Below are 57671 nucleotides of genomic sequence, written 5' to 3' on the forward strand. Positions count from 1 at the left end.
CCTTTAAGGTGTTTAATAAAATTTACGTTTTGCATAATCCTCCCCAACCCCTCCAAAGGAGGGGCTTTTCTTTTAGTTTAAAATTTATTGTGAATGCGATTTTCTTCTAAAACTTTTACAATTTCTTCATAATCATAGTAAATAACACCACCTACTTTAGAATAGGGAAGTGTACCATTGATTCTTAAATTTTGTAAAGTACCTGGAGAAATACTTAATAAATCTCTGACTTCTGGAGATTTCAGCCATTTCTTTGGTGCAAAGCCAGATTGATGATTAATCATTGCTTTGATGTCTTCTAATAATTCTTCTTTGAACTCTCTTAAATCTTCTGTGGTAATAATTGATGTTGGCATTTGAAAACGGTTTTAATGAAAGAAGAAGCTGTTGATTTACCCCCATTAAAAAAAACAACTCCTTCTTTCTGATTTGACTTTCGTTTGCAAATATGTGCTGAATTATTAAGTTTTACACACAAGCTACACCCAACTTGGGTGTTTTTACTCACTCATTATTAATGTGTTATAATGATTTATTTTAGTTTTTTGATTTTTAAATTAGCATAACAAAAAAGTGCAAATTATATGAAAATAATTTGCACTTTAAAACACCCAAGTTGGGTAATTATTCTTCTGACTCTATCATTTTTTTTAAAAGCGATTCTCTTATTTTATCTATAAATTTTGTTTGGTTTATTTTTCTTGATTTTATTTCTAAAAATGTTCTGTAATAATCGCCTAATTCAATATTAAACATCTGCTCACAAACCGATGCCAATTCTTTGATATCTGCTGTACCACTATTAATTGCTCCTGAACTATGTAGTGCATAAATCAATTCTATTAGATCTGTTTTGTTACCAGTCCAGAATAATTTTGATTGTTTCTTAAAGGCTCCATAATTTGTTTCCATTGTACTATAATTTTCAAGTTTATCTATTTCTATTTTTAAATAGATGATTAACATATCATAAGCAAGTATTGTTGCAACAGAAGAATCGTGACTTGTTGAAAACGTATCATCAGTAAAAAAAGAAAGTGAATCTGGAAATAATCTTAAATCTACTTTACCTCTCATAAAATATTCTTCATCGAGAAATTTAGCACCTCTTCTAAAATAATGATAGAACTCTAAATTGTCATTAAAATAATTTTGCAGTTTATCAATATGATTATTAAAGTATTTAATTTGTGATTTATTACTACTTCGTGGTCTTTTACTTTCTATATTAAATAATTTTACATAATAAATTAATTTGCTAAAAACATAAGGTTTAGAATTTTTAAAAAAATGAATTTCTTCACTTTTAGACATCGTTTTGGCTTTTAGAAATAAATTTTTTATTTGACCTAAAACTCGTTTCGTAATTCTTATACCTTCTTCTGCTCTTTCAATTGCACCTTCAATTTCTTTTTCTAAAAACTCTAAATTGTGATCTAATTCTTTAATAATTTTTTCAATCTTTCTCAATATTCATAATCTGGAGGAAATCATCTTATAGCAAAAATGATTTTTGTTACTATTCTATTTATTAATCTTTACATTTTTACGTAATTTTTTGTTTGTAGTCTTACCGCATTTAAAATTGCCAATAAAGCAACACCAACATCTGCGAAAACTGCTTCCCACATTGTAGCCAAACCACCCGCTCCTAAAATTAGCACAATTACTTTTACACCAAATGCTAATCCAATATTTTGCCATACAATCTTTCTTGTTGAGCGACCAATCTGAATCGCTCTTGCAATCTTACTCGGTTGGTCTGTCTGTATGATAACATCAGCAGTTTCGATGGCGACATCGCTTCCTAAACCACCCATCGCAAAACCTACACCACTTGCGGCCAAAACTGGTGCATCATTGATGCCATCACCAATAAATGCTACTTTTGTATCAGGTTGTTTCTTCAGTTCTTCAACTTCGTTTAGCTTGTCTTCAGGTAACAATCCACCTTTTGCCCAATCAATGTTTAACTCTTTTGCAACTTGTTGCGTAATAGAATCCTTGTCGCCTGATAGCATTATAATCTTAGAAATTCCTGCATCCCTAATTTGTTTTATAGCTTGGTGTGCATCATCCTTAAGTTCATCTGCAATGGTTACGTAACCTGCAAATTTCTCATCAATGGACACCATAACTATTGATTCCACAATACCATCCGTTTCTGAAGGGACTTCTATGTTGTTTGAAGTCATCAAAGCTTTGTTGCCTACCAACACCGTCTTCCCATTAACTGTACCCTTCAATCCCTTTCCGGCAACCTCTGAAACATTAGTCGCTTCATAATCCGAACCGTCTGCTTTGTATTCGAGAATCGCTTTTGCGATAGGATGAGTAGATTGCTCTTCCATTGCCATCAGATATTTCATAAAGTCAGCTTCCTCAAATGTGATGGAATTGATTTCCTTAATCTTGAAAACACCTTTGGTCACGGTTCCCGTTTTGTCCATTACAACGGTAGTTATCTTTGTCATTTCGTCCAAATAGGATGCGCCCTTAAAGAGAATTCCATTTTTTGAAGCTGCGCCCAATCCACCGAAATAACCCAACGGAATAGAGATAACCAATGCACAAGGACAGGAAATAACCAAGAAAATCAAGGCTCTATACAACCAATCGCTAAAGACATAATCGTCCACAAAAAAGTAGGGTATAAACGTCAATCCAATCGCAAGAAAGACAACGATTGGTGTATAGATTCTTGCGAACTTTCTAATGAACAATTCGGTTTTTGATTTCCGTGCGGTGGCGTTTTGCACCATATCGAGAATACGTGCAATGGAACTATCCTTAAATTCTTTGGTCGTTTCAATTTCAATAACGCCATCCAGATTGATGCTTCCTGCAAATACTTTTTCTCCTTTTGCAATGGTGTCAGGTTTGCTTTCGCCCGTTAATGCTGCGGTATTGAACGAGCCTTTTTCGGACAATAAAATACCATCCAAAGGAATTTTTTCGCCCACACGGACTTGCACTTTTTCGCCAATAGCAACGATTTCGGGATTTACAGAAACATAATTGTTGTTCCTATAGACCAAGGCTTCATTAGGTCTTACATCCAGTAATGCCTTGATGCTTCCCTTGGCTCTTTTAACGGCGGCACTTTGGAACAATTCGCCTACCGCATAAAACAACATTACTGCCACACCTTCGGGATATTCGCCAATGGCGAATGCACCTATGGTTGCGATGGACATCAATAAAAACTCGGTAAAGAAATCGCCATTTTTGATGCTGTTCCAACCTTCCTTTATCACAGGAAAACCTACTGGAAGATATGCGACTGCATACCAGACAATACGTATCCAATCTTTAAAAAAAGCTACGTCAAAATAATCCATCGCAATACCAATAATCAGCATTACAAAGCTGAAAATTGCTGGTACATAAATTTTAAATTTCCCTATACTTTCCGGACTGCTATGGTTGTGGCCAGCATTGCGCTTGTGATTATCGGATGAAGTTTTATTTAAATCTCTTAAATTCAATTTCTTTTTTTTCATTAATTCGATTATAATTTCATTTAAATTTATAGTTATTCCAATCTCAACACCATTTGGGCAAACTGCACCTCTATGGTATCATCGATACCCTCTATTAAGGAATCCAAACCAGTATTTGAAACCAATAATTGTCCGGTTGCGCTTATCAGGCAGGACATACTTACTCCTTGTTCTATATGGGTAATGGTTGCTTTAAATTGTGATTTAAAGGATTTTCCTTGATAAGTAACATCTATCAGCCAATTAAAGTTGATAGGGTCGTGCCGTTTTGATAAAAAATCCTGTGATGGAATAGTGCCCGTGAACCGAAGCATTAAAGGGTCTTCCCGCTGTTGTAAAGTGGCATTGATTTCAGGACTATCTGTTGATAAAGTCTTAAGGTCGAGTACACCATTAACCACTTTGGAATCATAATCAAGATATAAGGCCAATTTATGGCTTTCTGCCTTGATGGGTTTATCATCAACCAAAGTCATCATCATAATATGACCTTCTTCAGTTGTATAAATTTTTTGGGCGTTTGCCCTATAATAACAAACCAATAAGGTTATTAAAATACAATGTTTAACATTCATAATATCCATCTTTAATTGTATAATTAAAAAAAGCAGCTTCTACTTTTGCTTTTAATGCTATTAATCATTTTGCTTTAAGAAGCATCATAAAAGCTGCCTGCTATTAATTAAGTTTTCACTTAACTTATTTAAATAAAAAATTTCACTCTTTCACATAACGATTTACCCCTACTTGTTATCTATATCCTTTTATCTGTTACCTAAATAATACATCAGCGCAACACTAGCACCTAATAATCCAAACAGAATATTCTCAAAAATTTGATTCCCATTGATATTCAAAATTTCAATGAAATTATTTATTAAATATTGCCACCAATTGATTTCGTAATTCTGGCTGCTAAACGTGAAAATTGTTATCCCCAAAGGTTAAAGGATAAAAACACCTATGGCAAACCCAATTAGTATGGTAATAAAAATATTCTTTTTATTCATCGTCTGTCTTTTATGGAAGTAAGCTTACTGGCTCTCAATCCAATTTTTGGCATCTTCCTTTTGGTCTATATTGAAATACTTAATTTCGGCGTTCGTAAAAGGCTTCATAAATTGGGTTATCCAATTCTGCCATTTTTTATCTCCAACCATAGCAATCTTTTCATAGTCCGTGGCGTGGGCTGTGTCCATTTTCAGGTCTTCCCATAAACCAGGTAAATCCCAACCTGTAAAGTTTTCCATCTCAAAATACCAACGGACTTTCATTCCCTTGTCCAGTATGGCGTGGATAAGTGGGTGGATTTTTTCTATATCTTCTTTTCTCAATTTGCCCGAAGCTTTTGTTGCAACAATATTTTTTTCTTTTAATTCGATTATCTGTAACATTTTATATAGTTTTTAATTAATAATTATCCTTCTAAATCGTAAAACCATTCTTCCGCCCTTATGATGCCTTCTGATAAAGCTTCTTTTGCTGAAATATCTTTTTTTTCAATTAGTTCTTTTGCTATGGACAGGGCTTTTTCTCGTACAATAGGATTTAAGGTATCTAGGTCAGTTTTAAAATCTTCAAACATCCAGTCCATAGCTTCATTTTAATGGTTAAAAAGTTCCTTTTCTTTTTCAGGGTCTATTTCATCTTTTGACTTTTTGTCCAAAAAATAATCAAGCACAATACCCACGATAACAGCACCTACGAACGCTGAATAAACCTGCCAATTAAATTGGATTATCAATGATAGACTTATAAGTATCGCCAAAATGGGTAAAATCGGCACTCGTCCTATAGCCAAAGGAACTTTAAATGGTCGTTCTTGCTCTGGTGCTTTAAACCGAAGCACGATAAGTGCGACATTTACGGCAACAAAAACAAGTAAAGCGCCTAAAGAAGACATACCTGCTACAATCTTAATATCGCCCAACAATAAAAATCCCGCAACTGCTGCCATAACTACAATAGTAGTAACCCACGGTACTTTCTGTGCATTGGTTTTGGTCATAAACTTTGGAAGTTCTCCCACACTGGCCATTCCAAAAAGCAACCTACTTATGGATATGATACCACTAAAAGCAGCATTAGCCGTAGCAAAAAGTGCAGCGATAGCCAATACCACAGGCAACCAATTGTTGAGATTGGAAGATGCAAGAGAAAGTGGCGAATCCACGTTTGCCAAAGCGGAAGGGTCTGCAATATTCAAAACCGTAAAAGCAATAAATAAATAAATTATTGTAGTTATTACCATAGTCATTAAAAATGCACGGGGAATTGTTTTCCCTGGGTTCTTAACTTCCGAACCCAAAGCTGCCATATGTTCAAAACCAGTATAGATAAAGAACAGTGTAGCTGTGGCCGCCAAAGTTCCAGAAATCGATTCAACTTTAAAAAATTCTGCTTTGGGTGGACCAGTTTCCAAAAGTCCAAATACTATCAATAATAACAATCCCAAAAGTTGAATGCTGACCATAATAATATTTGCTGTCGACGATTTTGTGATGCCTGTAATACTAATTAATGACAACACCAATAAAATGCCATAACTTATTAGAAGAGAGGGCATATTAAAAAACGTATTGAAATACCCCGAAAAGGCAAGTAACACGGCTGCAATGGTGGCCGAACTATGAAACGCAATCGTCCAACCCGTGAGAAAAGACGGAATATCAATTTTTGGAAATGCCTTGCGTACAAAAATAAATTCCGCACCAGCATTGGGATAGGTAGAGGACAACTCTGCATAGGACATTGCAGAGACACTAGCCGCAATTGCTGCAAAAATAAAACTCAACCAAAGGTCTGTGCCCGCTTGTCCAGCAGCTGCACCAATCACGGTATAGATTCCTGCACCCACAATCGTGCCAACGCCATAAAAGGTAAGTCGAAGCGTACTCAAAGATTTTTTTAGTTCTGCCATATTTTTTAGTTAAAGAGGGTGGAAGAAACCTGAACTGGACCATTGGGCGCAAGGGTTCAAGGTTCAAGTACTCCCACCTGTTATTTTTTCCTGCATTTTTCACATATTCCTTTCAAAACCAAGTTCACATCGTTCACTTCATAATCGTGTGGCAAGCTTTCTTCCGATATCTTATTCGGTAAACAGATTGTTTTCCTACAATCGGTACAATGAAAGTGCATATGTAAATCTGTACCGTATTTACCTTTGGCGTTTTCATCAGAAATCGCATATTTTGCCACTCCGACCCCATCATTAATCTGATGAATCAGCCCTTTATCCTCGAAAATCTTGAGGTTTCGATAAAAGGTCGTTCTGTTTGCTGTTTTATTGGTTTCGCTCTTTTGAACAAAGGCCTTTTTCAAATCGGAAAAGGACACGGCACTTTGTTTCCTTTTTAGGAACTTGTATATCTTCGACCTCATTTTAGTAGGTCGAATCCCTTTAGCCAATAATGTTTTTTCCGTCTTTGTCATTTAATATTCTTTCAAAAAACCAGGTTCTTCTATGTCCCAATTTTTCTAATCTTTTTTATAAGCCAAAAGGCGCAGCGCATTGGCCACGACTACCAAGGTAGACCCCTCGTGAAATGCCACGGCTATTCCTATGTTTGCCCAGCTCAAAATGGTGGCTGGTATCAGAAGTGCCACAACCCCAAGGCTTACCCAAAGGTTCTGCTTGATTATGGCCTTTGCTTTCCTACTTAAGCCAATGGCAAAGGGCAGGGTTTCCAATTTATCGGCCATTAGGGCAACATCCGCGGTTTCTAAAGCCACATCACTGCCCGCTGCACCCATTGCAATACCTACGGTACTGTTTGCCATCGCAGGCGCATCGTTTACACCATCTCCCACCATTGCCACCTTGGATTCCTTTTCCTTTAATTCTTTTATGGCATCCACTTTTTCCTCCGGCAACAGGCTTCCCCAAGCATCGGTCAATCCAATTTCTTTAGCAACGGCGTCGGCAACCTTTTGATTATCCCCGGTTAGCATTATCATCCGCTTGATACCGATTTCCTTTAATTTTTTCAGTGTTTCCTTGGCCGCTTCCCGTGGGGTGTCCATCAGGGCGATGATACCGATATATTCTTTGTTCCTTCTTATAAGCATCGTCGTGTTTCCGTCGCTTTCAAGTTCTTTTACTTTATTCGATATTTCTTCGGATGGTTTTGCTTCATCGAGGTCTTCGTACAAGTCAAGGTTTCCAATATAGATTTTATCCTTGCCCAAGGACGCTTTGATACCTTTTCCGAGAACCGCTTCTAAATCTGACGCATCGTTAATATCAGTACCTTTCAGACGCTCTTTCCCATCCCTTACGACAGCTTTGGCCAAAGGGTGGTCGCTCAAATTTTCAACAGCAACAGCTATCTTTAACAGTTCATTTTCTTCAATATCCCCTAATGGTACTACATCGGTAAGTTTGGGCTTGCCTTCTGTAAGCGTGCCCGTTTTATCAAAAGCCAAAGCCGTAATGACCCCCAAATCCTCAAGCGGTCGCCCACCTTTGATAAGTACCCCGCCACGAGCCGCTCTTGCAACCCCGCTTAATACAGCACTTGGTGTTGAAATGGCCAGTGCACAGGGGCTGGCGGCTACCAATACCGCCATTGCACGGTAAAAACTTGCACTAAACGGTTCATCAATGACCAGAAAGGCAAAGAGCAGGATACCCACCAGTATCAGTACGGATGGTACAAAGTATTTTTCAAACTTATCGGTCAACAGTTGGGTAGGGGACTTCTGGGTCTGCGCCTCGTTAACCAGTTTGACCAGTCGGGATAGTGTAGAGTCTTTGGCTTCCTTGATTACCTTTATTTCCAGCGTGTTATTACCGTTGATAGTTCCAGCGAATACCCGATTTTCGTCCTTGATATCATCGTCTGCCGAATAGTCCCTGCTCGTATCTTCCACGGGAATTTTGTCCACGGGTACACTTTCCCCAGTAATAGGTGCCTGGTTGACGCTGCTTTTTCCATTGACCACGACGCCATCTGCGGATATTTTACTATTGGGCTTGACCACAATGATATCGCCTATACTTAATTTTTCAATCCCGACTTCTTCTGTCTTGCCATCTTTTTTCAGCAATGCCGTTTTTGGTGCTAAATCTGCCAGTGCCGCAATGGACTTTCGGGCCTTTTCCATTGCATAATGTTCAAGGGCGTGCCCCAAACTAAACAGGAACAGCAACAAGGCACCTTCTGCCCATTCGCCCAGAGCTGCGGCACCGATGGCGGCAACCAACATCAAGAAGTCGATTTCAAAGCCGCCCTTGGCTACGGTCTGTATAGCCTCTTTCGCCGTAAAGTACCCTCCAAAAAAGTAAGCACCGACGTATAAAGATAAGCTAACCCAATCCGGTATTGATTCTACGTAGGAAAGGCCAAAACCAATACCCAGAAGCGTACCGCAAATGATGGCAAAAATAAGTTCGGTATTCTTGCCAAAAATACCACCGTGGGCGTGTGCCTCACTTTCACCCTCCTTGTGGTTGTGTTCTTCGCCGTCTTTATGAACGTGGTCTTCGCTCTCGCCAACGTGTTGATTTTCCTCCTTGTCTTGAGTATCTTCAGATTTTTCTTCACCGTTGGAAACTTCCATTTTTTGTAAATACGTTTCTGTATCAACGGAAGGTTCAATAATGGTAAGCCCTTGTTTTTCTATTTTCTTTTTAATAGCCCCAAATCCTGTAATGCCTTTATCAAATTCCACACGTACCATTCCAGAAGCGGATGCGGAAACTTCGAGAACTCCATCGACCTCCTTGACTGCTTTCTCGATGGTTCGGGCGTGACGGGTGTGGCGTATCCCTTCCACGGCTATTAGCCTATGCCCAAATTTATCCGTGATTTGGGCTCCCGTGGTTTCTGCCAAGGACTTTACTCTATCAAGGGAAATGACATCAGGGTCATAATGGAAACAGAGTTGCGGTATACCGTCCGGTTTTTCATCGGATATGTGTACACTGTCAATGCCTTCACGTCCACTTAATTTGTCGATGATCCTGTTGATGCAGGCATCTTTTTCGTCCGGTACCTGTGGAAGGATTACGGGAATTTTCATTTTTAGTTTTTTCATTTTATAAAATTTTAAAGTTGACCCTTTACAGTATATAATATTCGCTCGCTTTTTCTTTGATCGGAATATCCTCATCCCCTATCATTTGTTTAAGATTTATTTCAATAGTTGTAGCCAAATCGGTTACAGGGGTGTCCATAGGTCGATTTTCAAAAGGGTCCTGCATCAAAATGGATGTTTTTTCAATGGCAACGAAAATAATCGGTATTCCAATAGTTAGACTTATTTCCACCGCCAGGTATTGGTCTGACAGACCAAATGGTAACATTGTGGCAAATACATAAATGATTAAATGGATTAATAAACTATGTGCTTTGGGGAAGACCGTGTTTTTTATACGTTCGCACTTGCCCATAGAATCACATAATCTGGCTATGGTACTGTCTATTTGTACCTGCTGAAAATCATTGACCATACCGTTTTCTTTTGCTTTTAGCAAAGTTTCAGAATGTTCTGACAATAAAGTATTTGGAATATTAAAAGACTCCAACTTATAAGATTTTTGGTATTCCTTAACTTTGGGGGAAAAGGGTAGTTTTCTCAATGATTCACCCAATGCATAGCACCAGATTATTTGACGGTTGGTCATTTCATTGACCAAAATATCGTACTGCCCGTTGCTCCTTTTGAAAAATGAAACACATTGTCTGACCAGTGTTCGGGAATCATTCACAATTGCGCCCCATATAATACGGGCTTCCCACCAGCGCTCATAAGCTTGATTGGTTCGAAAACCCAAAAGCAAAGCTACCGCAGTGCCAAAAACAGCAGTAACACCAATTGGAATAGAGATTTTTGACAAAAAACCATATTGGTCCAAAATACCCACAGCTACAGCATAAGATACAATAAATACAATAAATACAATATCAAACTTTATGGTTTTAATAAAATTGACAATGGATATTCTTTTATTTAAGAGCATATTGAGAAATTATAATTGTTATTAGTGGTGGTGTTCAAATTTTTTCCCAATTTTTTGAATAATGGGATAGATAAAGATTGCTATGGCCGAAAGGAAAATTATCCCAGAATACAAGGCATAAATTCCAGAAAACAATTTGCCAGCATCGGTTTGTGCTTCATCTAAGGGACCCATTCCTGTAAGAATCATTGAAGCGTTTAAAAAGCTATCAATCCAACTTAATTTCAAAAAATAATAATACCCAAGCATCCCGATTCCCAAAGAAACAGTTATAATTAAAATCATAATAATGGCACCGTTGAATATTTTGTGGTACAATCTGTCATTCATTAATTTCATATAGTTCGGTTATTTACATTTTGTATTCCAATTATGTCATAAACTTTCTTGCTATAAATCTTTAACCTAAAGCTATATATGAAATATTGGTAAAAGTTAGAGTTCTTTTTTATAAGGTTTTTAACTATACTTCAGTGCCACATTTAGAACAAAATTTTGCATCCATAGGTATTGGTTCTTCACAACTTTTGCATTTTACTTTACCTAAAGGCTCGCCACAATGTTGACAAAAAGAAGCATTTTCAGGATTGTTTTTGCCGCATTTTATACATCTCACAACAACCTTGGGTTCATCAAATCTTGGGTCATTATTTTTACGTTGATGCTTGTTGGAATGATGACCATAACTTCCTCTTAATAAATGTTTTAAAAATCCCATATTGTTTAATTTAAGTGTGTTTCCATATAATCTAATGCTTCGGGCATATCCAACTCACGGGTACCGTTCCCAGTTCTGATAAAGAAATGAGAACGGTCGCCCAGGTTCAAATACACTGGTTTTTGCGATTTGTAGACCCTTACATAACAGATATCCTTTTCTTCAAATTGGTAAAAGGTCACCTTTGCCAAAGGGCAAAAATGCGTGCCTAAATTGAAGGACACCAACTGCATTATATACTGTTCAAATCCGTCCTTGCCCGGTTTCTTTAAAGTACCGTAATCTTGTTCGAGCCCCAGGATACGGCCTTCATCGTCAACTCCTATAATCAAATGGCCGCCTTCGGTATTCATAAATCCCGCAATGGTCTTTGCCACTACCATTTCCAAGGCTTTGTTTACCTTACCTTGTCGAAGGTCCCACCGCAAGGTGCTTTTGAATTCTACCTCGTGGTTTTCACCTTTGTCCAATAATTCCCTTATCAAGGTTATTCCGACTTTCTCCCTATTTAGTTGAAATATTGTTTTTCTTGTATAGAACATCAGGGCGAGACTGCTTCCCATAATACCAAACAGGATATTTTTTAGGATTTGGTCCACATCTCCAAATCCAAGAGCTTGCCCAACTGCATTTTTGAACAAATACCACCAATTGCCCGTATCACCGCTCTGGTCATACTGGAATAGGGAAATGCCCAATGGCTGTATAATGATTATGCCCACCGCAAACCCTAAAACAATAGCAATAAGAAGTCCTTGCCTGTTCAGCCCTCCTCTTTTTTGATTATGTATGCCATTAGGCGGTTTCATTGCAGTTTATTTTTTCTTGTTTTCCCGTAACAGTTTCTTTCGCTGTTCAAACTCTTCCTTGCTTATTTCGCCCCGTGCAAAACGTTCCCTCAGGATTTCCATCGCACTATCCTTTTTCCGTTTCTGTCCCGGGGTGGGGTAAGGAATTAGGAATATCCAAAAGATGAGGATTATCCAAAGTCCCCACCATATCCAGTGCATTCCTCCAAAATACCAATCGTCCATCATAGTGTTTCTGTTTTTAAATCAATAGTATATCCATTTTTTATGTTATTCTATTTCTATCCATTCTTTGGCCAATTCTTTTTCTTCGGTCTTATAAAATTTTATATGAGCTTCTGAAAAAGGAAGCAATACCTCGGTAAATTGCTCCTGCCATTTAACGCTACCCACCAAAGCAACACGCTTTAAATGCTTTTCATTCGGAAGGTCTAATTCAATTCCCTTCCAATGTGCCTCTGCTGTCCAACCTTCAAAATTTTCCATCTCGATGTACCAGAAAACTTCCGGATGGGCAGTTATATGTTCTGTTAAGACTGGTATCAAGTTTTCATAATCCTTGGCATCCAGCTTTTTCTCTGCCACCATATATACAGTAGCTTCTTTTTTATAGATTGACATCATTACTCACTATTTATAAATGATAATTAAATTTAAAAACCAAACGTTTAATCCTAATTGCCACTGCATTTTTCGCAAATGCCCTTTACCACCAAGTTGATATCCTCGGTAATATAACCATCAGGTAAGTTGATGTGAGGGATTTTATGCTCTGTTAAACAGACCGTTTCATTACAATTGTTGCAATGAAAGTGCAAATGAAGGTCGTTGCCGACCTCGCATTCACAATTTTCTTCGCAAAGGGCGTATTTTATAACTCCCGTACCATCCTCGATTTGATGCACAATACCTTTTTCTTCAAACGCTTTCATAGTCCTAAATAGGGTACTTCTTTCACTGACCTTAAAATCCTTTTCCAAGTCGCCAAGGCTGATGGCCACATTCAACTCTGCCAACCGCTTATATGTCATAAGGCGCATAGCTGTAGGTCGTATTCCTTTGCTTTCTAAAAATTGAACTATTTTTTCCATTTGTTTAAAAAGAGATTTACAGGTCGTGCCGTTTTAAGGAATCTCCTGTTTTAATCTGAAAGGCATCTTCAATATTTGCTATATAAATAATACCATCTCCAGGCCCGTCGGTTTTGGCGTTGGCTATAATTGTTTCAATGGCCGCTTGGGCTTCCTCATTTTGACAGACCAATTCCAATTTTACCACAGGACTATCTGTTACGTGAAAATCTAGCGACGGTCTTGCACCTTTTGCCTTGAATGCGCCCGTGCCTTCTGCTTGTGAAAGGGTCATACTTTCAAATCCATTGTCAGAAAGTGCTTCAATGACTCTTTGGATTCGGTTTGGTTTTATAAATGCTTTTATTTCTTTCATCTGTTGATATTTATTTGTTTTTTAATGGTCATATGTAATTCCCCAATCAACATTGTGGTTGGTATCCACATTGTTATAGCTCATTTCATATTTTTAAATTTTTAATCGATTTTGAACCGAGCCTGTTTTTTAATTTTTAACTAACTAATTAAGACGATAAACAAACTCGGAATCAAAATCTTTGATTGTTATTGAATTAATGTCCGTGTTCCAGTTCGCCCTTGACCATTTCCGAAGACAGGTTATAAGCTCCGTTTATCACGACTTTGGCATCCTTTGAAACTTCGGCAGGCAGGTTGACTTCAACAAAGCCTAAATCAGTAATACCAACCGTTACGGGTATCATTTTAAATTTCATTTTGTCCGCTTCCATTTCTTCATCTTCATCCAAAATAAAAATAAAGGATTGCTCGCCTTCTTTTATAATGGCAGCTTCCGGTACGGCAAAACCCTTTTTCTCGCCTTGCACTATTCGCCCTTCCACATACATACCCGGCAATAGGTTTTTATCCTTGTTTTCAATATCTGCCAGAACTTCCAAAGCTTTTGGGTCTGTATTGAAGGTTTTACCAACAGACCGAACGGTTGCTTTAAGCAGTTCATCTGGACGAGAGGCCGTGGAAAAATATATCTGTTGCCCTTGCTTGATTTGCTTTATGTCCTTCTCATATACTTTGAAGTTGACATAAATTTTTGAGTTGTCGCTTATCGAGAACATTTTGGATTGTTGTGCCACGTAATCGCCAAGGCTAATCATTACTTCATCCACATACCCACTTATAGGCGAGGTAATGGGAACAGCGGAATATATTTGGCCTTCCGCCACTTTGTCCGGGTTAATGCTCAACAGTCTCAATTGGGACCGCAAACCATTGACGCTGGATGTTGTAGAACGAAATTTTGACTGTGCCATTTGAAATTCCTTGCCAGAAGAAACACCTTTATCATAAAGAGTCTGCTTGCGCTCAAAATCCTGTTTCAAAAAGACCAATTCATCATTTTTTTCCTGATAATCTTGTTGCATTGCAATGATATCAGGGTGTTCTATATATGCCAACACCTGTCCTTTGCTTACGTTATCTCCGGGTATTACTTTTATGGAACTCACATTTCCACCAACAAAAGGACTTATGTTCGCCTTGTCCTGTGGGAAAAGTTCCAGCGTTCCTGTTACCTTAATGTTGTTCCCTAAATTGCGTTCCTCCAAAAGTTTCATTTCCAAACCTATGGTTTCGGCCTGTTGCTTTGTGAGTTCCACAACGCCTTCTTCCTCGCTGTGACCTTCTTCTTCTCCTTCACTGTGGCCTTCCTCGCCGTGTGCATCTTCTCCAGCTTCATTGGTTTTTGATACGCCTTCGGCTTCGTTATGCCCAAGTTCAGATTTTGGGGCATCATTACAACTCATAAACATAAGTGTAAATAATACGGTACTTACTAATAGTATATTCTTCATTTCTCTTTTTTTAAGGTTATAAATTGCCCAATTGATATTGCATATCAATGGTCTGCTGGTTAAACTGATTGATGTATTGTAAATGGTTTTGTTTAATGCGGATGGCACTATTGAGAATCGTGATGTAATTGACGTAATCTATTTCGCCTTCTTTAGATGCCAATTGTGCGGTGGTAATTTGTTCTTCTGCCAAGAGTAGTGCGCCTTCTTCGTAATATTGCAAAATCTTCTTTGTTTTTTCAAGGGATTTGGTCAATTGCGACACACGACTTTCCGTGACCGCCTTTTGTTCCAAATATTGATTCTCTGCTACCATTGCGTCTGCCTTGGCCGCCTTGACCCTCGACTTCTGGGGAAAAAACCACAACGGAATACTAATACCTGCCTGATAGGTGTTGAAGCCTGAAACATCATCCACAACCTGTCTGCCATACGATAAACTGAATTTCGGCAGGAATTGTGATTTCTCAACACCAACGTTTGCCTTGCTTACTTCGGCATTTTGCAACGCATATTGCAACATTGGGTTATTGGCCACCGAAGTGGAATCTAACATTGCCATAAAATCCAATGTTTTGTATGGTTCACTAATCGTTTCAATGGATTCATCCGTTCCCAAATATTGTTTTAAGGCACGTTTGGCTATTTCAATATCATCAAAGGCTTGTTGCCTTAATACTTGAATCTGTTGAAATTCTGAAGAGGCTGAAATAAATTCCAACTTACCTGTTTCTCCCGTATCATACCGAAGTTGGGCAGCGGTCTTAAAATTGGTATAAATACTGTCCAATTGGTCTGCAAAACGCAATTGTGCCTTGTAATAATTAATTTGGTCATACGCCTGCATCACATTACGCACCAATTGTTGTTCACTGGCCACATAAAACTTTTCTCCCAAGGCAATACGCTCTTTGTAAAACTTCGATTTTGAAAAACCGGAAAGCAAATCAATGTTGCCCTGTTGCACACCAACGGTTGTCTGCACTCCAGGAAGATTATTTCCATATTCTTCTTTGCCCGTGAAAACTTGAGTGCTACCAAGGTCAAAACTCGTTCCCTTTAGTGCCTTTTCCCGTTCAATAAATGCTTGGCTCTCTTTAAGTGATGGATAATTCTGTTTAGCCATAGCAATAGCCTCATCAATGGTCAAGGTCTTTGGGATTGTACCATCTTGATTGGTGTCTTGGGCAAATGAAGTACCAGAAGCCATCAAACCTCCAACCATCAATAATACGGTTACAATATTGGTTGATTTTTTAATATAACTTACATCTCCACCATTGTCCTTCTTTTCTTTTCGGGATTCCAGCCAATAATAAAGAATAGGAATAACCACCAAGGTCAGAAATGTTGCCGTAAGCATTCCTCCAATGACTACTGTCGCCAAAGGTCGCTGTACTTCTGCACCACCAGAGGTAGAAATCGCCATTGGGATAAAACCCATAATTGTTGTAATGGCTGTTAATAAAATTGGACGTAAACGTTCGTGCGTTGCTTCGTATATACGTTTTTTTAAATCTGTCATTCCACTGTCTTTTAATTCATTGAATTTGTTTATGAGTATGAGTCCGTTTAATACGGCAACTCCGAAGAGCACGATAAACCCGACTCCGGCAGAAATACTGAAAGGCATTCCACGAATCAACAAAACGAAAACACCACCAATGGTCGCCAAAGGCACTGCCATATAGATCATCAAGGCCTGTGTAACTGAATTTAAAGCAAAGTAAAGCAGAACAAATATTGTTAATAGAACGATTGGAACTACAATCATCAATCGGTCTGAAGCACGTTGAAGGTTTTCGAAAGAACCTCCGTAGGTTACAAAATAACCTGGTGGCAGTTTCACGTCCGTTTCCAATTTTTGTTGAATTTCCTCGACCATCGATTTTACATCGCGCCCACGAACATTGACCCCTACCGAAATACGACGGGAGGTATTGTCCCTTGAAATCTGCATCGGACCTGGCTTATAGCTGATATCTGCAACCTCCTTTAAAGGTACTTGTGCACCGTTTGGCAGGTCTATGAAAAGGTTTTTTAAGCTATTGATGTCTTGTCGATATTCCTCTGCCAAACGAATGACCACATCGAATCGTTTTTCCCCTTCAAAAATGACTCCTGCCTGTTCTCCAGAAAATGAAGCACTTACATAATCATTCAGCTTGTCAACGGTTACACCGTATTGTGCCATTTTTGCCCGGTTATACACCACTGTCATTTGTGGCAAACCGCTTGTAGCTTCTACATTGAGGTCAGCCGCTCCGGGAACGGTTCTGATGACCGCTGCGATTTCCTGTACCTTGTCTGCCAAAACGCCTAAATCTTCTCCGTACAGTTTGATTGCCACGTCCTCACGAACCCCTGTAAGCAATTCATTAAAACGAAGTTCTACAGGTTGGGTAAACACGAAATTTACGCCGGGAACTACTGAAATTTTTTCCTGTATTTTTTCTATCAGTTCTTCTTTACTATCTGCGGAAGTCCATTTACTCTTATCTTTTTCAAGAATAATATAACTATCGGCAATATCCATAGGCATCGGGTCTGTCGGTATTTCGGCCACACCAATCCTAGAAACTACTGTTTTTACTTCCGGAAACTCATTGATTAACTTCTGAAGTTTCTCTGAAGCCTCAATAGATTCTGTAAGACTGCTCCCCGGTTTTATCAATGCTTGAAATGCAATATCGCCTTCATCAAATTTAGGGACAAATTCTGCTCCCATATTGCTGAAAATAAATCCTGAAATCAAAAGCAAGGAAACCGCGCCTATAACCACACCTGCCCGAAAGCGAAGTGCAAAATTTAATATAGGCAGATAGATACGATTCAGAACATCCATAATTTTATCACTGAACCTATCAATCTTGTTTTCAAACTTGGCGAACCAACTATTTTGATTTTTAGCAGGTTTTAAAAATAATGATGACATCATTGGCACGTAGGTAAGACAAAGGATAATCGCTCCTAAAACGGCAAAACCAAATGTAAATGCCATTGGCCGGAACATTTTCCCTTCCACACCGGTCAAAAAAAGAATCGGTGTAAAAACTATAAGAACAATTAGTTGACCGAAGAAGGCAGAATTCATCATTTTACTTGAAGAATCATAGGCGATTTCATCCATTTCAGCTTGGTTGATGGCGGTTGTGGATTTTTTCATCCGTTGATGAATGTGGAAAACCGCTCCTTCCACGATAATCACCGCTCCATCTACAATAATTCCAAAATCGATCGCACCCAAGGACATTAAATTTGCCCAAATGCCAAATTGTTTCATCAAAATAAATGCAAATAATAGACATAAAGGGATTATCGAAGCTGCTATCAAGCCACCACGGAAGCTTCCCAAAAGTAAGACCAAAACAAATATGACGATTAGGGCTCCTTCTATTAGATTGTTTTTAACGGTACTTGTGGTTGCCTCAATAAGTTCACTTCGGCTTAAAAAAGCATCAATATAAACACCTTCCGGCAGGGATTTTTGAATTTCTACAATACGCTTTTCCACATTTTCAATCACGTCGCCTGGGCTTTCGCCTTTCAGCATTAAAATTTGTCCACCAACAGTTTCGTGTCCATCTTGGGTAAACGCACCATAACGCACTTGATTACCATAGCCTACTTTTTCCGCGACATCACGTATTAAAACCGGGCTTCCATTTTGTGTGGTTACAACCGTGTTTTCCAAATCGGCAATACTTCGTGCCAGCCCTTCGCCACGGATAAAATTGGCTTGGTGGTTTTTTTCGATATAAGCTCCACCAGTATTGGCATTGTTCACTTTAAGGGCCTCAAAAACCTGATTCATTGTAATGTCAAAACTTTTTAGTTTATCAGGATTTATGGCAACTTCGTATTGTTTTACATAGCCTCCAAAGGCATTGACCTCAACGACTCCGGGGACTAGTGCCATTTGGCGTTTAACAATCCAATCTTGGATGGTACGAAGCTCCATTGCGTCATATTTGTCTTCATAGCCTTCTTTTACTTTTAAGGTATATTGAAAAATTTCGCCCAGACCTGTTGTTATGGGTGCCATAAAAGGTGTGCCGAAACCTTCAGGGATTTCTCCAGCAACTTCGGTCAATTTTTCCTGTACCAATTGCCTTGGCAGATAGGTTCCAGCCTCATCCTTAAAGACAATGGTAACCACCGAAAGACCAAAACGGGACACCGAACGCAGTTCGATAACGTCTGGCAGATTTGCCATTGCCAATTCCACAGGGTAGGTAACAAATTGTTCAATATCTTCAGTACCTAAATTTGGGGCAACTGTAATAACTTGTACTTGGTTGTTGGTAATATCGGGTACAGAACCCAGATTTATAGTGGCCATAGACCAAATGCCCGTACCAACCAATGCCACTATAAATAAGCCAATAATAAATTTGTTATTAATGGAAAATGAAATGATTTTGTTAATCATAGAAAATGTATTAATTCAGTTTAAAACTTACGATGCGAATAGGTGCAACGCATTTATATAGCAATGCCTGTCTTGAGAAGCATCACGTTAGGATATATCTATCCTTAAAAAAAACTGAATTATACTTTAGGAGGTTGGAAAAGTGATTCCAGATATCTGGAAGTGAAGTCTACTTTATGTAAGTTGAACTGTTTTTTATCTTCAAACTTTAGTCGATTGGTTAAAGCCGAATTGTTGTTCGCAATAATTAATACTAAAGGGTGACAACATTGATTATGGGAATGAACTGGTGTATTCTCCTTATCTGGGTTATTATGGTGCCCTTCATTTTTTGCATCATTGTCAAAATAATCTTCTACTACATATTCAAAGAAAGAGTCTCCATAAACTTTATGGTCTTGATAATGGGTAATAATACTTGAAATTTTTTTAATTGGTCCACAAAAGTCCATATCTATGCTAATCCCTTGAAAAAAGAATAAAATAGACATTGATATGGAAAAGAATATTTTCATAAAGTTTTACAAATATACAAATTAATCGATGCACAGGTTGTGCAAAGATGATGTTGATAATCTTTTATTTTCTCGAAATGGTGGACAACGTATCGTTCCATAAATAAACAATATATATATAATTTCCTTTGTTTGGTTTCTAAAACAGATTTTTATTGGCTGACTAACTTGTAGATTTACTTTGATAACGGTTGTTATTTTGAAACTAATCGAGTTCCCTTTAAAAACAAGGTAACTTATCCCCCAAATTTAATATAACAAAAAGACCACAATAGCAGTTGTGGCCTTTCGGAATTTGAGGTAAAAAAACCTCTTAATGCTTAATAAAAGTGAGATGTATTATTTTAAATATTCCTCACAAGCTTCCTCACATTTTCTACAGGCATCTGCACATTGTTGACAATGTTTGTGGTCGTGCTTGGCACATACATCAGCACATTTTTCACAGATATCACGGCATTGCTCTACCATACCTCTTACATCCTTATAATTTGACGCAAGCAAATTTGCTGTTGCACTACAGATTGCGGCACAAGCCCTATCAGTTCTTATACAATCTACCATCATCTTAATGTCTCCTTCGTCAAGACAAGCATCAGCGCAATGATTACAATGTGTTACACAATTGTTTAAAGCTTCGATTAATTTTGAATTTTTCATAAATATTTTAGAATTTAAATTGTTAAAAATAGTCCACTACTATAGCAGATATTATTAAACACAATTTAATATAAACTGCATTATTTATTGTTATAGAATATGCCGAATAATTTGTAGAATTTTCGGATTAACAGAGTTTAACATCAAATCTCATCCAAAGATTTGCGATTCTGATTTGTGCTTTTTTTAAACTGTGTAGGTGTCATTCCTGTAACCTTTTTAAACTGATTGCTTAAATACGCGACACTACTATAATGAAGTTTAAAAGCTATCTCACACAAGGTTAATTCATCATAAATGATGAGTTCTTTTATACGCTCAATTTTTTGGTTGATGATGTATTGCTCAAATGTGATACTTTCTACTGATGAGAATAGCGAACTTAAATATTTATAATCAAGATGAATATTTTCGCCTATATAATCTGCCCATTTAATATCCAGTCCTTCCAAAGAATGATGGATTTTATCCACCACTAAAGTTTTCATTTTTTCAATAAGTTGACTTTTACGGTCGTCAATCAAACTAAAACCTGAATTTTGAAGTGCTTTGGAAAGACCATTTTTGGTCTGGACACTTAATGAAGAAACTAATTTTACCTCTCCCAATTTGATAGAGACATAAGGTATTTCAAGTTGCTCCAAAATATTGGATACTGCCGAGATACATCTTGGGCAGACCATATTTTTAATATGGATAATCTCATTCATATTGTACTTGTTTCAAAATAATGTTAATCCAGATTTGTATAGAGAATAATAAACAGCTGCTATTGCAGCAACCACAAAAATCAAGACTATCACAACTAAAGCTATAATTCTATCTTTTTTTGAAATATCGCTTTTGGGCTGATACTTTTTCTTATCATTTTTTCTTCTATTTCTTCTGCTTTCACTCATTATCGTTCGCCGTGATAAAACCAAGATTACTTTAAGGTCTTATTCAGATTACTTGATTAATCCATAATTCGTTTTATTGTAAGGTTGCTTTTACCTCTCCACAGGTTAACATAGCTTCCCCGTAATATGGGTTCCGCACCTCTTTTTCCAAACTTATCCAATAAGCACCCTTATTGTCATCGGCCATTGGACAAAACTGGATATATACATTTTCGTTAACCCCAAAAAGCTGCACACTACTTATCATATGGGCAGAAAGATGCTTAAAATGTCCTCTTTGCGTTACTATATCTGAACTGTTCTCAATAGCATTAGCAGAGGTCTTTAGTTCTTTCTGAATGGTCATCCAATGGTTATGTGCTTCTTCATCGGATAATAATTTCATATCCACTTTTTTCAAAGATTGGTTTATTTGTTTTCCTGCGTGTTGAGCGCCTTTAGCGTCGTCATTTACCAAAGCATCTTTTAAAAGGATATAATCATCAAAAACCTGTTTTAACTGATTCTGAAATTTGTTTGAAACGGCAATCCTTTCCTTCATTTGAGAATGATTGGTTTTATCCACATTTTCTCCAGAACTATCTTCTTGCATTCCTAAATGCCCTTCGTGACCTGTCATTGTTTTACCACCAGATGCATTCATCATACTTTTTTTGCCTTGTAACTGTGCAGCGGCATCTACGGTAAACGTTCCATTAGTTACAACTTCATCTCCATTCTTTAAACCTTCAAGAATGGTATAACTATCGCCAGTGGCATTGCCTAATAAAACTTCCCTCATTTCAAAAATAGCCTCATTAGGGTTTGTTTTGACATAGACTACAGAGCGTTCTCCTGTCCACATAACAGCGGTTGACGGTACGGAAACGGTATTCTCGGTGCTTGTTTGCGTACCCTCAATTATACCTTCCACAAACATTCCCGGTTTAAAGAGGTCTTTCTTATTTTGCAAGACCGCTCTTACAACCACCGTTCTAGTCGCAGAATTTAATAAGGGGTCGATGAATGAGACTTTTGCATCAAAAACCTCATTGCGATAAGCATTTGTGGTCACTTTAATAGTTTGCCCTTCTTTTAGGGATGCAATTTGATTTTCATAAGCATCAAATTCTGCCCATACTGTATTGAGATTCGCAATTTTATATAAGGGTTGTCCTTGCTTTAAATAATCCCCTTCTTCTACCATTTTCATTGTTACCGTTCCTGAAACGGTTGCAAAAACCGGAAAGTTTTCTTGCACTTTCCCAGCAGTTTCTATGGCGTTGATTTGCTTTTCGGAAAGTTTCCAAAGTTTAAGTTTGTTCCTAACAGCCTTATACAATGCAGGTTGCGATTCTTTTAAAGCAGCCGTAGTTAAAAGCTCTTGTTGTGCCGCAACCAATTCTGGCGAATAAATAGTTGCTAAGCGTTGTCCTGCTCCAACACGTTCTCCTGTAGAATTAACGTACAGTTTTTCTATTCTTCCTCCAAAATATGTAACCTGTACGGCATTTGACTCTTCGTTGGCTTTAATCTTACCAGATAACTTAAGAGAATTATTTCCCATTTGTCCTTTTCCTACAAGTGATGTTTGGATATTGGCCAGAGCCATTGCGTTATCGGTCATTTTTATTTCATTGGCATTGAGGCCATCTGCACCAGATTCGGCTGGAATTAAATCCATTCCACAAATGGGACAATCCCCAGGTTCTGGTTGCATAATCTGTGGATGCATCGAGCACGTCCACATTTGGTTTGTAGTCTCTTCTGAATGGTTGTGAGCTTCGGCAGTTGTATTTATATCTGACGATGGAGAATTACCAAAAAGTAACCATCCTGCTAATAAGCCAATAACTAAAGCAACCCCTATATATAGAATATTCTTTTTCATACTATTATTTCTCGTTTTGTAAACGTTCGATCATCGCATTCATTTCTTCAATCTCCTTACGTTGTGCTTTGATAATATCGTTGGCCAATTTTTTTACTTCTGGATCTTTAATATCTGCACGCTCACTGGTCAATATTGCTATGGAATGGTGAGGTATCATAGCTTTCATCCAAAGTACGTCCCCAACAGTAGATTTTTGCTCACGTACTAATCCTAACGCACCAAGAAATAATACAGCACTCCCTATTAAGATGGCGATATTCTTCTTCTTATTTTTATACATATTAAGCATAAAAAGCAGCATTATCACAGCCATTGTAGAAATACCCAGACAAACCATATAAAATCTGGTAAGGCTAAATCTTACGTGGTCAAACTCATACGTATTTAAATACATTGTAATATACATTGCTATAAATGATGCTCCCAGCATCAAAAAAAACTTTGTGTATTGGCTCATTCCCTCTTTGTTGTTTTTGTGTTCCATTGAATTTTCCATAATAGTTGATTTTAGTGTTAATTATTTACGTTTATTTTTATTCATTTTTCTAACAGTAGGCGAACTTGTATACCACAGTAAAAACCCGCTGAGTACTGTTATTAATCCTAAAAGTGAAAAAGCTCTTAGGACTATTGTATTAAAATTGTCTCGCCCTTGATAGTCCATTGTATGGGTCATCCATAAGAAGTCAAACCAACGCCAATCTCGATGTCTTATAGTCTGAAAAGCACCATTATTAATTGCGACATAAGCCTTTAGGTTTTCATCCGTTTTATATGAAATCTCGTAGGCTGGTAATGGTCTTCCACGATATTCGTGATGTTTCCCAACAGTCTCAATTCTATGAATACTTTCAACTTTTAAATCAGGTAACATATAACGTTCTGCAACTTTAAGAGCTTCTTGCTCTGTGATTTCTTCCTTTTTGGAACCTGAAATTGCATTGTATAGCTGATTTTCATTAATCCAAAAATAGGGTTGATTGTCAATTTCTAATAACTCTAAAGATTTTATGCTTTGCTCATTTTCTAGTTGAGACGAACCAATCAAATTCTTGAATATTGTTTGATGTGGTGCTTCTTTCTTGAAATGATCACCATGAATTTCATCAATATCTGTCCAACTAAAATACAAACCACTAATCGTCCACATCAAAAACTGGATACCTAAAAAAAGTCCTAAATAACGATGTGTTTTCCGGATTTTTGATGCAGTGCTCCTGTTAACCATATTAGTTTATTGTAAAGGGAAATTCAACGTTTACTTTTTCCCATTTCATATTTATTGTCCCAGAATTTTCGCTGGTTTTGGAAACCTTATACTCTAGATGTTCTTGAATATCTTCTGAAATTTTAGGAGTTACCTTAAACCGAATCACATCATCATTTTCATCATATTCATCTTTTCCATGCTGATCCCAATTTTTGTTAATCATAACAGTCCAATCTCCTTTAGATGGAATTGTGAAAAAACCATATTTACCTTTTGGAAGCACTTCATTATTAATCAGTAAATCTTCATTTGTTTCTATCCAAGTAGCATTATGCGCACCTGCTTGCCAAACATTATCATAACCCACTAAACCACCAAAAATTATTCTTCCTCTAACACCAGGAGAAGAATAATCTATATGAATATGAGCATCACCAACCATTGCCATAGTAGATTGATGTGGGCTTAATACTTTCTTTTTTGGTGTTTTCTCTTTTACTGATTTTGTAGAATGGCTTTTATGTTCATTATTATCTGTTTTTTTAGTTTCATTTTTACAACTAAAAATTGTTGTTATTAATACAAGTACGATTACTAATTTTTTCATATAATTATATTTTAATTGTTTTTAACCTTAATGCATTAACAATTACAGAAACCGAGCTAAAACTCATTGCTAATGCTGCAATCATTGGAGATAATAATATTCCGAAAAAAGGAAATAAAACACCTGCAGCAATTGGCACACCTAAGGTGTTGTAAATCAATGCAAAAAATAAATTCTGTTTAATGTTTTTCATTACACCATGACTTAAATTTCTTGCTTTTACAATACCGTGTAAATCGCCTTTTACCAAAGTGATCATCGCACTTTCTATAGCAACATCAGTTCCAGTTCCCATTGCAATACCAACATCACTTTTTGCTAAAGCTGGTGCATCATTAATTCCATCTCCAGCCATAGCAACAACATTGCCTTTTTCTTGTAATTTTTCTACTTCTTTTAATTTATCTTGAGGTAACATGCTCGCTTTAAAATCAGCCAAATTTAATTCTGTTGCAACTGCTTGTGCTGTATCATGATTATCTCCTGTAAGCATAATAACTGCAATGCCCATATTTTGTAATTCTTTAATGGCTTTAGCACTTGTTTCTTTTATTTTATCACCAATAACTACATACCCAACAATGTTTTGAGCAACTGATAAATAAGAAACTGTTTTTCCTTGTTTTTGGAACGAAGAAGCTTTTTCTTTCATTACTGATGAGATTTTTGCATTTGCATATTCCATCATTTTAGGATTCCCTAATGCTACTTTTTTATCATTAATAAGGGCTTCAACACCTTTACCAGTAACAGCAGAAAAAGAATTAGATTTTAGAATTTCTGCATTTTGTTCTTTTCCATATTTTACAGTAGCTTCTGCTAAAGGATGTTCACTATTTGAATTTAAAGAAACGATATAATTTAAAACCTCATTTTCAGTATAATTATCATCGAAAGAACCAATTTTTTCTACAGTTGGTTTTCCTTCCGTAATTGTTCCTGTTTTATCAATGATTAGTGTATTTACTTTGTCTAATTTTTCTAAAGCTTCCGCATTTTTAATTAGCACCCCATTTTGAGCACCTTTACCAACACCAACCATTACAGACATTGGTGTTGCCAAACCTAATGCACAAGGGCAAGCAATAATTAAAACTGCAATTGCATTTACTAATGCATACACATACGCTGGTTCTGGTCCCCAAATTGCCCAAACGATAAATGTAATCACAGAAATTAAAACCACTATTGGAACGAAGTAACCAGAAACGGTATCTGCTAATTTTTGAATTGGCGCACGACTTCTGCTGGCATCGTTTACCATATGAATAATTTGAGAAAGTAAGGTGTCACTACCCACTTTTTGGGCTTCCATTAAAAAAGACTGATTCCCATTTATGGTTCCACTACTTATTTTATCGCCTTCTGATTTGTTTACAGGAATTGGTTCTCCAGTAATCATAGATTCATCAACAGTTGTATCTCCTTCTGTTATTTTACCATCGACAGGAATTTTATCACCTGGTTTTACTTTTAGAATATCATTCAGTTCTATTTTATCAATAGAAACTTCAACTTCTTCGCCATCTACTATTTTGGTTGCTTTATTAGGTGCTAATTTTAAAAGTTCTTTTACAGCAGAATTTGTTTTACTATGCGCACGAGCTTCTAATAATTGCCCCATTAAAACCAATGTTAAAATTACAGTTGTAGCTTCAAAATACACATGTACAGCACCAAATTCTGTTTTAAATTGATCTGGAAAAACATCAGGAAAAAGCATTCCGAAAACACTAAATAACCAAGCTACACCAGCACCAATGCCAATAAGTGTAAACATATTTAGGTTCCAAGTTTTTATACTTTTATAAGCACGTTCAAAGAACATCCAAGTCGCATAAAATACTACAGGAATGGATAATACAAACTGAATCCAATTCCAGTTCTTCTGCTCTAAAATATCGTATAATGGATTATTCATTAGCATTTCACTCATTGCTATAAAGAAAATTGGCAATGTAAACGCAACTGCAATCCAGAACTTTTTAGATAATTTTTTATATGCTTTTTCTTCGGCAGAACTATCAGCCTCCATTGGCACTAAATCCATTCCACAAATCGGGCAATCACCAGGTTCATCTTTTACAACTTCTGGGTGCATTGGGCAGGTCCATTGTTCTGTATTTGTAGTTGATAAATTTTGTTCTTCCACTAAATCCATACCACAGACTGGACAATCACCAGGTTTGTCATACGTTTTTTCTCCCTCACAATGCATTGGGCAATAAAAAGATGCCCCCAAACCCTCAAGGGGGCTTTTCTCACTCTTCTGGTTTTTGTTTTTTTTGCTCCTTCCCTTTGGGAAGGCTGGGTTGGGCTTTTCTCCTTGTTTGTGAATACTATAACTACCACCATCCTTTTTTAAAGCTTCTTGAAAGATTTCTAATGAAATATGAGATTCCATTTCTATAGTTGCTTCAGCTTTCTTTAAATCAACGGTTGCTTTTGAAACACCAGCTACTTCTGAAAGTGTTTTTTCTACATGACTTCTACAACCATTGCAAGTCATTCCATGAATGTGATACTTATGTTTCATTTTATCATTATTTGGAATAAGAATACCATATCTGTCTCCATCATTTTTTAAAGCATCTTGAAAAGTTTCTAATTTAATATGAGCATCCATTTCTATGGTTGCTTCAGCTTTTTCTAAATCTACAGATGCTTTAGTAACACCTTCAACTTTTGAAAGTATTTTTTCTACATGACTTCTGCAACCATTGCAGGTCATTCCTTTTATTTTATATGTGTGTTTCATAATTTTAAAGTTTTACATTTTCATCATTTCTTCTTCATCCATTTCCATTCCCATTTTCATATTTCCATCTTTATCTGTGTGTGTTTTCATGAAAAGAAATTGAAACAGAAAAACAAGAGCTATTCCTATACTTGCTACTACAAGTACAAAAGGGTCGTTAACATATTTTAAATAAATGAATGCTGATAAAATAACAATATCCATTACTATTGCTATTATTGGAATAATTGGATTAAATTTTACTTCTTTTTTAAGGTATCTAAAAAGGCCCCAATGAATAGCAATGTCCATAATTAAATAGAAAATAGCACCAATGGAAGCTATGCGAGTTAAATCGAATAAAATAGTTAGTAGTATGGCTAAAGAAACAGTAAAAATTAACGAGGGATTTTTAAGTTTCTTCATTTTGTTCATATCAGGTACTTGTTTCATATTACCCAACATGCCTAACATTCTGGAAGCAGAATATATGCTGGCAATTACACCAGAAACTGTTGCTACAATAGCCAGTAGAATTGTTAAAATTGAACCCCATTCACCAAACAGCGGTTTTGCTGCTGCTGCTAAAGCATAATCTTTTGCTATTATAATTTCTTCAACACTTAATCCACCAGCAACCGACAATGCTAAAACAACATAGATAATTGTACAAACAGCAATTGAAATAATAATGGAACGCCCCACATTTTTATGTGGATTTTTAATGTCACCACCTTGATTTGTAATCGTAGTAAACCCTTTAAAAGCAAGAATTGACAATGCCAAGGCAGCTACAAATCCAAATCCTTCTGGTAAAGCTTGACTATTAGATGCTACATAATTACCTGTTATGGTTGGCAAACCTGAAATTATTAAACCAGAAATTGCTAACAATGAAATGCCTGCTACTTTAATTATTGCTGTAAAAGTGGCTGTAACTTCAATAATTTTATTACCAGAAATATTTATTATATACGCTACTCCAATAAGAATTACACCTAATATGGATGCATATCCAGAATATTCTGGCGGAAATAAGCGTAAAGTATAAGCACCAAAAGTACCAGCAACTAAACTTTCGGCAACTACCATTGATATGTACATTAATAGAGAGAAAGAACCTGCAGCTGTTCCAGGACCAAATGCTTTTGTTAAAAATTTTGCTACACCACCAGAAGAAGGATATGCGTTTGAAAATTTAACGTAAGAATATGAACTAAAACCAACTACTATTGCACCTGCTATAAATGCAATTGGAAACAAGTCACCTACTAACTCTGCAATTTGACCCATTAGCACAAAAATACCTGCGCCAATCATTACACCTGTACCCAAGGAAACAGAGCCTAATAATGAGAGTTTTTGGTTTGTTTTTTTTAGTATGTTCATTTTATTTATTTTAGTTTTTTTCGCATTGCTTCAGAAATGTTTTCTGCATATACACCATAAGCATCTACCAACAATCCTTTAATTCCATTTTTAGATGAAATAGCGTAAAGAACGCTGTTATCATCAGTACTGCTCATTCCTTCAAAACGATGCATTTCATCTACATCAAAATCTTCTGGATGTAATTTTAATTTTAATGAGTTACATTCTATATGTTTTGGGCACATATTTAGGTTATACGTGTATCCGTTTGCTTGTAAAGTGCTTATTGCTTCAGAAAGAGTGTCGTAGCTTTTCATTATTTTAATTTATTTATAAATGAATTGTCATCACAGGTTTTTTCGAGTTATTTGTGATGTTTTCTGCAATACTTTTAGAGAATATATTAGATAAACCACTTCTATTATGTGTATACATTGCTACTAAATCTACTTCATTATCTTTTTGAAAAGTTTCGATACCTTTTAAAATGGTAGATTCATTATAAACGTGCATTTCATAATTTTCTAATTCTGGAAAGTTTGTTAAAAATTCTCTTATTGGCACTATACCATTTTTAATATTATTAAAATCTTTATTTGTATTGATATTTAATAAGTGAATTTTTGAATTACATTTCTCGGCTATTTTAACAACTTGTTTAAAAGCATTAGACATATCTTCCTTAAAATCAGAAACAAAAACAATGTTTTTAAAAGGAAATAGTGTAGCCTCTTCTTTAACAACTAAAATTGGGACGTGGATATCTCTAATAATTTTTTGAGTATTGCTCCCAAAAAATTGTTTTGAGAAATCTTCTTGTGTGCCTTTACTACCTGTTATTATGAAGTCGTGATGAAAATTGTGAGAATGTGCAGAAATTGCTTTTACATCTGAAATATATTCCAAGAAAGTCCTGGATTTTAAACCACTGTTTTCTGCATCTTTATCAAGACTTCTTAACTTGCTTTTGGCAATGCCAATCGCTTTTTGAGTGTCAGGATATTTATGTTCGTCTGTTTTGCTTAATTTTACCCAATCTACTGGTGTATGTATTTGATGTAAAAAATGAATTTCAGCATCAAAAAGTGTGGCAATTTCAATTGCTAAATGTGCTGCTTTATCACAAGTTTTTGAAAAATCTGTTGGAACTAAAATATTCTTCATAATCAATTAGATTTTTAGTTTTTTAAAAGAGGTATGAGAATGAATTATCTTCCATTTTCCATCAATTTTTTGCAATATTGATGTAGCCACTCCTTTACTTTTAATAGTTCGTTCTTCTGTGCCTTTGGCTTTATTAGCTTTTAAAATTATTGTGTATATATAATTTTCAGTTGTATAAGCATAGGGCGAATTTACAGTTGTCTGAATCTCGTAATCAGAAAAAGTAAAACTTTTAAAATGTCCTAATTCTGGCCCCAAATGATGAGATATGTATTCTTTGTAAGTACCTTCTAATTTTCCTTGCTCAAATATAATAGCATCTGGTGTAAAGAGTTCAAAAGTGCCTTCGGTTGTTAAATTTTGTATTGCATCTTTATAAGCTTTCATGACAGCTTTTACTTCTTTTTTGTCTTTAGTGTAAGAGGTGTCCTGTGCATTTGTAAGATTAACTGTTAAAAGGAAAACAGTTAATAGAGTAATAAATTTAAGTACTTTCATAATTTAAGTTTTAAAAAGGATTATTTGTTTACATGGATTCTATTGATGTTTGCAATACCAAAAACTAAAACGAAAAAGCTTAAAACAACTTCTAAAATAACAATTAGTTTTCCTGATATAGAAATGGGTACAATATCTCCATAACCAACAGAAGAAAAGGTTATAAAACTGAAATACAAAAACTCGAAAAATTGTAAGAAAAACGAGTTATTGGGAATCGTTTCGAATTTAAAATTTGCTGAATTTAAAATATATAACGCCTGGTAATCTGCTGAAAATGATAGCACAATTAAAATAATTAAGATTCCAAATAAAGTAAGAATGTGTGTCAGTTGATGACTTTCTCCTATTATTTTACTTAACTGTGTAAAAGTTAACCTTACAATAAAAATGGTTTTAAAAAATGCCAAACTAACAATTAAAAAAGGTAGAAAAATACTGTCAGAATCTACAACAATCCATAAGGTATAACTTAAAGATGAAGCAATAACTATGCTGGTAGTAAGTATCACTTTTTTAAATAGTTGTTTATAAAAGTCTGTACTTTTAGATTTTTCTACAGTGTTTTCTTTAGGCATTTTAACTTATTTATTAACTAAATAATTGAAGTACAAATGCACCACCAACTATTAAAAATAATATTATATATACTATATAATTGAACCATTTTTTTATATTAGACTTATTTTCTGTGGCTTGAGAATCGCTTTTACAACATTCTTTCATTTTAATCTCTTATTAAAATAATACTCAAAAATGAGAGTTAGACTGTATCCAATCAACCAAAAAAAATAAGTCTTTCTCTCAATTTCAAGTATCTTTTACTAATATTTTATTTTTATAAACTATCTTTTAATTGAGTGATAAAATTGATTATTTCATTCGTTTCTTCGTTTGAAAACTTTGCATCTTTATGAATTAACGTGTAAGAATCTAAAGGCATCTCTTTGCTTTCTATTTGTTTTATAATTGAACGAAGTTTACTTGCTTTTCTTCTGCTTGACAACGAACCCCATTCACTAAAATTCAATTCTGCTTTTCCGTTTTTAACATGTTCTTCTAAAAACCAAGCAACTGGTTGTATTTTATTATACCAAGGGTATTTAGTGTTGTTACTATGGCAATCATAACAAGATACTTGCAACTTATTTTTTATATTATTTGGCACATTATTTACCAACATAAAATCGGTTACTGGTACAATATCAGTTTGGTTACGTTCTGTGGGAATAAATTGTATTCCCACAAAAGCGACCAATAAAATCAACAATATGATTTTAACAGTTTTCATTTAGTTAATTTCTCTTTGTACTTTTCCGCACTTCAGCATTTTACTACCATAATAAGGGTTACGTACTTCTTTATTCATACTTAACCAAGCACTTCCTTTTTCATACATTGGGCAATATTGCTCATATAATTTATTAGAAGCACCTGTTATAGCAACCATATCTATAATGTCTTTACTTAAAACTTTAAAGTGCTCTCTTTGATGTGCTATTGGGCTTTTGGATATATGCTCTGCGTGTTCTTTGGCATCAACAATAATATCTTTTAATTCTAATTTTTGAGCATCCGTATATTTAGAAACATCAAGACTGTTTAAACTTTTTTCTAATGAAGCACCCAATTCTTTTGCTTTTGATTCATCATCTGCTACTAAAGCATCTTTTAAATTGAAATAAGCGGTTAAAATTGCTTCAGCTTTTGCGTCTTGCATTTTCATTTTACTGTGATCCATTTTCATATCTCCGTGGTTCATTTTTTCTTTTTTCTGTGCATTGGTAAAAGAAACCGTTAACAATAATATTACTACTACACTAATTTTTAAATCTTTCATTTTATTTGTTTTTAAATTTATATTTGATTTACTACTATTCATTCTTAAAATCTTACTGATAATCCACCACCACCGCCAAAACGATTGTCGTAACTCGCCATTAAAGAGAAATTTCTTGATAGCATATATTCTGCTCCTGCGCTCCAAACTGTTTCTGAAGTGAAATCTTTATTTGTTGGTAAAGTATTTACAAAACCTAAATCTATTTGATATTCATAATAACCGAAAACAGACAGTTTAGGAAAAATCATTATACTGCGTCCTAATCCAATTCTTGGTCTTAATTTATTATCTACTCGAACATCTAAATTGAATAAGTAAGGTGTTAAATAGCGAAGACCGACAACTGCTGTAGTGTTTAATTTGTCTAAACTACCACGTGTTTCATTTTCTATATTTACCCCACCAAATACTCTTAAATAATCGTGTAGATAGCGTTCATAAGTAAATTCTCCTTCCAAATTTTTGTTCCATCCGTATTCGAAAGATGCATTAAATTGATTTCTTAAATTAGAAGTTGTTAAATTAATTGCTGTGTTATTTGAAGCAATATCTGCCAATCCCCAAGAATACCATTTATCTGTTTCTGCGATAATTTTTGAAGCTGGAAATTCATCCATTCTTGGATCTCTTGGGGTGTCATAAGACATTACTCTTGCCATACCACCCATCATATGGTAAAGAATATGGCAATGGAAAAACCAGTCGCCAGCTTCATCACCATTATTTCCATAAAACTCTAAAGTTACTTTTTGCATTGGTGGCACATTTACTGTATGCTTTAATGGTGAATAATCACCATTTATATTAATTACTCTAAAAAAGTGACCGTGTAAATGCATTGGGTGGTGCATCATCGTCAAGTTATTGAACGTAATTCTTGTTACCTCTTTATTATTTATTTTGATATTATCAGCTTCAGATAATGGCACACCATTCATACTCCAGATATAACGATTCATATTTCCTGTAAGGTTTAATAATATTTCTTTTACAGGAACATTTTTATCGTAGTTGGTTTTCTCTGGCGACTTCAAATAATCGTAGTTATATTCAGCAAATAGATCCATTCCTTCCATTTTCATTGCTGGCATTGTTTTGTCTTTCTTCATATCCATTCCAGACATTTTTGAATGATCCATCTTCATACCCTCCATTTTAGAATTATCCATTGGCATAGAATCTTTAGGCTTCTCCATATTCATTCCAGACATTGTTTTGTCTTTCTTCATATCCATTCCTGCCATTTTAGAATGGTCCATTTTCATACCTTTCATTTTAGAGTGATCCATTGGCATAGAATCTTTAGGCTTCTCCATTTTAGAATGATCCATTTTCATATCTTCCATTTTGCCCATCTGCATCCCGTATTCATCCTTCATCTCAAAACGTTCATCTTTTTTTGGGCGATACTTTAAGGCGTGCGCTCCCATTTTCATATCCATTTTAGCCATTTTCATCATCATTTCAATTTTGTCTGGCTTCGGAATTTCTTGTGCTTTTAAAACGTTACCAGTACCCAAAAATGCTGATGCTGTACCAGAACCATCTTGTGCTGTGATTCTGAATTCAATTTTTCCTTCTTCCGGAATAGTTACAATAAAATCGTAGGCTTCTGCAATGGCTATAAAGGTTTTGTTCTTTTTAACGGGCACTACATCAAGGCCATCTGCCGAAACTAATAGTGGATCCACACCTCCAAAAGTCATCCAAAAAGAAGTAGAGGCACCACCATCTATGATGCGTAATCGTACTTTTTCGCCAGGTTTAAAATCTGCATACTCAATGTTTTCTTCCCCATTAATTAAAAACGCTGGATAATATACATCTGCAATATCTGCTCCTTCCATACGTTGTCTCCAGAAATTAAGTTGTGCACCAAATGCTCCACGAGCAATCACTTTATTTAATGGTGTAGCTGTTCCTTTTTTGATACCATACCATTCGTTACCTCTTTTCAAATTTTTAAGAACATTCATTGGTTTTTCGTTGGTCCAATCTGATAACATCAATACCAATTCTTTATCATATTCTAACGATTTTTCTTTAGGTTGAATAACAATGGAGCCATAAACACCACTTTGTTCTTGCAACATCGTGTGAGAATGGTACCAATAAGTACCAGATTGTTTTATTGGGAATTCGTATTTCTGTATATGACCAGGTTCTATTGGTGGTGTATTTAAGTAAGGAACGCCATCATAAAAATTTGGTAACAATAAACCATGCCAGTGCACAGAGGTTTCTACACTCATTTCATTTTTTACATAAATAACTGCATATTCACCTTCTGTAAATTCTAAAGTTGGTCCAGGAATTGTGCCGTTAACAGTCATTCCCATAACGTCTTTACCTGCTTTATTTACAGTTGATTCACGTAAAGTTATGGTGTGTTCTCTTACTGGAAGGTTGTTTATATTTCCTTCTGTTACTTGTTTCTCTTGTGCAAAAACTATGGTAGTTAAAGCAATAAGAAAAATTGAAATTATTTTAGTTTTCATTTTATTATTCATTTTATAAGTAATCAAAGTTACTACAGAACAAAAAGGTATTGTATTATAATTATGGTTCATATCTACACAATTTGGTCTAAAGGATTCCTGAAATTTCTCTGCTCATTTTTGTAAGATGATAAGCTCATACCAGTTTCATTTTTAAATTGACTACTAAAATGGTTTACATTGCTATAATCTAATTGCTGACTTATCTCTGTAAAATTATTTTCTTGCAATTGAATCAACTCTTTTGCCTTTTCTATTTTTAACTTTATAAAATACTTTTCTATGGTAATATGCTCCTTTAAAGAAAAAATTTTACTGATTTTTGAGTATTCTAAATTTAATTTTGATTCTAAATATTTAGAAAGTGTTTTATCTAATTGTAATGGTAATTTCTGCAATAATTTAATAATTGTTATTTTAGTTTGTTCTACTAATTTTTCTTCCTGTCCTAATAAAATTTCAAAACCATTTTCTTCTAAAGCAGTTTTAATTTTTTCGAAATCATTTTCTGACTCTTCCTCGAAAATTATAGCACCAAGCTCAATATGTTTTAGTTCAATATCTAACTTTTCAAATTTTGTTTTAATGAACATTATACAGCGATTACACACCATGTTTTTTATAAAAATTTTTCTTTCCATAATTTAATTGGTTAGATAATTAATAATTGTGGTTTGTACAAAGTAAGATTTTATAGACTCTATTTGATTCATTTCAAACTTCAATTGTAACTCTTGAATATCTAATACATCATTAAAATCGATAGTACCAGTTTCGTAGTTTTTAATTAGAATTTCTTCTGCATTTTTAGCTTGTTTCAGATTTTTAGTTTGTGTTTTATAACTAATTCTTGCAGAAATGCGTTCGTTTTTTGCTTTATCTAAAAACGTTTCTAATTTATTTTTTCGTTCTTGCTTCTGTGCTAAAACTTCTTCTTGTTGTAAGCTGTTTTGTTTGGTTTTTGATTTATAACTATTATTAAATATAGGAATAGAAAGGGTTACCATTGGCATCAAAATATCTTTACCATTATCACTAAAACTAATATTTGGACGTTCTGTAACATTTATATAATCTAAACCAAAACCAATCATTGGAGCGCTTTCTTTCTGATTTAATAATTCTGATTTTTCTATAGATTGATACAATCTATCGTACTTTAATAATTCTGGATGAACTGATAAATTATTAGCTTTGGTATCAAAATTTTCTGCAGGAAAATTCAAATCACCCACAACATTTATAAAAATTGATTTATCACGATTCAATAACTTATTGAAAGTAGTTTGTTCTGCTAAATACTGTTGATTTAAAATTGCCAATAATTGCTCCATTTCATTTTGGCGCATTTGCAAACGCAATACATCTACCATAGATGCCTTATTAACTTCAACAGATGTTAATGCTAATGTTTCATAAGTTTGAAGTAGTTTTATATTTTCTTTTAAAACATTTTGCTTTGCTTTATTTTCATACAAATTATAATATGATTGGGAAACTGAAGTAATTAATTTTCGTTTGGCAATAACAATATCTTCATATTTAACCACTGCCATAGAAGAAACATAGTTTTCTCTGGAAGTAATTGTACCAAACCAAGGCAACATTTGTTTCACAGAAATTCTAAAACGTTGTGCACCAGTTCTGGTTTCTGGTTCGCTTACAAAATACCCAACACCAAATTCAGTATTTGGCAATGTATTTACTTCATTCACTTTTTCTGAAGCAATATTATATTGCAATTCAAATTTTTGAATTGCTGGGTTATTTTTTAGAGCTTGCTCAATAAGTACATTTAATTCTTGTGCATTTGAAAAACCAAAAGCTAAAAAACTTATGAGTGTAAAAATTAAATTTTTCATTTGTTTGCTTTTTTTAATTTGAATTCTTCTCTCCAACTATATAAAACAGGTAAAAGAAAATAAGATGTGATATCTATGACCATTCCTCCAAAAATTGGAATCGCCATTGGAATCATAATATCGCTTCCTTTTCCTGTAGAGGTTAAAACTGGTAATAATGCTAAAATTGTTGTAACAGTAGTCATTAAACAAGGACGAATTCTTTTTTCTGCAGCTTCCAAAGCTGAAGCTCGTATGCTCTTTTTATCTGCAGGTTTTTCACGTTTAAAAGTTTGTGTTAAATAGGTTGCCATAACTACACCATCATCTGTAGCAATACCAAACAATGCAATAAAGCCAACCCAAACTGCTACACTTAAATTGATGGTTTTCATATTAAATAAGTCTCGCATATTTTCACCAAAAAAGCTAAAATTGAAAAACCAATCTTGCCCATATAACCAAATCATAATAAAACCACCTGCAAAAGCAATGGTTATGGCTGTAAAAACCATAAATGATGTAGCAACCGATTTAAACTGAAAATATAAAATCAAGAAAATAATTGCTAATGCTAATGGAACTATAACAGACAGTGTTTTTTCTGCACGTAATTGGTTTTCATAAGTTCCCGTAAATTTATAACTGATGCCTTTTGGAACCGTTAATTCACCAGAATCTATTTTTTTTTGAAACAATTTTTGTGCATTTTCTACTACATCAACTTCTGCAAAACCATCTAATTTATCAAACAGTACATAACCAATTAAAAAAGTATCTTCACTTTTTATAACTTGTGGACCTTGCTCATATCTAATCGTTGCTAACTCACTTAAAGGAACAGGATTCCCTTTTTCAATAGGAATATAAATGTCTTTTATCGATTCAGGATTATTACGCAATTCTCTTGGATAACGTACTCGAATACCATAACGTTCTCTTCCTTCCACAGTTTGAGTTAATTGCATACCACCAACTGCAACTTTTAAAACATTCTGAACATCTTCAATAGAAATTCCATAACGTGCTATTTTTTCTCTATCAATATCAATCAGTAAATATGGCTTACCAACAATTCTATCTGCAAAAACAGCTTCTACTTTAACACCTTCTGCTTGTTTTAAAAGGCTCTCTAATTGCAAACCAAAAGCTTCAATTTGTTTTAAATCTTGCCCTTTTACTTTTATTCCCATTGGTGCACGCATACCTGTTTGAAGCATTACCAATCTTGTTTCTATGGGTTGTAATTTTGGAGCAGAAGTAACGCCTGGTAATTTGGTGACTTTGACAATTTCATTCCAAATATCATCTGGAGAACTAATTTCTGGTCGCCAATTTCTGTAGTATTCTCCATCTTCATCTTCGATAAGTTGAGACCTTTCGACTGCGCTCAAGGAGACATTTTCAGTATTATTTGGATTTGTTACAAAACCACCATTTTTCAATTCAAAAGCACCATCTTCATTTACTTTATAACGTTGTCTTTTTCCCTCTGAATTTCTCATATATTCAGTTTTATACTGAATCATATTTTCATACATTGACAAAGGTGCAGGATCTAAAGCAGATTCTGTTCTACCAGCTTTACCAACCACAGTTTCAATTTCTGGAATGGTTGCTACTGCCATATCCAATTGTTGTAAAACGCGTTTATTTTCTTCGACACCAGAATGTGGCATTGAGGTTGGCATCAGTAAAAAAGAACCTTCATTTAAAGAGGGCATAAATTCTTTACCTGTGTTATAAAATATCCAAAATCCAAATATAAGAACTGATGTTGGTATCATTAAAAACAACACTTTATTTGCTAATGCCCATTGTAGAATTTGACTATAATATTTTCTAAAAACTGAAAATATTCCTAAAATACCAAAGCAAATAATGGCTACAAAAATTAAGTTGATAAAGATACTTCTGTCAAAACCTAGTGGTCGCCAATATTCTGCAAGTAAGAATATAATAGCAGTACAAGAAATAATGATATTTATAAGGTTGTTATTTTTCTTGTTTAGTTTTCCTATAACAACTAATAAACCATTAACTCCAAAAGCAATTAGAATTACACCCAACCAATAACCACTAATTGTAATTACAATACCAGCCACTATTAAAGCGATATTTATAATATGATTAAAAGATTTTTTTAGTGTTGTTTTTCTGAATAAATAAGCTGCAAAAGGGGGAATTAAAAACAAAGCAATAACCAAAGAAGCTGATAGTGCCATTGTTTTTGTAAACGCCAAAGGTCTAAATAATTTTCCTTCTGCACCAATCATTGTAAAAACAGGTACAAAACTTATAATTGTTGTTAAAACTGCTGTTAAAATGGCACCAGAAACTTCTGCAGTTGCATTATAAATTACTTCGTCTGTAGTATATTTTGTTCCATCTTCACGAGTTTGTAACTTTTTATCATCTAAATGACGAATCATATTTTCGGCGAGAATTACGCCAACATCAACCATAGTTCCTATCGCAATTGCAATACCTGAAAGTGCTACAATATTTGCATCCACATTAAATAGTTTCATCGTTACAAAAACCATTAAAACTGCAACAGGTAATAAACCAGATATTAAAATAGAAGCTCGAAGATTGAAAACCATTACAATAATTACCAAAATGGTAATCAAAATTTCTAATGTTAACGCTTCATTTAGTGTGTCTAAAGTTTCTTCAATTAATTCTGTCCTATCGTAAAAAGGAACAATAGTTACTTGTGATGTTCTACCATCAGCTAAAACTTTTGTTGGTAAACCTCCTTTTAATTCTTCAATTTGAGCTTTTACATTCGTAATTACTTCCATAGGATTTGCTCCATATCTTGCAACTACGACACCTCCAACAACTTCTGCACCTTCTTTATCTAACAAACCTCTTCTTGTTGCAGGACCTAAAGAAACTTTACCAATATCTTTTATTTTGATTGCTGTAAAATCTTCGGATGTAACTACTGCGTTTTCAATATCTTCAATAGATTTAATATACCCCAAACCACGAACTAAATATTCAGCTTGATTGATTTCTAAAGTTTGTGCTCCAATATCTTGATTGCTACTTTTAACGGCTTTTACAACTTGATTTAAACCAATATTGTATTGACGCATTAATTCTGGATTCACGTCCACTTGATATTCTTGAACATAACCACCTATAGATGCTACTTCTGAAACACCACTTGCAGAGGACAATGCATACTTTACATAGTAATCTTGAATACTTCTAAGTTCGTGTAAATCCCAACCACCAGTAACGTTTCCTTTTTCATCACGACCTTCTAAAGTGTACCAAAATATTTGTCCTAATCCTGTTGCATCTGGACCTAATGCAGGATTAACACCTTCAGGTAATAAACCACTTGGTAAGGAATTTAATTTTTCGAGAATTCTACTTCTACTCCAATAAAACTCAACATCTTCTTCAAAAATGATATAGATACTCGAAAAGCCGAACATAGAGGAACTACGAATGGTTTTTACACCTGGAATACCGAGTAAAGATGTTGTGAGTGGATAGGTAATTTGGTCTTCAATATCTTGTGGTGAACGACCATCCCACTTTGTAAATACAATTTGTTGATTTTCACCAATATCTGGTATGGCATCAACAGCAACAGGATTACTTGGTAAAAACCCTGTGTCCCAATTAAAAGGGGCATTAACAGTTCCCCAGCCAATAAAAAGGACTAATAAAAGAATTGCTACAAGTTTATTTTCTATTAAAAATTTGATACTATTATTTATCATTTATCTTGATAATTAAACAATTAGACAAAGGCATTAAAAAAAACACCGAATACAACAAATTATCCTTATGACATAATAAAGTCATAGGATAACACAGTCTATTGTTTAAAAATCAAATTAAATAAGTCTCGTCAATCTTGAAGATTTGCCTTATGACGAGTGGCGGTTTATATTCTTCGTAAGTAGAAACGTTATTTTCTAAACCTTCAAAAAGGTTACTATAAGTGTAAACAAATGAAGCTATAAATACTTGTTGTTCAAATGTGATTTTGTCAACTTGCAATTGTAATTCGTCTTGACCTTCAATTGCTAATTGTTCATCATCACAACAATTTTTCTTGGTAATATAACATCCTTCGGTTGAAGGCTTTTCCATTTCCATTCCGCAACCTTTGGCCTTATGAAAAATAGCAGTTTCTACTAACGTATCTCCGCAATAATGCATATTCACAGTAAATGACATTGTAGAGCATAACACTACAAAAGCCATTGCTAAAGACATTATTTTATGGGATACTTGTTTCATTCTAAAAGCAAAGTTACAAAATTTTAACATTCAAAAGTTTATTTAACAGAAGTTTAATTGACTAATCTGCTAAATCCCAACTCATACGTTGTAATCTAACTGCATTCAAAATTGCTAATAATGCTACTCCTACATCTGCAAAAACTGCTTCCCACATTGAGGCTAAACCACCTGCTCCTAAAATCAAGACAATGACTTTAACACCAAACGCTAAAATGATATTCTGCCAAACAATTTTACGTGTGGAACGACTAATCTTAATAGCTCTCACTACTTTTGATGGTTGGTCTGTTTGAATGATAACGTCTGCGGTTTCTATTGCGACATCACTACCTAAACCACCCATTGCAATACCAACGTTACTTACTGCTAAAACTGGTGCATCGTTAATACCATCACCTATAAAAGCTACTTTATTTTCAGGATTCGACTTTAAAATTTCAACTTCGTTTAATTTATCTTCTGGTAGTAAACCACCTTTAGCATTTGCAATATTTAATTCTTTAGCGACTTGTTGCGTTATAGAATCTTTATCACCAGAAAGCATTATAATATTTTTGATACCTACTTTGTGCAATTCTGTAATAGTTTCTTTTGCATCCTCTTTTAATTCATCTGCTATTACTACGTAACCTACAAATTGATTATCGATTGCAACTAATACTATCGATTCTACAATAGATTCCGTTTCGGTTGGAACATCAATATTATTGGCAATCAATAAGGCTTTGTTACCTACTAAAACAGTTTTATCGTTTACCATACCTTTTAATCCTTTACCAGCAATTTCAGAAACTTCTTTTGCTTCAAAATCCTCTCCTTCTGCTTTGTATTCTAAAATGGCTTTAGCAATTGGATGCGTGGATTGTTCTTCCATTGCCATTAGGTATTGCATAAATTCGGTTTCATTCCAACCAATAGTTTTTATTTCTTTGATTTTAAATACACCTTTGGTAACTGTCCCTGTTTTATCCATTACCAATGTATTTATCTTGGTCATAGTGTCTAAAAATGAAGCACCTTTAAATAAAATACCATTCTTTGAAGCTGCACCTAAACCACCAAAATATCCTAATGGAATTGAAATCACTAACGCGCAAGGACAAGAAATTACCAAGAATATTAAAGCTCTGTATAACCAATCTCTAAAGACGTAATCATCTACAAAAAAGTAAGGTAAAAAAGTAACACCAATAGCTAAAAACACTACAATTGGTGTATATATGCGAGCGAACTGTCTGATAAACAATTCTGTTTTAGATTTACGTGCTGTTGCATTTTGAACCAAGTCTAATATTCTGGCAATAGAACTATCTTCAAACTTATTAGTTACCTCAACTTCAATAACGCTTTCTAAATTAATACTACCTGCATATACTTTTTCATTACTAACGATTGTATCTGGTTTACTTTCACCTGTTAAAGCTGCCGTATTTAATGATGCTTTTGAGGATAACAACTTACCATCTAATGGGATTTTTTCACCTACTCTAATTTGAATTTTTTCACCAATATTTACATTTTCTGGCGACACACTATTATAATCACCATTACGAAAAACACTAGCTTCTTTAGGTCTAACATCTAATAATGCTTTTATATTTCCTTTTGCACGATTTACAGCAGCACTTTGAAATAATTCGCCTACTGCATAGAACAACATAACAGCAACACCCTCTGGATATTCTCCAATTATAAATGCCCCAATTGTAGCAATTGACATTAAAAAGAACTCTGTAAAAACATCACCTTTTTTAATACTATACCAACCCTCTTTTACGACTGGAAATCCTACAGGTAGATATGCAATACCATACCAAGCAATACGAATCCAATCCTTAAAGAATGAAACATCAAAATAATCTAAACCTATACCAATGATAAGCATTGTAAAACTTATGATTGCAGGTACGTAGGTTTTGAATGCACTTCCATTACCGTGATTATGACCATCATTATGCGTGTGTTGTGCTTCTGCATCTGGTTTTAAATCTCTTAAGTTAACTTTCTTTTTTTTCATTTAGTTTTGTTTTAGCAACAACTTTTGTTTTGTTGAATTGGTGGACAAGGAACTGTACCATAAGAGCAATACACACAACAATCTCCTTTTTTTGGCTTCAAAACCGTTTTACAATTCTCACATTTGTAGAAGAATTGGCAAGCATTTGTTGGCATATCTTCTTCTTTTTTATGTCCGCAGTTTGGACAGGTAATTTCTGATTTTAATATTATTTTCATTAGTTTTATTTTTTATCAGTTATTTTATAACCTGTAGTTTTAATTGCTTTCTCAATTTCTAATTCATTAGTTTTAGTTTCGTCAAATTCAATGATTGCGTTACCATTTTCGTAAGATGTTTTTGAGTTTACAATTCCGTTAAGTTTATTTACTTCGTGGTTTACGTGAGTTTCACAACTGGCACAGGTCATTCCGCTTATTTTATACTCTATTGTTTTTATATTTGTTTTATCAACTACGATGATTTGTTTTTCGCTGTTTGGATAAAATATACTTGAGTAGTATGGAAATGCCAACATCACTATTGCGAATATGGTTACAATACCTAAAAAGGTTTTTGACTGTATAAATTTTGGTTTTTCATCTGTTTCACATTCACAGTCGATTTCTTTTTCTGGTTTTAATTTTTGATACCAAGCAAACAGAAGAACTACTATTGTTAGTCCAATTAAGTAAGGTCTAAATGGTTCTATCCAAGAAAAAGTTGAAGCTACACCGCTTGTTCCTGCTATTAAAGCCAAAACAGGTGTTATACAACATAATGAAGCTGTAATTGCTGTAAGCAAACTTGTTATCGCTAATTTACTTTTCATAATTACTTAATTCTTTGATTACAAAAATGCAATTAAAAAGCGTGCAATGGAAGTGCATTTATTATCCACTACACTTATCACATATTCCTTTTATAACCAAGTTAACATTTTCTGAAACAAAGCCATCAGGCACTTTAATCTGTGGTATTTTATGATCGGTTAAACAAGTTGTTTCATTACAATTATTACAATGAAAATGTAAGTGCAAATCGTTTTTTATATCACAATTGCAACCTTGTTCACATAATGCATATTTGGTAATTCCTGTTCCATCGTCTATTTGATGTACTATATCTTTTTCTTCAAAAGTTTTAATAGTCCTGTAAAGCGTGGTTCTGTCTGCCTTTTCAAAAGCATTTTCAATATCGCTTAATGTTACTGCTACTTCTTTTTCAGCAAGAAACTTATAAATTAATAAACGCATTGCTGTAACACGTATTTGTTTTGACTCTAATACTTGTTCTATTGTTTCCATAATTAATCGTCATCTTCCGCTTCTCCTTTTTTCATTTCTGCCATAAGATAATAAGCATTGTTATAAGCGAATTTTGTGTTTTCTTCTATTTCTTCAGTAAATTTAATTGCTACCCATTTGCCATCTTTTTCTCCAACAATCACTTCAACAGGTTTAAAGCTCCAATCACCATTTTCTTTTTCTCCTGAAAATATATAATGTTTATCTCCTTCTTTAAAAATGGCACTTTCTGGTAATGCTTTAGTTTGGGTATTATTTACTTGAATTTTACCTTGAATATACATCCCAGGAATTAAATTACCTTTTTTGTTTTCTATTTCTGCGTGAACGTGAACTGCTTTCGGGTTGTCTTCAAACGTTTTACTCACGGAATAGATTTCTGCGGTAAGTTCTGTATCTGGTATAGATTGTACCGTAAAGTTTACTCTTTGACCCTTCTGTACTTTATGGACATCTTTTTCAAAGACCATAAAATCTGCATGAACGTGATGCGTGTTTACAATTTCGAAAAGTTCGGTTTGTGGTTCTACATATTGTCCTGTTTTCACTTCAACTTTTTGTACAAAACCCTCTATTGGACTTCGCAATGCTATGCGATGTGCAATTGTGCCATTGCGAACTGATGTGGTGTTAACGTTAAGTATTCTTAATTGTGCTTGCAAACCATTTACCATTGCTTTAGATGCCTCATACTCTGCTTCTGCCTTTTGAAAATTAGCACCAGAACCAACGCCTGCCTCATATAATTTTTGTTGGCGTTCATAATTCTTTTTCAAAAAAATACTATTGCTGACTGAGTTTAAATAATCCGTTTGTAATTTTATAATATTTGGGTGTGATAGATAAGCCACTACTTGACCTTTATTAACCTTATCACCTTCAATCACTTCAATTGAAACGACATTTGCACCAACAACAGTAGTAATTGCTGCTTCGTTTTGTGGTGGTACTTCTAATGTTCCGTTTGCTTCTACATAACCGCTCATATTACGTAATGCCAACGTATCTATTTTCATTTTTAAAGCATCGAATTGCTGTTGTGAAAGCATTACTTCTTCGCTTTCATTATGTTCTTTGTTAACTTCTGTTTTCTGTTCTGCACTTATAGAATGATTATCATTTTCTTTATTTCCGCAAGCTGAAACAAATATGGCTAACACCATTACCGTAAGGATTTTATATATTTTGTTTTTCATTGTCTTATTGATTAAAATATTGTAATTGAAATGTGCTTTCTAAATAGTTTACTAATGCAGTCTGTGCTTCCAGTTCCGATTGAATAGCTTCTTTAATTAACTGTGTAAATGCAGTATAATCTATTTCGCCTTCTCTGTATGCCAGTAATGCACCTGTTTTTTGCTCTTTTGTTAATGGTAAGACTTGGTCTTTGTAAAACTCCCAAGACGTTTTCCATTTGATATAATTTTCTTTAGCCTGAACAAACCTTGATTGTACTTCCTGTTTTTTGAACGCTACATTGGTTTCTGCTATTTCTTTATCAATTCTGGCACTTCTAACCTGTGCTTTGTTAGTACCTGATAAAAATGGAATTGAAATTCCTGCTTGATAGGTGTAAAATCCTGAATTGCCATTGACACGCTGTAAGCCACCTTGAAGATTGAACTTCGGTAAATTATCTGCCTTTGCAGCTTTATATTTGGCTTCTGCTTCATCTACAATGTTCTGCGACATACTGTACAATGGATGACTTTCAATACTGTACGTTTCCATATCACTATCTATCGCTACCTCGAATTCATCTGAAACTGTATAAATATCATCTGAAACTAACCACAAATTGAATTGCTGTAAGGCAATCAAATAATCGCTATAGGCTTGTACTTTTTTATTTTGAATCTGAAACGCTTGATTTTTTGCTGCCGAATATTCTAATTTAGAAATAGCTTCTACTTCATAATTTAAAGCTACTGCTTGTTCAAATTTGGAATATATGGAATCCAGTTCTTTATACAAATCATAGTTTCGTTTCATTTGATAGCAATTAGACCACGCTTTTTTAACTTCCAATTCTAATTCCAATTCGGAAAGTTGAAAGGCTTTTTGTGCCAATTTAATACGTTGTTCTTGCAACTTCTTTTTAGAACCAATACCAAAAACATCAATATTAGATTGACCAATACCTATGGTTGTATAAATACCATTGCCACTATTAACTTCTTCTCCACCTGTAAAAATTTGAGTCGTTCCGAAATCATAGGCAGTCGCTTTTAATTGCTCTTGTTTTGTAATTTCCAACTGCTTTTGTTTTAATAATGGAAAATTACTTTTAGCGAGTTTAACAGCTTCCTGTAATGAAATTTCGGGAATTGTATCATTCAACTCTTGCGCATTACTTTGTGATGAAAAGCCCAATAGTAATAATACAACTGCTGTTGCTGTTACTAACTTTTTATTTGGTTTAAACGTAAATGATTTATTTTCTACCCAATGGTATAAAATAGGTAAGACAAAAAGGGTGAGCAAGGTAGAAGTTAACAGACCACCAATAACCACAGTTGCCAACGGACGCTGTACTTCTGCACCAGCTGATGCTGAAATTGCCATTGGTAGAAAGCCTAAAATATCTGTAAATGCCGTTAACATAATGGGTCTAATTCTTCTTTTTGTACCTTCTACAATCCTATCTTTCAGGTTGGTTACACCTTCATCTTTTAATTCATTGAGTCCGCTTATCATTACCAATCCATTAAGAACCGCAACTCCAAACAATACAATAAAACCAACACCTGCCGAAATACTAAATGGCATATCACGTAACCATAAGGCTACAACACCACCAATGGTTGCCATTGGGATTGCTATGTAAATCATTAAAGTTTGTGGTAGTGATTTTAATGCAAAGTATATCAATATAAATATGAGTAACAATGCAATAGGCACAACGGTTTGTAATCGGTTGCTGGCACGTTCCAGATTTTCAAATGCACCACCATAGCGGATGAAATAACCTGATGGTAATTGAAGTTCAGCATCTAATTTTGATTTTATTTCAGTTACTAATGATTTTACATCACGACCTCTTACATTAATACCAACATAGGTTCTTCTGTTAGTATTATCTCTACTGATTTGCATTGGTCCTGCTTTGTAGCTTACATCTGCAATTTCGCGCAAAGGAATTTGAGCACCTGAAGGCAAGTTTATGTACAGATTTTGAACATCTGTAATATCCTTTCGGTTTTGAGCACTTAAACGCACCACCAAATCGAAGCGTTTTTCACCTTCAAAAATCACACCTGCTGTACCACCTGCAAATGCAGATTGTACGGTTTGATTGAGCGTATTTATTTGAAGCCCATACTGTGCCAATTTATTTCTTTTGTAAGTAATGGTCATTTGTGGCAATCCTTTTGTAGCTTCTGCTCGCATATCACCTATACCTTCAGTATCTGCAATAATTTTTGATATTTCTTCGGCTTTTTGAGATAGAATGTCAATGTCTTCTCCATAAAGTTTTATAGCAATATCTTCACGAACACCTTCTAATAACTCGTTAAAACGCATTTCAATCGGCTGTGTAAACTCATAATTAACGCCAGGAATAATTTCGACTGCCTCTTTCATTTCTTCAATGAGTTCATCTTTTGAAGACACTGTTGTCCATTCACTTTTAGGTTTTAGGATTACAAAAATATCCGCAAAATCCATCGGCATTGGGTCTGTAGGCACTTCGGCAACACCAATACGACTAACAATTTTTTCTATTTCTGGAAATTTTGCTTTTACTATTTGCTCTATTTTAGTAGTCGTTTCAATGGTTTCGGTAAGGGAACTTCCTGGTTTTAAAATGGCGTGAAATGCAATATCACCTTCATCGAGTTGTGGGATAAATTCACCACCCATTTTTGAAAACATGAAAACTGTAATTCCGAACAAAACAACTGCAATACCAATTACCCATTTTCCTTTTCGTAATGCTCTAACCAATAAGGGTTGGTATTTGTCTTCAACCCAATGCACAAATCTATCACCATAGGATTTTTTATTATTTTTTGGTGCTCTTAAAACTAAAGCAGACATCATTGGTACATAGGTTAAACAAAGTACCATTGCACCAATCATAGCAAAAATAAAGGTCAATGCCATTGGTTTAAACATCTTGCCTTCAATACCTTGTAAGGCTAAAATGGGTAGAAAAACAATAAGGATAATCAATTGACCGAAGAAGGCAGCATTCATCATCTTTTTTGAAGCATTAGACGCCACTTTATCTCGTTCTTTGGATGTAAGCTGTTTCTTTTTTAGGACTTGTGATGCTATAAGAAAAACAGTGCTTTCAACAATAATTACAGCACCATCTACAATGATTCCGAAATCAATTGCTCCTAAACTCATTAGGTTTACCCAAACATCAAAAACATTCATTAAAATAAAAGCAAATAATAAGGATAATGGAATAGTAGAGGCAACTATTAAACCACCTCGCCAATTACCTAATAAAAAGACCAACACAAAAATGACGATTAATGCACCTTCAATCAGATTAGTTGTTACTGTAGAAGTTGTTTCGCCAATTAATTTACTTCGGTCTAATAATGGTTCAATAATTACGCCTTCTGGTAACGACTTTTCAATTTGAGTCATTCGTTCTTTTACATTGGCAATAACATCATTGGAATTAGCTCCTTTTAGCATCATTACCAATCCACCTACAACTTCGCCTTCACCATCTTGGGTTAATGCACCATAACGTATGGCAGAACCGAATTGCACAGTTGCAATATCATTAATAGTTACAGGAATATTATTAACGGTTTTTACCGTAATTTTTTTAATGTCTTCTAAACTTCGCACCAAGCCTTCACCTCGAATAAAATTGGCTTGATGGTTCTTTTCAATATATGCACCTCCTGTATTTTGATTATTGGCTTCAAGTGCATTAAACACATCAGTAATTGTTAGACCAATAGCATTTAAATCGTTTGGGTCAACCGCGACTTCGTATTGCTTAATTTTTCCACCAATAGCGTTTACTTCAACCACACCTTCTACCATTGCCATTTGTCGCTGTACAATCCAATCTTGTATTGAACGTAAATCTGCAATGGTATATTTGTCTTTGAACTCTGGTGCTACTTTTAAGGTGTATTGATAAATTTCACCCAAACCTGTGGAAATAGGACCCATTGTAGGTTCGCCAAATCCAGCAGGAATTTGCTCTTTGACTTCGTTTAGTTTTTCGGCTACTAATTGGCGAGGTAGATAGGTTCCCATATCATCATCAAATACAATAGTAACCACAGATAAGCCAAAACGAGAAATTGACCTTATTTCCTGAACATCAGGAAGGTTGCTCATTGCCACTTCAATTGGATAAGTAACAATTTGCTCAATATCTTCAGTACCTAAATTGGGGGATTGTGTTATAACCTGTACTTGGTTATTAGTAATGTCTGGAACAGCATCTATTGGTACTTTGGTCATACTCCAAATACCTGTTCCAATTATGGTAAGCGTAAGCAAACCAATAATGAATTTGTTATTGATTGAAAAATCAATGATTTTATTAATCATAGAAAATGTATTAATTCAGTTAAAAAAAATGCAAATGCTTTCCTGAAAGTGAAAACATTAAAAAGGGATATAGCTATCCTTTAAAAACTTAATTAAGCTTTTGGTGGGTGCCAAATATTAGATTGACTATCAAATCTATAATTTGTTTGATATGTAGATATTAATTTTGTAGAAATTTTATTGAAAGTTAATAACTCAAATGTTGCTAAAGGCTCATAAGTTATTGACATACCACAACAATTACAAATACACATACCTGGACAGGTGTCATCACTGTCTTCTTGATGATTGTGGCTCATACTTATTTCATCTTGATGTTGGTCTTCTAAATTTTGACCATCAGAACAAGGCTTTGCCGAAAGCAATAGTATTAATAATGATAATATGAATGTTAAAAATTTCATTGTAGCAAAGATATAAATTAATTATTGCAATGGTTGTGCAAAATGAAACCTATATAATAAATTTACAAATGAAGCTCTTTCTTTTCTTTTACAGTTGTATGGATACTTAATTTACTTTTTAAAATAGCCATATCTTCACTAACTTTTCTATCAATTATTTTAGCATAATGCTGTGTTGTTTTCAAAGATTTATGCCCAAGCATTTTACTAACAGATTCTATTGGAACACCATTAGTTAGTGTTATAGTGGTTGCAAAAGTATGACGTGCTAAATGAAAAGTTAAGTTTTTATTTATTTCGCATATATCAGCAATTTCTTTCAAATATGCATTCATTTTTTGATTACTTAAAATTGGTAATAACTTATTTGAATTTAAAACATCAGAATCCTCTTCATATTTTTTTAAAATTATTTCTGCAGAAGGCAATAATGGAATATTACTTTTGGTTTTAGTCTTTTTTCTTGTTGTTTTTATCCAACGACCACCATCAATACCAATCACGATATTATCTTTATTTAAAGCTTTTACATCTGCATAAGCTAAACCAGTAAAGCAGCTAAACACAAAAATATCTTTCACTAAATTTAAACGATGTATAAAGAATTCTTTTTCAATTAATCTTTGAATTTCTTCTTCATCCAAAAATTCTCTTTCTACTGTCTTTAAAATGCCTTTCCAATTAAAAAACGGGTCTTTAACTATCCAATCATTAGCGTAAGCAATTCTAACAATTTTCTTAAAATTAGTAATGTATTTTATTGTTGTATTGTGTGCACAATTTTTTTCTGTTTTCAGATAGTATTCAAACCCTGTAATAAATTTATTGTCAATCTCGGTTACTGGTATATCTTCAATTTTATATTCGTGATTGATATAATTTTTTAAATGTTTTTTTGCTGTTTTATATCTTTCTGAAGTGCCTAAAGCATAATCTTTACCAACTAACTTTTCCATTTGAATATTATGATTTTCAAAAATTTCTAAAGTCATTTTTCGAACCTCATTTTTACCCTGGTAAATATTTCTAATATTAATAGCAGTAATTAATTTATTTTCTTCTACTAATCTTTGGTGTATTTTATAAATTCGATTAGCAATACTATCAATATATTTATTAAGTTGTTGAGCCTCTCCAGAAGAACCTTTCATTTTGCCAGCAGAGGAACTCCACTTTTGAACATCAACCTTTCTTGAAATACTTAATTCGGCTCTTTTACCATTTACAGTAATCCTTAAATAAATATTTGCTTTTCCATTTTTGTCTGCTTTACTACGTTTGATGTAGAAAATGAATGAGAATAAATGTTGCATAGGTGTCAGTTAACTATTATAGCATAAATATACGAAAATAAAACTAAAAAAACTCATAACTAATTAAATATCAGTATATTTAGTTTAATTCGGTGTCAGTTATAAATTAAAAAAACAGACCCCTAATCAGCATCTTACACAACAATTTTTGATGATTTTGATTGGTATGCATTGAATAGAAAAAACCCTACAAACATAGCGTTTGTAGGGTTTTGACTCTAATTAGTATTCTTTTAGCAGAGAGGAAGGGATTCGAACCCTCGATACAGTTACCCATATACTACCTTTCCAGGGTAGCTCTTTCGACCACTCAGACACCTCTCTATTATTGAAATTGCGATTCAAACTTTCTTTGCCTGAAAACAATTACATTTTTAAAATGAACTATTATTCTAAGTAAAGCTCTATCAAACCATCAGGCGTTTCAACTTCAATGGTTTTGTTTTCTCTATCTACTTTTTTGATAAATTCGTCAACCATAGGAATAAAGATTTCATTTCCTTCTCTATCAATTTCAAAAAGTGGTTGTGCAGCTTTGTCATTAATATGAACAATTGTACCTACTTCTCCAAAATTTGCATCAACAACAGTAAAACCAATTACTTCATGATAATAAAATTTATCACCAGTAAGTTTTGGCAACATTGTAGAAGGCAAGTAAATACCACATTTTAAAATAGATTCAGCTTCTTCTTCAGAGTACACGTCTTCAAACTGAACACGCAACTGATTTCCTTTATGTAACGAACTTTTCTCAATAAAAAAAGGAACCAGGTTACTGCCAAATTCGACGTAAACTGATTCCATTTCTGTGTACAACTCAGGCTCATCAGTATCTAATTTGATAACTACTTCGCCCTTAAAACTATATTTCGTTACGATTTTGCCTAAATAAAAACAATCTTCTTTACGCATTTTCGTATTAATTTAGTTTTTATTCTGATGCTTTTGCTGCTGCTTCATCAATTGTTTCTGGAGCTGCTTCAACTGCTTCTTCTGCAGCTGGTGCTTCTTCTTCTACAACTGGTTTTGCTGCTTCAATTCTTGCTTCGTTTACTGCTTTTTCTGCAGCTAAAGCTTTTGCTTTTGCCTCAGAATCAGCTTTAGACAAACCAGCTTCTTTATCAGCAATTTTAGCAGCTTTTTCTTCTACCCAAGCATTAAATTTCTCATCTGCTTGTTCTTGAGTTAAAGCTCCTTTTCTTACACCACCTACTAAATGATTCTTTAACATTGCACCTTTGTAAGATAAAATGTTTTTTGCAGTATCAGTTGGTTGTGCACCATTTTGTAACCACTTTACAGCTAAATCAACATCTAAGTCAATTACTGCAGGGTTTACATTTGGATTGTAAGTACCAATTTTTTCTAAGTATTTACCATCTCTTTTTGCACGTGCATCAGCAGCAACCACCCAATAAAATGGCTTACCCTTTTTTCCGTGTCTTTGTAATCTAATCTTTACAGACATAATTTATTAATTTTTTAAGGTTCTCGACCTTTGTTATTAAAACTCCTATCAACTCGTGATAAGTGGGCGCAAAAATACAAAACCTTTTTCAAATTAAAACACTAAATATCAATATTATTTTGGGCGTTTTAACGGGCTTTCAATTATATCTTTTTTTTATGAAAACTTAATTTAACAAGTTTGTAACAATCAAAACAATTGAGTGTAAATTAACTTTTATTAGTAAAAAAAGGATGCCATTTCAATCCCTAACGCACTTACTCAGTCTCTAAACAAAATTCTTAAAAAACTATTAAAATTGAAATGAGTTAAAGTTCAACGCTATTGAACTAAGCAAAAACCTATATGTACTGTACATTTGTATTATAGATGTAAAACAATAGGCATCTTAAAAAAAATTATTGAAATTTAAAATGAAACTGACATTATGAAGTACACAGAAAAAATTTCAAACAAATTAAACGAATTATTAGAGAAAAATTACGATGCTGAAAAAGGATATTTAAACTCAGCAGAAAATGTAGATAGCACAAGACTAAAAATTTTCTTTAAAAATAGAGCCTCAGAACGAAGTCAATTCGCAAAAGAATTGAGAACAGAAATCTTATCTTATGGCCAGATCCCAGAAGATGAAGGTTCTTTTCAAGGAACAATGCATAGAAATTGGATGTCATTAAAATCATTATTTAGTGGCAATGATGAAGAAGCAATTCTAGAAGAAGCATTAAGAGGTGAAAAAGCCAGTCTAGACGAATATAAAGAAATTCTAAACTATGAAGACTTTGCACCCTCAACACAGAAAATGTTAGAAATGCAACATCAAAAAATTCAAGCCGCAATTAACTCACTAATGGTGGAAGAAGAATTAGCATAATTAATGAATTAAATTATTTGAATATAATTAATAAAAGTCAATCCTTAATTGGGTTGACTTTTTTGTTTATAATAATAAATAAAGTTTCTTGAATTTATCACTTAGACTTTCTGACTGAAATCAAACAAAGAAGCGAACACCTTGTTGAGAAATGTTATAAAATTTCTCCTATAATCGAAAAGAAAAAACTGTTTGGAAACAAAAAAAATCTATTTGATTGTTGATAAAAGCCAATAACTCTAAGCTATTTTTTAAGAACAAATTTCTACTTTTACAGTTCGCTTACACAATTAAACTCTTCAACATTTACACAGAAATATGTACTTAATTTTCGATACAGAAACAACAGGTTTACCTAAAAGTTGGAACGCTCCAATTACAGATACAGACAACTGGCCAAGATGTGTGCAAATTGCTTGGCAACTGCATGATGGAATGGGAAATGTTTTAGAACACAACGATTTTTTAATTCAACCAGAAGGCTATAATATTCCTTTTGATGCAGAAAGAATTCACGGAATTTCTACAGAATTAGCTGCTCAAGAAGGTATTGATTTAGAGAAAGGATTACATCTTTTCAACGAAGCTTTAGCAAAAACAAAATTTATTGTTGGTCAGAATTTAAATTTTGATCTTAACATTATGGGGTGTGAATTTCATAGATTAGGTATTGAAACTCCTTTGGCTAAACTGCCAATATTAGACACCTGTACAGAAAAAACGGCAACCTTATGTCAAATTCCTGGTGGTAGAGGAGGTAAATTTAAATTACCAACTTTAACTGAATTACACAAACATTTATTTAGTGTAGATTTTAATGAAGCACACAATGCAACAGCAGATGTTGAGGCTACAACGCGTTGTTTTTTAGAATTAATCCGAATTCGTGAGTTTACCAAAGAAGAATTAGATGTTGATGCAGATTATTTTAAAAATTTCTCGGAAGCGAATCCAAAACCAATTCAGTTAATTGGTTTAAAACACATCAATCTAAAAAAGGAAAGTGATAAAATTCGCAAGCGCTTAGACAAATTAAAAGACGATAAAGAAACCATTTCCACTTCTGAAGGTTTGGCTGAACTGAAAGATGTTCAGTTTTCGCATTTACACAATCATACACAGTTTTCGGTGTTGCAATCTACCATGCAAATTGGCAATATTGTAGCAACTGCTGCTGCAGATAATCAGCCAGCTATTGCAATGACAGATACTGCAAACATGATGGCTTCATTTCATTTTGTAAGCGCTATTTTAAATCATAATAAAACTGCAGCAACTCCAATAAAACCTATTGTAGGTTGTGAGTTTAATGTGTGCGAAGATCATAAAAATAAGTCTGTAAAAGATAATGGGTATCAAGTTGTTTTATTAGCGAAAAACAAAAAAGGGTATCATAATTTGGCAAAAATGTCTTCTATCGCTTTTGTGGATGGTTTTTATTATGTACCAAGAATTGATAGAAAAATCATCAAAAAATATAAAGAAGATATTATTGTTTTAACAGGAAATTTATATGGTGAAGTTCCTAGTAAAATTTTAAATCTTGGAGAAAAACAAGCTGAAGAGGCTTTACTTTGGTGGAAAGAAGAATTTAAAGACGATTTTTATATTGAGTTGATGCGTCATAATCAACAAGATGAAAATATTGTAAATGAAACGTTGCTAAAATTCTCAAAAGCGCATGATGTTAAAATTATTGCCACAAACAACACCTTTTATTTAGAGAAGAAAGATGCAAATGCGCACGATATTTTATTGTGTGTAAAAGATGGTGAAAAGCAAGCGACTCCAAAAGGAAAAGGGCGTGGTTACAGATATGGTTTACCAAATGATGAATATTATTTTAAATCTACAGAAGAAATGAAAACGCTTTTTGCAGATTTGCCAGAAGCCATTAGTAATATTCAAGAAATTGTCGATAAAATTGAAATTTTCACCTTAGCAAGAGATGTTTTATTACCAGCTTTTAACATTCCAGAAGAGTTTGTTTCTGAAGAAGATAAAGTTGATGGTGGAAAACGTGGCGAAAATGCGTTCTTAAAACATTTAACTTTTGTTGGTGCCAAAAAAAGGTATGGAGAAATTACGGAATCTATTAAAGAACGATTAGATTTTGAGCTTTCCGTAATTGAAAAAACAGGATATCCTGGATATTTTTTAATTGTTGAAGATTTTATACGAGAAGCCAGAAACATGGATGTTTCTGTGGGTCCTGGACGTGGTTCTGCAGCTGGTTCTGTAGTTGCTTACTGTTTGTGGATTACCAATATAGATCCTATTAAATACGATTTACTTTTTGAGCGTTTCTTAAATCCTGAGCGTGTTTCCATGCCTGATATCGATATCGATTTTGATGATGAAGGTCGTGGACGAGTTATGGATTATGTAATTGACAAATATGGTGCAAATCAAGTTGCCCAAATTATTACGTATGGAACCATGGCTGCAAAATCATCAATTAGAGATACAGCCAGAGTTTTAGATTTACCACTTTTTGAAGCAGATAGAATCGCAAAATTAATTCCTGGCATCAAACTAAAAAATATTTTTGGTGATGATGCAAAAAGTAAAGGGAAAGTTGCTGGTTTACGAGCCGAAGAAAAACAACTTGTAGAGGAATTAAGACACATGTCTTTTGGAAACGATTTGGTTTCTGAAACGATAAATAAAGCGACCATTTTAGAAGGTTCTGTTAGAAATACAGGAATTCATGCTTGTGGTGTAATTATTACGCCAGGAGATATTACAAATTATGTTCCTGTTGCTTTGGCAAAGGATTCTGACATGTATGTAACCCAATTTGACAACTCTGTAGTGGAATCTGCTGGTTTGTTAAAAATGGACTTCTTGGGTTTAAAGACGCTGACATTAATTAAAGACACCGTTAAAATTGTTAAAGCTAAACATAATGTGGATTTAGATCCAGACTCGTTTCCTTTAGATGATGTAGCAACATACGAGCTTTTCCAAAGAGGAGAAACAGTTGGTATTTTTCAGTATGAATCTCCTGGAATGCAAAAGCACATGCGTTCTTTAAAACCAACTGTTTTTGCAGATTTAATTGCTATGAATGCCTTATACAGACCTGGACCCATGGAATATATTCCGAGTTTTATCAACAGAAAACACGGAACAGAAGATATTGAATACGATTTACCAGCCATGGAAGAATATTTGGCTGAAACGTATGGAATTACAGTGTACCAAGAGCAAGTAATGCTACTTTCGCAAAAATTGGCAGATTTTACCAAAGGTGAAGCCGATGTTTTAAGAAAAGCGATGGGTAAAAAGCAAATTGCGGTTTTAGATAAAATGAAACCAAAATTTATTGAACAAGCAGGAAAAAATGGGCATGATGAAGAAAAATTAGAGAAAATTTGGAAAGATTGGGAAGCCTTTGCTAGTTACGCTTTTAATAAATCTCACTCTACGTGTTATGCTTGGATTGCTTA

General features: G+C 34.3%; 52 protein-coding genes and 1 tRNA gene (2 of these 53 running past the window's edge). 2 read left to right on the plus strand and 51 right to left on the minus strand.

The features are described from left to right. The 51 genes from P161_RS0101795 to P161_RS0102050 all read right to left on the minus strand — a co-directional run. Positions 1–35, minus strand: partial view of a hypothetical protein gene (locus P161_RS0101795; protein ID WP_026775377.1) — the start only. It extends 652 nt beyond the left edge of the window; 35 of the gene's 687 nt are visible here — the first part of the coding sequence; it begins with the start codon at positions 33–35; the stop codon falls past the left edge of the window. 42 nt (positions 36–77) lie between these two features. Further along, positions 78–356 (minus strand): helix-turn-helix domain-containing protein, encoded by a 279-nt coding sequence (locus P161_RS0101800; protein WP_026775378.1) that lies wholly within the window; start codon positions 354–356, stop codon positions 78–80. A 268-nt stretch (positions 357–624) separates the two neighbouring features. Then, positions 625–1470, minus strand: a complete 846-nt coding sequence (locus P161_RS0101805; protein ID WP_051605638.1) for an RteC domain-containing protein — start codon at positions 1468–1470, stop codon at positions 625–627. A 68-nt stretch (positions 1471–1538) separates the two neighbouring features. Further along, complete coding sequence (locus P161_RS0101810) at positions 1539–3503, minus strand: heavy metal translocating P-type ATPase (RefSeq protein ID WP_026775380.1); 1965 nt, start codon at positions 3501–3503, stop codon at positions 1539–1541. A gap of 32 nt (positions 3504–3535) precedes the next feature. Then, entirely contained in the window at positions 3536–4078 is a 543-nt protein-coding gene (locus P161_RS0101815; RefSeq protein ID WP_026775381.1) for a hypothetical protein, read from the minus strand. Positions 4079–4537: 459 nt separating this feature from the next. Next, positions 4538–4897, minus strand: coding sequence for an STAS/SEC14 domain-containing protein (locus P161_RS0101820; RefSeq protein WP_026775382.1), 360 nt, complete (start codon positions 4895–4897; stop codon positions 4538–4540). 23 nt (positions 4898–4920) lie between these two features. Continuing rightward, a complete protein-coding gene (locus tag P161_RS19640; protein ID WP_164674149.1) occupies positions 4921–5097 on the minus strand; it encodes a hypothetical protein in 177 nt (58 codons plus the stop codon). 9 nt (positions 5098–5106) lie between these two features. Then, positions 5107–6423, minus strand: a complete 1317-nt coding sequence (locus tag P161_RS0101830; RefSeq protein ID WP_026775383.1) for an APC family permease — start codon at positions 6421–6423, stop codon at positions 5107–5109. Between the two features lie 80 nt (positions 6424–6503). Next, on the minus strand, positions 6504–6938 hold the full coding sequence (locus P161_RS0101835) for a Fur family transcriptional regulator (protein ID WP_026775384.1): 435 nt from the start codon (positions 6936–6938) through the stop codon (positions 6504–6506). Between the two features lie 45 nt (positions 6939–6983). Continuing rightward, on the minus strand, positions 6984–9545 hold the full coding sequence (locus tag P161_RS0101840) for a heavy metal translocating P-type ATPase (protein WP_026775385.1): 2562 nt from the start codon (positions 9543–9545) through the stop codon (positions 6984–6986). 25 nt (positions 9546–9570) lie between these two features. Further along, complete coding sequence (locus tag P161_RS0101845) at positions 9571–10470, minus strand: bestrophin family protein (protein WP_026775386.1); 900 nt, start codon at positions 10468–10470, stop codon at positions 9571–9573. A 21-nt stretch (positions 10471–10491) separates the two neighbouring features. After that, positions 10492–10809, minus strand: coding sequence for a hypothetical protein (locus tag P161_RS17900; RefSeq protein ID WP_036841153.1), 318 nt, complete (start codon positions 10807–10809; stop codon positions 10492–10494). 124 nt (positions 10810–10933) lie between these two features. Beyond that, the gene (locus P161_RS0101855) at positions 10934–11188 is read right to left on the minus strand and encodes a zinc ribbon domain-containing protein (RefSeq protein WP_026775387.1); all 255 of its coding nucleotides are present in this window, start codon (positions 11186–11188) and stop codon (positions 10934–10936) included. A 5-nt stretch (positions 11189–11193) separates the two neighbouring features. Then, the gene (locus P161_RS0101860) at positions 11194–11997 is read right to left on the minus strand and encodes a helix-turn-helix domain-containing protein (protein WP_223248935.1); all 804 of its coding nucleotides are present in this window, start codon (positions 11995–11997) and stop codon (positions 11194–11196) included. 6 nt (positions 11998–12003) lie between these two features. Further along, a complete protein-coding gene (locus P161_RS0101865; protein WP_026775389.1) occupies positions 12004–12225 on the minus strand; it encodes an SHOCT domain-containing protein in 222 nt (73 codons plus the stop codon). Positions 12226–12267: 42 nt separating this feature from the next. Beyond that, positions 12268–12621, minus strand: a complete 354-nt coding sequence (locus tag P161_RS0101870; protein ID WP_026775390.1) for an STAS/SEC14 domain-containing protein — start codon at positions 12619–12621, stop codon at positions 12268–12270. Positions 12622–12671: 50 nt separating this feature from the next. Then, positions 12672–13088: a Fur family transcriptional regulator gene (locus tag P161_RS0101875; protein ID WP_026775391.1), complete on the minus strand. Its 417-nt coding sequence runs from the start codon at positions 13086–13088 to the stop codon at positions 12672–12674. A 16-nt stretch (positions 13089–13104) separates the two neighbouring features. Then, positions 13105–13443, minus strand: a complete 339-nt coding sequence (locus P161_RS0101880; RefSeq protein ID WP_026775392.1) for a P-II family nitrogen regulator — start codon at positions 13441–13443, stop codon at positions 13105–13107. Positions 13444–13639: 196 nt separating this feature from the next. Then, positions 13640–14896 carry an efflux RND transporter periplasmic adaptor subunit gene (locus tag P161_RS0101885; RefSeq protein WP_026775393.1) on the minus strand — a complete coding sequence of 419 codons (1257 nt, stop codon included), beginning with the start codon at positions 14894–14896 and terminating at the stop codon, positions 13640–13642. 16 nt (positions 14897–14912) lie between these two features. Continuing rightward, entirely contained in the window at positions 14913–19328 is a 4416-nt protein-coding gene (locus P161_RS0101890; RefSeq protein WP_026775394.1) for a CusA/CzcA family heavy metal efflux RND transporter, read from the minus strand. 119 nt (positions 19329–19447) lie between these two features. Beyond that, a complete protein-coding gene (locus P161_RS0101895) occupies positions 19448–19843 on the minus strand; it encodes a hypothetical protein (protein WP_231494689.1) in 396 nt (131 codons plus the stop codon). 339 nt (positions 19844–20182) lie between these two features. Next, entirely contained in the window at positions 20183–20503 is a 321-nt protein-coding gene (locus P161_RS0101900; RefSeq protein WP_026775396.1) for a four-helix bundle copper-binding protein, read from the minus strand. A 143-nt stretch (positions 20504–20646) separates the two neighbouring features. Continuing rightward, on the minus strand, positions 20647–21213 hold the full coding sequence (locus P161_RS0101905; protein WP_026775397.1) for an AraC family transcriptional regulator: 567 nt from the start codon (positions 21211–21213) through the stop codon (positions 20647–20649). A gap of 262 nt (positions 21214–21475) precedes the next feature. Then, the gene (locus tag P161_RS0101915; RefSeq protein WP_026775398.1) at positions 21476–23272 is read right to left on the minus strand and encodes an efflux RND transporter periplasmic adaptor subunit; all 1797 of its coding nucleotides are present in this window, start codon (positions 23270–23272) and stop codon (positions 21476–21478) included. Positions 23273–23276: 4 nt separating this feature from the next. Further along, positions 23277–23771 (minus strand): DUF305 domain-containing protein, encoded by a 495-nt coding sequence (locus tag P161_RS0101920; RefSeq protein ID WP_026775399.1) that lies wholly within the window; start codon positions 23769–23771, stop codon positions 23277–23279. A 21-nt stretch (positions 23772–23792) separates the two neighbouring features. Next, complete coding sequence (locus P161_RS0101925; RefSeq protein WP_026775400.1) at positions 23793–24503, minus strand: PepSY domain-containing protein; 711 nt, start codon at positions 24501–24503, stop codon at positions 23793–23795. A 1-nt stretch (position 24504) separates the two neighbouring features. Further along, on the minus strand, positions 24505–25092 hold the full coding sequence (locus tag P161_RS0101930) for a DUF2911 domain-containing protein (RefSeq protein WP_026775401.1): 588 nt from the start codon (positions 25090–25092) through the stop codon (positions 24505–24507). A gap of 4 nt (positions 25093–25096) precedes the next feature. Then, entirely contained in the window at positions 25097–27850 is a 2754-nt protein-coding gene (locus tag P161_RS0101935) for a heavy metal translocating P-type ATPase (RefSeq protein ID WP_036841157.1), read from the minus strand. A gap of 12 nt (positions 27851–27862) precedes the next feature. Beyond that, positions 27863–29218 carry an APC family permease gene (locus P161_RS0101940; RefSeq protein WP_026775403.1) on the minus strand — a complete coding sequence of 452 codons (1356 nt, stop codon included), beginning with the start codon at positions 29216–29218 and terminating at the stop codon, positions 27863–27865. Between the two features lie 5 nt (positions 29219–29223). Continuing rightward, on the minus strand, positions 29224–29517 hold the full coding sequence (locus tag P161_RS0101945; RefSeq protein WP_026775404.1) for a hypothetical protein: 294 nt from the start codon (positions 29515–29517) through the stop codon (positions 29224–29226). Positions 29518–29530: 13 nt separating this feature from the next. Then, a complete protein-coding gene (locus P161_RS0101950) occupies positions 29531–30364 on the minus strand; it encodes a universal stress protein (RefSeq protein WP_026775405.1) in 834 nt (277 codons plus the stop codon). A 6-nt stretch (positions 30365–30370) separates the two neighbouring features. After that, positions 30371–30862, minus strand: a complete 492-nt coding sequence (locus tag P161_RS0101955; RefSeq protein WP_026775406.1) for a nuclear transport factor 2 family protein — start codon at positions 30860–30862, stop codon at positions 30371–30373. Positions 30863–30882: 20 nt separating this feature from the next. Then, positions 30883–31440 (minus strand): potassium channel family protein, encoded by a 558-nt coding sequence (locus P161_RS0101960; protein ID WP_026775407.1) that lies wholly within the window; start codon positions 31438–31440, stop codon positions 30883–30885. A 260-nt stretch (positions 31441–31700) separates the two neighbouring features. Then, positions 31701–32153 carry a heme-binding domain-containing protein gene (locus P161_RS0101970; RefSeq protein ID WP_026775408.1) on the minus strand — a complete coding sequence of 151 codons (453 nt, stop codon included), beginning with the start codon at positions 32151–32153 and terminating at the stop codon, positions 31701–31703. Beyond that, entirely contained in the window at positions 32154–32702 is a 549-nt protein-coding gene (locus tag P161_RS0101975; protein WP_026775409.1) for a DUF3347 domain-containing protein, read from the minus strand. A 44-nt stretch (positions 32703–32746) separates the two neighbouring features. After that, complete coding sequence (locus P161_RS0101980; protein WP_026775410.1) at positions 32747–35203, minus strand: multicopper oxidase domain-containing protein; 2457 nt, start codon at positions 35201–35203, stop codon at positions 32747–32749. A gap of 74 nt (positions 35204–35277) precedes the next feature. Continuing rightward, a complete protein-coding gene (locus tag P161_RS0101985; RefSeq protein ID WP_026775411.1) occupies positions 35278–35844 on the minus strand; it encodes an AraC family transcriptional regulator in 567 nt (188 codons plus the stop codon). Positions 35845–35847: 3 nt separating this feature from the next. Further along, positions 35848–37065 carry a TolC family protein gene (locus P161_RS0101990; RefSeq protein ID WP_026775412.1) on the minus strand — a complete coding sequence of 406 codons (1218 nt, stop codon included), beginning with the start codon at positions 37063–37065 and terminating at the stop codon, positions 35848–35850. Further along, the gene (locus tag P161_RS0101995; RefSeq protein WP_026775413.1) at positions 37062–40790 is read right to left on the minus strand and encodes an efflux RND transporter permease subunit; all 3729 of its coding nucleotides are present in this window, start codon (positions 40788–40790) and stop codon (positions 37062–37064) included. Before P161_RS0101995 ends, P161_RS0101990 begins: the two co-directional genes overlap by 4 nt. A gap of 112 nt (positions 40791–40902) precedes the next feature. Beyond that, positions 40903–41316, minus strand: a complete 414-nt coding sequence (locus tag P161_RS0102000) for a hypothetical protein (protein ID WP_026775414.1) — start codon at positions 41314–41316, stop codon at positions 40903–40905. Between the two features lie 61 nt (positions 41317–41377). Then, positions 41378–43336 (minus strand): heavy metal translocating P-type ATPase, encoded by a 1959-nt coding sequence (locus tag P161_RS0102005; RefSeq protein ID WP_026775415.1) that lies wholly within the window; start codon positions 43334–43336, stop codon positions 41378–41380. Positions 43337–43347: 11 nt separating this feature from the next. Further along, complete coding sequence (locus P161_RS19290) at positions 43348–43554, minus strand: GDCCVxC domain-containing (seleno)protein (protein ID WP_081816965.1); 207 nt, start codon at positions 43552–43554, stop codon at positions 43348–43350. 5 nt (positions 43555–43559) lie between these two features. Then, positions 43560–44147, minus strand: a complete 588-nt coding sequence (gene merTP / locus P161_RS0102010; protein WP_026775416.1) for a mercuric transport protein MerTP — start codon at positions 44145–44147, stop codon at positions 43560–43562. A gap of 61 nt (positions 44148–44208) precedes the next feature. Continuing rightward, a complete protein-coding gene (locus P161_RS0102015) occupies positions 44209–44622 on the minus strand; it encodes a Fur family transcriptional regulator (protein ID WP_026775417.1) in 414 nt (137 codons plus the stop codon). A 2-nt stretch (positions 44623–44624) separates the two neighbouring features. Next, positions 44625–45818, minus strand: coding sequence for an efflux RND transporter periplasmic adaptor subunit (locus tag P161_RS0102020; RefSeq protein WP_026775418.1), 1194 nt, complete (start codon positions 45816–45818; stop codon positions 44625–44627). A 4-nt stretch (positions 45819–45822) separates the two neighbouring features. Next, positions 45823–50157 (minus strand): CusA/CzcA family heavy metal efflux RND transporter, encoded by a 4335-nt coding sequence (locus tag P161_RS0102025; protein WP_026775419.1) that lies wholly within the window; start codon positions 50155–50157, stop codon positions 45823–45825. 92 nt (positions 50158–50249) lie between these two features. Beyond that, positions 50250–50561: a DUF6660 family protein gene (locus tag P161_RS0102030; protein ID WP_036841158.1), complete on the minus strand. Its 312-nt coding sequence runs from the start codon at positions 50559–50561 to the stop codon at positions 50250–50252. A gap of 62 nt (positions 50562–50623) precedes the next feature. Further along, positions 50624–51874, minus strand: a complete 1251-nt coding sequence (locus P161_RS0102035) for a site-specific integrase (RefSeq protein ID WP_026775421.1) — start codon at positions 51872–51874, stop codon at positions 50624–50626. A 237-nt stretch (positions 51875–52111) separates the two neighbouring features. Then, a tRNA-Ser gene (locus P161_RS0102040) sits at positions 52112–52198 on the minus strand. A gap of 63 nt (positions 52199–52261) precedes the next feature. Beyond that, complete coding sequence (rimM, locus tag P161_RS0102045; RefSeq protein WP_026775422.1) at positions 52262–52789, minus strand: ribosome maturation factor RimM; 528 nt, start codon at positions 52787–52789, stop codon at positions 52262–52264. A gap of 19 nt (positions 52790–52808) precedes the next feature. Beyond that, positions 52809–53345 (minus strand): 30S ribosomal protein S16, encoded by a 537-nt coding sequence (locus tag P161_RS0102050; protein ID WP_026775423.1) that lies wholly within the window; start codon positions 53343–53345, stop codon positions 52809–52811. Between the two features lie 427 nt (positions 53346–53772). Here P161_RS0102050 and P161_RS0102055 point away from each other — a divergent pair, with 427 nt between their 5' ends. Further along, positions 53773–54219, plus strand: coding sequence for a PA2169 family four-helix-bundle protein (locus tag P161_RS0102055; protein ID WP_026775424.1), 447 nt, complete (start codon positions 53773–53775; stop codon positions 54217–54219). 318 nt (positions 54220–54537) lie between these two features. Next, on the plus strand, positions 54538–57671 hold the 5' portion of the coding sequence (dnaE, locus tag P161_RS0102060; protein ID WP_026775425.1) for a DNA polymerase III subunit alpha. 1207 nt of this gene lie beyond the right edge of the window; only the first 3134 of its 4341 coding nucleotides appear in the window; it begins with the start codon at positions 54538–54540; its stop codon lies beyond the right edge, outside the window.

Source organism: Polaribacter sp. Hel_I_88 (assembly GCF_000687935.1).
GTDB lineage: Bacteria > Bacteroidota > Bacteroidia > Flavobacteriales > Flavobacteriaceae > Polaribacter.

What these genes read in the sequence shown, in the direction of transcription:
- P161_RS0101975 (WP_026775409.1), bottom strand. Translation starts at nt 32,702, where the DNA reads ATGAAAGATTTAAAAATTAGTGTAGTAGTAATATTATTGTTAACGGTT.
- P161_RS0101810 (WP_026775380.1), bottom strand. Translation starts at nt 3,503, where the DNA reads ATGAAAAAAAAGAAATTGAATTTAAGAGATTTAAATAAAACTTCATCC.
- P161_RS0101935 (WP_036841157.1), bottom strand. Translation starts at nt 27,850, where the DNA reads ATGAAACACACATATAAAATAAAAGGAATGACCTGCAATGGTTGCAGA.
- P161_RS19290 (WP_081816965.1), bottom strand. Translation starts at nt 43,554, where the DNA reads ATGAAAATAATATTAAAATCAGAAATTACCTGTCCAAACTGCGGACAT.
- P161_RS0101980 (WP_026775410.1), bottom strand. Translation starts at nt 35,203, where the DNA reads ATGAAAACTAAAATAATTTCAATTTTTCTTATTGCTTTAACTACCATA.
- P161_RS0101945 (WP_026775404.1), bottom strand. Translation starts at nt 29,517, where the DNA reads ATGAAAAGCTACGACACTCTTTCTGAAGCAATAAGCACTTTACAAGCA.
- P161_RS0101925 (WP_026775400.1), bottom strand. Translation starts at nt 24,503, where the DNA reads ATGGTTAACAGGAGCACTGCATCAAAAATCCGGAAAACACATCGTTAT.
- P161_RS0101870 (WP_026775390.1), bottom strand. Translation starts at nt 12,621, where the DNA reads ATGATGTCAATCTATAAAAAAGAAGCTACTGTATATATGGTGGCAGAG.
- P161_RS19640 (WP_164674149.1), bottom strand. Translation starts at nt 5,097, where the DNA reads ATGGACTGGATGTTTGAAGATTTTAAAACTGACCTAGATACCTTAAAT.
- P161_RS0101920 (WP_026775399.1), bottom strand. Translation starts at nt 23,771, where the DNA reads ATGGAAAATTCAATGGAACACAAAAACAACAAAGAGGGAATGAGCCAA.
- P161_RS0101890 (WP_026775394.1), bottom strand. Translation starts at nt 19,328, where the DNA reads ATGATTAACAAAATCATTTCATTTTCCATTAATAACAAATTTATTATT.
- P161_RS0101820 (WP_026775382.1), bottom strand. Translation starts at nt 4,897, where the DNA reads ATGTTACAGATAATCGAATTAAAAGAAAAAAATATTGTTGCAACAAAA.
- P161_RS0101860 (WP_223248935.1), bottom strand. Translation starts at nt 11,997, where the DNA reads ATGAAACCGCCTAATGGCATACATAATCAAAAAAGAGGAGGGCTGAAC.
- P161_RS0101885 (WP_026775393.1), bottom strand. Translation starts at nt 14,896, where the DNA reads ATGAAGAATATACTATTAGTAAGTACCGTATTATTTACACTTATGTTT.
- P161_RS0101985 (WP_026775411.1), bottom strand. Translation starts at nt 35,844, where the DNA reads ATGGAAAGAAAAATTTTTATAAAAAACATGGTGTGTAATCGCTGTATA.
- P161_RS0102000 (WP_026775414.1), bottom strand. Translation starts at nt 41,316, where the DNA reads ATGAAACAAGTATCCCATAAAATAATGTCTTTAGCAATGGCTTTTGTA.
- P161_RS0101865 (WP_026775389.1), bottom strand. Translation starts at nt 12,225, where the DNA reads ATGATGGACGATTGGTATTTTGGAGGAATGCACTGGATATGGTGGGGA.
- P161_RS0101845 (WP_026775386.1), bottom strand. Translation starts at nt 10,470, where the DNA reads ATGCTCTTAAATAAAAGAATATCCATTGTCAATTTTATTAAAACCATA.
- P161_RS0101990 (WP_026775412.1), bottom strand. Translation starts at nt 37,065, where the DNA reads ATGAAAAATTTAATTTTTACACTCATAAGTTTTTTAGCTTTTGGTTTT.
- P161_RS0101800 (WP_026775378.1), bottom strand. Translation starts at nt 356, where the DNA reads ATGCCAACATCAATTATTACCACAGAAGATTTAAGAGAGTTCAAAGAA.
- P161_RS0101970 (WP_026775408.1), bottom strand. Translation starts at nt 32,153, where the DNA reads ATGAAAACTGTTAAAATCATATTGTTGATTTTATTGGTCGCTTTTGTG.
- P161_RS0101835 (WP_026775384.1), bottom strand. Translation starts at nt 6,938, where the DNA reads ATGACAAAGACGGAAAAAACATTATTGGCTAAAGGGATTCGACCTACT.
- P161_RS0101915 (WP_026775398.1), bottom strand. Translation starts at nt 23,272, where the DNA reads ATGAAAAAGAATATTCTATATATAGGGGTTGCTTTAGTTATTGGCTTA.
- P161_RS0102035 (WP_026775421.1), bottom strand. Translation starts at nt 51,874, where the DNA reads ATGCAACATTTATTCTCATTCATTTTCTACATCAAACGTAGTAAAGCA.
- P161_RS0101940 (WP_026775403.1), bottom strand. Translation starts at nt 29,218, where the DNA reads ATGAACATACTAAAAAAAACAAACCAAAAACTCTCATTATTAGGCTCT.
- P161_RS0101960 (WP_026775407.1), bottom strand. Translation starts at nt 31,440, where the DNA reads ATGCCTAAAGAAAACACTGTAGAAAAATCTAAAAGTACAGACTTTTAT.
- P161_RS0102055 (WP_026775424.1), top strand. Translation starts at nt 53,773, where the DNA reads ATGAAGTACACAGAAAAAATTTCAAACAAATTAAACGAATTATTAGAG.
- P161_RS0101880 (WP_026775392.1), bottom strand. Translation starts at nt 13,443, where the DNA reads ATGAAAGAAATAAAAGCATTTATAAAACCAAACCGAATCCAAAGAGTC.
- P161_RS0101950 (WP_026775405.1), bottom strand. Translation starts at nt 30,364, where the DNA reads ATGAAGAATATTTTAGTTCCAACAGATTTTTCAAAAACTTGTGATAAA.
- rimM (WP_026775422.1), bottom strand. Translation starts at nt 52,789, where the DNA reads ATGCGTAAAGAAGATTGTTTTTATTTAGGCAAAATCGTAACGAAATAT.
- P161_RS0101875 (WP_026775391.1), bottom strand. Translation starts at nt 13,088, where the DNA reads ATGGAAAAAATAGTTCAATTTTTAGAAAGCAAAGGAATACGACCTACA.
- P161_RS0101930 (WP_026775401.1), bottom strand. Translation starts at nt 25,092, where the DNA reads ATGAAAAAATTAGTAATCGTACTTGTATTAATAACAACAATTTTTAGT.
- P161_RS0102025 (WP_026775419.1), bottom strand. Translation starts at nt 50,157, where the DNA reads ATGATTAATAAAATCATTGATTTTTCAATCAATAACAAATTCATTATT.
- P161_RS0102050 (WP_026775423.1), bottom strand. Translation starts at nt 53,345, where the DNA reads ATGTCTGTAAAGATTAGATTACAAAGACACGGAAAAAAGGGTAAGCCA.
- P161_RS0101995 (WP_026775413.1), bottom strand. Translation starts at nt 40,790, where the DNA reads ATGATAAATAATAGTATCAAATTTTTAATAGAAAATAAACTTGTAGCA.
- P161_RS0101830 (WP_026775383.1), bottom strand. Translation starts at nt 6,423, where the DNA reads ATGGCAGAACTAAAAAAATCTTTGAGTACGCTTCGACTTACCTTTTAT.
- P161_RS0101815 (WP_026775381.1), bottom strand. Translation starts at nt 4,078, where the DNA reads ATGAATGTTAAACATTGTATTTTAATAACCTTATTGGTTTGTTATTAT.
- P161_RS17900 (WP_036841153.1), bottom strand. Translation starts at nt 10,809, where the DNA reads ATGAAATTAATGAATGACAGATTGTACCACAAAATATTCAACGGTGCC.
- P161_RS0101905 (WP_026775397.1), bottom strand. Translation starts at nt 21,213, where the DNA reads ATGAATGAGATTATCCATATTAAAAATATGGTCTGCCCAAGATGTATC.
- P161_RS0102015 (WP_026775417.1), bottom strand. Translation starts at nt 44,622, where the DNA reads ATGGAAACAATAGAACAAGTATTAGAGTCAAAACAAATACGTGTTACA.
- P161_RS0102030 (WP_036841158.1), bottom strand. Translation starts at nt 50,561, where the DNA reads ATGAAATTTTTAACATTCATATTATCATTATTAATACTATTGCTTTCG.
- P161_RS0102020 (WP_026775418.1), bottom strand. Translation starts at nt 45,818, where the DNA reads ATGAAAAACAAAATATATAAAATCCTTACGGTAATGGTGTTAGCCATA.
- P161_RS0101855 (WP_026775387.1), bottom strand. Translation starts at nt 11,188, where the DNA reads ATGGGATTTTTAAAACATTTATTAAGAGGAAGTTATGGTCATCATTCC.
- P161_RS0101840 (WP_026775385.1), bottom strand. Translation starts at nt 9,545, where the DNA reads ATGAAAAAACTAAAAATGAAAATTCCCGTAATCCTTCCACAGGTACCG.
- P161_RS0101895 (WP_231494689.1), bottom strand. Translation starts at nt 19,843, where the DNA reads ATGAAAATATTCTTTTCCATATCAATGTCTATTTTATTCTTTTTTCAA.
- P161_RS0102005 (WP_026775415.1), bottom strand. Translation starts at nt 43,336, where the DNA reads ATGAAAAAAAAGAAAGTTAACTTAAGAGATTTAAAACCAGATGCAGAA.
- P161_RS0101955 (WP_026775406.1), bottom strand. Translation starts at nt 30,862, where the DNA reads ATGAAAGTACTTAAATTTATTACTCTATTAACTGTTTTCCTTTTAACA.
- merTP (WP_026775416.1), bottom strand. Translation starts at nt 44,147, where the DNA reads ATGAAAAGTAAATTAGCGATAACAAGTTTGCTTACAGCAATTACAGCT.
- P161_RS0101900 (WP_026775396.1), bottom strand. Translation starts at nt 20,503, where the DNA reads ATGAAAAATTCAAAATTAATCGAAGCTTTAAACAATTGTGTAACACAT.